This window comes from Dyella sp., assembly GCF_035685805.1.
GTDB lineage: Bacteria > Pseudomonadota > Gammaproteobacteria > Xanthomonadales > Rhodanobacteraceae > Dyella_A.
The window spans coordinates 1-55,477 of sequence record NZ_DASSAB010000060.1 but is presented as its reverse complement, the minus strand read 5'-3'; the positions used below and the strand labels follow the sequence as shown (position 1 = coordinate 55,477).

Here is a 55,477-nt window from a genome sequence, read left to right as displayed (position 1 = left end):
GACGAAGTTCATGTTCACCGCCAGCAGCATCAGCTCGATCGCCATCAGCAGCACGATGACGTTCTTGCGGTTGATGAACAGGCCGGCGACCGAGATGCAGAAAAGCACCGCGCCGAGCACGATGTAGTGCGAGAGCGTGATCATGCCTTGGGCTCCTCGGGCAGGCTCGCGACGGCCGCGTCGGCTGGCCGGTCGTAAGAAAGATCCGGCGCCATCTTGACGATGCGCAGGCGATCGGCGGGATTGGTGAAAACCTGCTGGCTTGCGGTCTGGTGGCGGATTCCGCCCCGATGACGCAGCGTCAGGGCCACGGCTGCCACCACGCCCACCGTCAGGATCAGTGCCGCGATCTCGAACGGCAGCAGGTATTCGGTGTAGAGCGCACCGCCCAGCCACGCGGTGTTCGTAACACCCGCCACCGTGGCCGGATTCGGCCCCAGTGCCGTTGCATGCATCGCGCGCACGCCGATCAGCGCGAGCATCTCGCCGAGCATCACCAACGCAACGACGAGCCCCACCGGGAGGAACTTCACGAAGCCCTCGCGCACCTTCTCCTGGTCGATGTCGAGCATCATCACCACGAACAGGAACAGCACCATCACGGCGCCGACGTAGACCACGATCAGCGCGATCGCCAGGAATTCCGCCTCCGCCAGCAGCCACAGGCAGGCACTGGAAAAGAAAGTGAGCACCAGGGCAAGCACGGCGTGCACCGAGTTGCGCAGGGTGATGACCGCCAGCGCAGAGGCGACGGTCACGCCGGCGAATGCGTAGAAGCAGATGAGCTGGAACAACTGTGGATTGATCATGTCCCTGCCCTCACCGGTACGCCGCGTCTTGCGCGCGGGCCGCAGCAATGTCCACCTCGAAACGGTCGCCGATGGCCAGCAGCTGCGGCTTGGTCACGATCGCCTCGCCACGCTGCTCGAAGTGGTACTCGTGGATCGAGGTCTCGACGATGGAGTCGACCGGGCAGCTCTCTTCGCAGAAGCCGCAGAAAATGCACTTGAACAGATCGATGTCGTAGCGCGTGGTGCGACGCTGCCCGTCACTGGCACGCGGCGCCGAGTCGATCGTGATTGCCAGCGCCGGGCACACCGCCTCGCACAGCTTGCAGGCAATGCAGCGCTCCTCGCCGTTCGGATAACGGCGCAGTGCGTGCAGCCCGCGAAAGCGGTTCGACTTGGGGATGTGCTCCATCGGGTAGCGCATCGTGTACTTGGGCTTGAACATGTAGCGCATGGTCAGGCCCATGCCCTTGAGCAGCTCGATGAGCAGCAGGCTCTTGAAATAGTGGGTAATGCGGGACATGGCTTTCTTCAGACCCCCGTGCCGATGCTGACCCAGCCGAAATACTTCATGCAGCCGGCCACGAGAACCCATGCGATGGTGATGGGAATGAATACCTTCCAGCCGAGCCGCATGATCTGGTCATAGCGGTAGCGCGGGAAGCTGGCGCGGAACCAGAGGAACAGGAAGCTCATCACGAAGGCCTTGATGAACAACCACGCGAAGCCGCCCGTCCAGATCCAGTTGATCCAGTTCGGGGCGTCGGCATGCACCACGCCCTGCAGCGGGCTGAGCCAGCCGCCCAGGAACAGGATCGATGCCAGGAAGCTGACCAGGATCATGTTGGCGTATTCGGCCAGGAAGAAGATCGCGAACGCCGAACCGGAATACTCCACGTGGAATCCCGCCACGATCTCCGACTCGCCCTCGGCCACGTCGAACGGCGCACGGTTGGTTTCGGCCACGCCGGAGATGAAATAGATCACGAACACCGGCAGCAGCGGCCACATGAACCACTCGAGCATGCCCTTGTTGCCGGCCTGCGCATGCACGATGTCGCTGAGATTGAGCGAGCCGGCGAGCACCAGCACGCAGACCAGGCACAAGCCCATCGCCAGTTCGTAGGAGATCACCTGCGCGGCCGAACGCATGGCGCCCAGCAGCGCGTAGCGCGAGTTGGAAGCCCAGCCGGCAAGGATGATCCCGTACACGCCCAGCGAGGTCATTGCCAGCAGGTAGAGCAGCCCCGCGTTGACGTTGGCCAGCACCATCCGCTCGCCGAAGGGGATCACCGCCCACGCCGCCAGCGCGGGCACCAGCGCCAGCAACGGCGCCAGGTAGTACAGGAAACGGTTGGCGTTGGTCGGCAGGATCACTTCCTTGATCAGCAGCTTGACTACGTCCGCGAACGCCTGCAGCAAGCCCAGCGGACCGATCTTGTTCGGCCCCATGCGCACGTGCATCCAGCCGATGACCTTGCGCTCCCAGTACACGAACATCGCCACGGCGATGATCAGCGGCAGCACGATCGCCACGATGTACAGGACCGGCAGACCCACCTGATTGAAAAGTTGCTCAAGCATCGGGTCAGGCCTTGCTGAGTGAAATGGACGCGCCGTAAGCCGGCAGGGTGGCGGTGAGCTCGTGGGCTGCATCGATCCACACCGCGCCGTCTGGCACCGCAGCGTCGAGCACGACCGGCAGGGCCACGTTGCCCACGCGTGCCGCGGCGCCATCGCCAAGCCCCTGCCGCGCCGCCTCGTCCGCGTTGAGGCGGACCGCCGGGGCGCGGTTCAGTGGATGGGCGTTGAGCGCAGGAGCACGGCGGAGTACCGCATCCATGCGATAGATCGGCCAGATCGCGAGCCGGCTCAGCCCCGCGGCAGGGGCACGCTGGGCCAACGCATGGCCGGCGGCATGGGCGGCACGCTGCTGCATGCCCTCGCGCAGGCTCGCCATGTCGTCGAACTCGAACCCGGCCAGCTGCATCAGGCCGCCCAGTGCACGCAGCACCTTCCAGCCCTGCCGCACCTGGCCCGGCGCCTTGGCGCCGGCCAACTGCTGCTGTGCCACACCGTCCACGTTCACCAGCGTGGCGTCGATCTCGGGCAGCAGTGCGATCGGCAGGATCACGTCGGCCACGTCACGCAGCGTGGCGCTGGCATACGCCGAGAACGCCACCACGGTCTCGGCGCCGTGCAGCGCACGCAACGCTGCCTCGCCATCGGCGAAATCGTGCGGCGGCTCCACGCCATACAGCAGGTAACCCTTGCGCGGCTGCGTCAGCATTGCCTGAGCATCGAGGCCGCCGTTGCCCGGCAAGACGCCTACCCGGGCCAGCCCGACCGCATTGGCGCCCACCGGCAGCTCGTTCAGTGCGGCCCCCGTGGCATCGGCGAGGAACCGCGCAATCGCCCGTAGCCAGGAGGCCTCCGGATGCGTCACGGCCAGCTCGCCGAGCACGATCAGCGACTCGCCCTGCTTGAGCGCGGCAAGCGCATCTGCATCGCCCTGGTCGAACTCGGCACTGCCAATGGCATCGGCGAGTGCCGCAGGGGCTTCGGCGCCCGCCGCAACCGCGGCCTTGGCCAGTGACAGCGTGGCCTGGACCAGCGCGTGCGGCGCCACCACCGCCTCGCCGGCCAGCCGATAGTTGAAGTCGAAGCCAGCGGGGTTGACGGCATAGACCCGTGCCCCCGCCTTCACCGCCTGGTGCAGGCGGTGGTTCAGCAGGGGCATTTCGTGACGCAGTTGCGAACCGATCAGCAGGGCCGCCTTGACCTGGGCCACCGCGGCCACGGGCATGGCAAACGGTGATGCCACCGCGGCATCGGCAAAATCGCGCTGGCGCAGGCGATGATCCACGTGAGCACTACCCAGGCCGCGGGCGAGGCGCAGCAGCAGGTCACCCTCCTCGCTCGACGTCGCCGGATGCGCCAGTACACCGAGCTCGCTGCCCGGCGTCTTGCGCAGCGCTTCGGCGGCGAACGACAGCGCATCCTCCCAGGTGGTCGGCTGCCAGCGGCCGTCCCGCTTGACCTCCGGTGCCGTGACCCGGTCGGCGGCGTACAGGCCCTGATAGCTGTAACGGTCGCGGTCGGCCAGCCAGCACTCGTTGATCGACTCGTTGTCTCGCGGCACCGTGCGCAGCACTTCGCCACGACGGGTGTGCAGCCACAGGTTCGAGCCCAGCGCGTCGTGATAGCCGATCGAAGGCCGCGCGATGAGCTCCCACGGCCGCGCCTGGAACTGGAACGGCTTGTTGGTCAGCGCCCCCACCGGGCAGACGTCGATGATGTTGCCGGACAGCTCGGTCTCGATCGTCTTGCCGATATAGGTGCCGATCTGCAGGTTCTCGCCGCGGTTCATGCCGCCGAGCTCGTAGGTGCCGGCGATCTCGCTGGTGAAGCGCACGCAGCGGGTGCACTGGATGCAGCGGGTCATCTCGGTGGCGACCAGCGGCCCGATGTTCTCGTCGGCCACGGTGCGCTTGCGCTCGGTGTAGCGCGACACGCCCCGGCCGTAGCCCAGCGACACGTCCTGCAGCTCGCACTCGCCGCCCTGATCGCAGATCGGGCAGTCGAGCGGATGGTTGATCAGAAGGAACTCCATCACGTCCTTCTGGAACTTCAGCGCCTTGTCCGAGCGCGTCATCACCTTCATGCCTTCGGCAACCGGCGTGGCGCAGGCCGGCTGTGGCTTGGGCATCAGCTTGCCGCCCATCTCCACGTCGACCAGGCACATGCGGCAGTTGGCGGCGATCGGCAGCTTGCGGTGGTAGCAGAACCGCGGGATCGGCACGCCGATGCCGTCGGCCGCCTCGATGATCATGGCGCCCTTGCGGATCTGCGTCGGCTTGCCGTCGATCTCGATGTTCAGCAGATCGGGCGCCGCGTTATTTACCGGCTGCGCACTCATGCGGCAACTCCACGGTCGGTTTTTGCGAACGCGTCGTCGGTCATCGACCGACCGTGCTCGACGAAGTATTCGAATTCATGCCAGAAGCGGCCCAGGAAACCCTGCACCGGCCACGCGGCGGCTTCACCGAAGGCGCAGATGGTGTGCCCCTCGATCTGCCCGGCCACCGCTTTCAGGCGATGCAGATCGTCCTGCGTCCCATTGCCCTCGACGATGCGCGACAGCACGCGATACATCCAGCCGGTGCCTTCGCGGCACGGCGTGCACTGGCCGCAGGATTCGGCCATGTAGAAACGCGAGATACGGTGGCAGGCCTTGACCATGCATGTGGTGTCGTCCATCACCACCACCGCACCCGAGCCGAGGCCCGAACCGGCCTTCTGGATGGCGTCAAAGTCCATCGTCAGGTCCATCATGATGTCCGCCGGCAACACCTTCATGGAGACGCCGCCGGGGATCACCGCCTTCAACGTGCGACCCGGGCGCATGCCGCCGGCCATCTCCAGCAGATCCTTGAACGGCGTGCCGAGTCGGATCTCGAAATTGCCCGGCCTGGCCACGTGGCCGGAGACCGAAAAGACCTTGACGCCACCGTTGTTCGGCTTGCCCAGATTGAGGAACCAGTCCGCGCCGTTGCGCAGGATCGCCGGCACCGAGGCATACGTCTCGGTGTTGTTGATGGTGGTGGGCTTGCCATACAGGCCGAAGTTGGCCGGGAACGGCGGCTTGAACCGAGGCTGACCCTTCTTGCCTTCAAGCGACTCCATCAGCGCCGTTTCTTCGCCGCAGATGTAGGCGCCGGCGCCGAGCGCGGTATGGATATCCACGTCGATGCCGCTGCCCAGGATGTTTTTGCCCAGCAGACCCGCGGCATAAGCCTCTTTCAGCGCTTCTTCGAAATGCTCGAACGGCTCGTGATGGAACTCCCCGCGCAGATAGTTGTAACCGACCGTGGCACCGGTGCAGTAGCAGCCGATCGCCAGGCCCTCGATGACGGCATGCGGGTTGTAGCGCAGGATGTCGCGGTCATGCGAGGTGCCGGGCTCCGATTCGTCGGAGTTGCACAGCATGTACTTCTGCATCGTGCCCTTGGGCATGAACGACCATTTCAGCCCGGTCGGAAAACCTGCGCCGCCGCGACCACGGAGGGCGCTCTTCTTGATCTCCTCGATCAGCGTCGCGGGGTCGGGCTTCTCGGCGAGGATCTTGCGCCACGCCTTGTAGCCGTCCACTTGCTCGTAGCTGCCGATCGCCCACGGCTTGTCGAAATGTAGTGTGGTCAGGACAACCTGATGTTCTTGCGGTGCGGGTCCGACTGCCATGATCTACTCCAACCCGTCCAGAATCTTGTCGAGCGTCTGGACGTCCAGGTTTTCGTGGTAATGCCCGTTGACGGTCATTGCCGGCGCGCGCACGCACGCCGCAATGCACTCTTCCTCTTTCTTCAGGTACACGCGACCGTCCGCGGTGCTCTCGCCGAGCTTCACGCCGAGTTTCTTTTCGCAGTGACGCACCAGCTCCTCGGCGCCGTTCAACCAGCAGGAAATGTTGGTGCAGATCGCCACGTTGTTGCGGCCAACCGGCTTGGTTTCCAGCATCGAATAAAAGCTCGAAACCTCGTACGCCCACACCGACGGCAGATCGAGGTACTTCGCCACCGCAGTGATCAGTTCGTCGGTGAGGAAACCCTGGTTCTGCTCTTGCGCGGCGAACAACGCCTGGATCAGCGCCGAGCGTTTGCGATCGGGCGGAAACTTGGCCACCCACGCATCGATGTGATGGCGGGTGTGCTCGGTGAGTACGACGAGCGGGTCAACGTTCTTGACCTGATCGAAATGTCCGGTGGCTTTCATGGGGTTCTTTCCTCCGGCTCAGCGATCGACTTCGCCGAACACGAGGTCGTAGGTACCGATCATCGCCACCACGTCGGCCAGCATGTGGCCGCTCACGATGGGATCGATCGACGAGAGATGCGCGAAGCCCGGCGCGCGCAGGTGCACGCGGAACGGCTTGTTGGCGCCGTCGGACACCAGGTAGCAACCGAACTCGCCCTTCGGCGCCTCGACCGCGCAATAGGTTTCGCCGGCGGGCACGCCGTAGCCCTCGGTGAAGAGCTTGAAGTGATGGATCATGGCTTCCATGTCCTCCTTCATCTCTTCGCGCGACGGCGGCGCGACCTTGAAGTTCTTCAGCATCACCGGGCCCGGATTGGCCCGCAGCCACTTCACGCACTGCTGGATGATGCGATTGGACTGGCGCATTTCTTCCACGCGCACCAGGTAACGGTCGTAGCAGTCGCCGTTGACGCCGACCGGGATATCGAAGTCCATCTGCGCGTACTTGGCGTACGGCTGCTTCTTGCGCAGATCCCACTCCACGCCGGAACCGCGCAGCATCGCGCCGGTCATGCCCCACTGCTGGGCCATCTCCGGGCTGATCACGCCAATGCCGACGGTGCGCTGCTTCCAGATACGGTTGTTGGTGAGCAATTCCTCGTACTCGTCCACCTTCGACGGGAAGTCGGCCGTGAACGCATCGAGGAAGTCGAGCATCGACCCTCCGCGCCAGCTGTTCAGGCGCTTGAGGTCGGCGCCCTTGTGCCAGGGCGACTCGCGGTACTGCGACATCTGCGCAGGCAGGTCGCGGTAGACGCCGCCGGGGCGGTAATAGGTGGCATGCATGCGCGCGCCGGAAACTGCCTCGTAGCAGTCCATCAGCTCTTCGCGCTCGCGGAACGCGTACAGGAACACCGCCATCGCGCCCAGATCGAGCGCGTTCGAGCCGATCCACATCAGGTGGTTCAGGATCCGGGTGATCTCGTCGAACATGGTGCGGATGTAGAGCGCGCGCTCCGGCGGCTCGACGCCGAGCAGTGTCTCGATGGCACGCACGTAGGCGTGCTCGTTGCACATCATCGACACGTAGTCGAGGCGATCCATGTAGCCGATCGACTGGTTGAACGGCTTGGATTCGGCCAGCTTTTCGGTGCCACGGTGCAGCAGGCCCACGTGCGGGTCGGCGCGCACGATGGTCTCGCCGTCCATCTCCAGCACCAGGCGCAGCACGCCGTGGGCTGCGGGATGCTGCGGGCCGAAGTTCATCGTGTAGTTGCGGATTTCCTGGGCCATTCTCAGTTCTCCCGCCAGTGGTCGGCGGCCTCGGCCTTGGCCTGCAGCAGATCGGCGTCGTCGCGGATGGTGCGCGGCACTAGCACGCGCGGCTCGATCGTGACCGGTTGGTAGATCACGCGCTTCTGCTCGGCGTCGTAGCGCACCTCGACGTTTCCGATCAGCGGGAAATCCTTGCGGAACGGATGCCCGACGAAGCCGTAGTCGGTGAGGATGCGGCGCAGATCCGGATGGCCGTCGAACAGGATGCCGTACATGTCGAAGGCCTCGCGCTCGAACCAGTTGACGCCCGCCCACACCGAGGTGAGCGACGGCACCACCGGCAGCGTGTCGTCCTCGCCGAACACGCGCAGGCGCAGCCGCTGGTTGTTCTCGATCGACAGCAGGTGCACCACCACGGCGTAGCGCCGGGGGCTACGCCCAGGCAGCGGGCGGCCCTCCCAGTTGAAGCGACCCATCGCAGCGCCTTCCACGCCGCGCGAGAAGCCGTCGCCGGCAGCGGTGTCGGTTTCCCACTCGGTCTGGCCGTAGCCGAGGTAGTCGATGCCGCACAGGTCAATCAGCTCGCCAAAGCGGAACTGCGGCTCGTCGCGCAGCGCAGTGGCCACGGCCAGCAGGTCCGCGGCAGCCAGCTCGACGGTCGTTTCGCGACGAACCACGCTGATGGCGAGGGTGTCGCCGAAGCGGGCAGCCAGCCGGGCGGCGAGCGAAGTGTCTTGCGTGTCAGTCATGGGGCAAGCGCCTTCAGGAACGCGCGATGGTGCTGGTACGGCGAATCTTCTTCTGCAGTTGCAGGATGCCGTGGATCAGCGCTTCAGCCGTAGGCGGGCAACCGGGCACGTAGATGTCCACGGGCACGATGCGGTCGCAGCCGCGCACCACCGAATACGAGTAGTGGTAGTAGCCGCCACCGTTGGCGCAGCTGCCCATCGAGATCACCCACTTGGGATCGGGCATCTGGTCGTAGACCTTGCGCAGCGCCGGGGCCATCTTGTTGACCAGGGTGCCGGCCACGATCATCACGTCGCTCTGGCGCGGACTGGGGCGGAAGATCACGCCGTAGCGGTCCAGGTCCAGTCGCGCGGCACCGGCATGCATCATTTCGACCGCGCAGCAGGCCAGGCCGAAGGTCATCGGCCACATCGAGCCGGTGCGCGCCCAGTTCATCAGCGCATCGACCGAGGTGGTGGCGAAGCCGCGCTGCACGATCGGGTTGTCGCCGGCCGGACGCAGGATGTCGTCGACCAGGTTCAGCGGCTGCGGGTTGTGCATCACCCGCTCGACGGAAGACATCATTCCCATTCCAGCGCTCCCTTCTTCCAGACGTAGGCGAAGCCGATCACCAGCAGCAGCAGGAACAGCGCCATCTCGATCAGCGCGGTGAGGCCGATCTTCTGGAACACCACCGCCCACGGAAACAGGAAGGCGATTTCCAGATCGAAGATGATGAAAAGAATCGCCAGCAGGTAATAGCGCACGTCGAAACGCATGCGCGCATCTTCGAAGGCTTCGAAGCCGCACTCGTACGGCGCAAGTTTTTCCGCTTCCGGACGGCGCGGACCGGCGAGCAGACCGACGGCGAGCAGCACCAGGCCCAGGCCGGTGGCAACGCCGATGAACAACAGGATGGGCCAGTATTCGGCGAGCACGATGCAACGTACCTCCGCGCCCGCGGGCGCATCAGTGACCGTGGAATGGACGGTCCGGGAGCAGCTTCAGCGAAGGGCGACGACAGCGATTGGCTTCGTCACGGTCGCTCGCAATCCGTTTGCGAGCGTTCGATCAGCTGCGATCTGTTTCGGGGATCGCACTATTGTATCAGTGCAGGCAGGTGACGCGACAAGTATTGCGGTGCGGCGTTTTGGCGACCTTGCGTCGCCGTGCGCGTCCTGCCGGGCGTGCGTCACATGGTGCTGGTTGCGCGGTCCGATGCGGTCATGCCTGCGAGCAGGTTCTCGATCCGCTGACGCGCGACTTCGCCGTCGCTGGACTCGTTGAAATGCACGCCGATTCCAGCCGGGCGGTTGCCCTGTGCACCCACGGGGCTGATCCACACCACCTTGCCCGCGACCGACATCCGTTCGCTCTCGTCGATGAGGCTGATCAGCAACACCACCTCGTCGCCAAGCGCGTAGCGCTGGGTGGTCGCCGCGAACAGCCCGCCCTGCTTCAGGAAAGGCATGTACGCCGCATACAGCGAAGGAATGTCCTTGATCTTAAGCGAGAGGATGCCCTGGCGGGCGACGACGGGATTCATGCCGGCTCCTGGCGGGCCATCCGCAGATCGGATGGCAGGACGCCATCGTAGCGATGCGCGAGGGCGGGCGCAAAGCGCGACGGGCGGGTCATCGCCGCAGTTCGCACCAGCCCCAGTGGTCGAAAATCCACAGCGACGGCCAGGCCAGCTGCAGCTTGGCAAAGACTGTGGGCGCGTCGTGCGGCGCGGTGGCCGCCGGATTCCACGACAGCACCCGGCCGCCCTCGGCGCTCACCATGGTGAGGGTGAGCCATGGCCACACCGCGCGCGGCGGATGCCATGGCAGCGCGTCGCACGGCGCGGCGGGCTGGAAGCGGTAGGACTCGGTACGCGCAGCCAGACGTTGCATGCGCTTGCCGCTGAGAGCGAGCTGAGTGCGGTGGCACGCCAGCGCCTGATGCTTGCGCCGCTGCTGGGCAGCATCGGCTTGCAGCGCGATGTCGCCAGCCGACGCGGCCGCGCTTGTGTGCACCGTGTAGAGCAGCATGGCCGGTGCCGGCACCAGGTCGGCCAACGCCAGGCGCATCACCACATGGGCGGCACTGTGGTCGGGATGGCGATCCTCCAGCGCCGGCATCGCCACCACCGTGGGCTCGAAAGCGTCCAGCACGGCGCGTACGGCGGCGCGCGACTCGCCGGCAGACGTCTGCAGCCGGCGGGTCAGCCCCTGGTCCGGCCAGCCGAATGCAGTCAGCGCATGCGGAGGCAGCCCCAGCACACCCATCGCCTCGCACAGCTCGCTCCGGCGCAGGCTTGCCCAGCGCTGCCGCTCGGCCGGCCCGATGCGCCAACGCCGCTCCAGCCAGCGCTGCGGCCACGGATTGTTGTCGCCATCGGTCAGCAGCAACACGTGCACCGCGCCGCCGGCGGCCAGCACCTGCTGGACAAGCACGCCGCCGGCGAGCGTCTCGTCGTCGGGGTGAGGCGCCACCACCAGCAGGCGGGTCTGCGCGGACGAGGGCCAAGCCATGATCGGGAAGCCCGGACCGACGAACCGGCGCGTCAGCGCCAGCGGGCCAGCAGTTCCAGCAGCGCGAGGTCACCGCGCAGCGGGCCGCGCAGTGATTCACGCGTACGGTTGGCACTGGCGTGCCAGTCCAGCAGACCTATCGCATCGAGCGCGCTGGACAACGGGCCGGGCTCACCTGCGGTGCGGGCGCGCGCCTCGTCGGCTGCGGCCTGCGCGGCAAACCATACCCGCTGCGCCGGCTCCTGCTCCAGCCACCGGCGCACTACCTCCATGGTTTCGCCGCGCCCGCCCGCCAAGGCGGCCAGGTCCCGTCGCACCTCGCGGCGGCGGGCCAGCGAGCCGTCCTGCGACCAGCGCTGTGCCAGCCCCGGATTGCCACCGGCGGCCTCCAGCGCCGCGGCGCCGTCCTCCACGCCCTGGGTCTGCAGCCACGCCAGGGCGGCGGCGGCTTCCGGCAACTGGAACTCGAAGCGCTGACAGCGGCTGCGGATGGTTTGCGGCAGGCGCCAGGGCGCATCGGCCACCAGCACCAGCATGGTCTGCGCAGCCGGTTCTTCCAGCGTCTTCAAAAGCGCATTGGCGGCGGCGGCATTCAGTGCATCGGCCGGGTCGATGGTGGCGACCTGCCAGCCACCGAACTGACTGGACATCGCCAGCCGGGCGGACAGATCGCGAACCTGGTCCACCACGATCTCGCTGCGCTGCACGCCGTCCTTGCGCAAGCCGTAGCTCACCGCGACGCGATCGGGATGGCTGCCGGCGGCCAGCAGGGCGCAGCTGCGGCAGTGCCCGCACGCCTCGCCGCCCACCGGCTGCACGCAAAGCAATCCCCGCACGAAGCGTTCCGCAAAGACGCGCTTGCCCAGACCCGCCGGCCCGCAAAGCAGAAGCGCGTGCGGCAGGGCGCCGCGCTCCCGCCTTGCCTGCAGGCGTTGCCAGTGCTCGGCGTGCCAGGGCATGGCGCTCATCGGCTCGCCTCCCGCAGCAGCGGCTGCAGCGCCGCGATCGCCTCGTGCAGCACCTGCTGTGGCGTGCCGCCCGCATCGATCATCCTGAAGCGCCGTGGCTCGGCCAGCGCGCGTGCGCGATAGGTCGCACGCACGCGCTCGAAGAAAGCATCCGCTTCGGCCTCGATCCGGTCCGCCTCGCCCCGGCCCGCCGCCCGCGCACGGCCCGCTGCGACGGGCAGATCGAGCAGCAGGGTGAGGTCCGGCGCGAGCCCCGCGCAGGCCCAGGACTCGAGCGAGGCGATCCGCTCCATCGGCTGGCCTCGACCGCCACCCTGGTAGGCGTAGCTGGCGTCGGCGAAGCGATCGCACAGCACCCATTGGCCCGCCTCCAGCGCCGGCGCGATGCGCTCTCGCACCAGTTGCGCGCGCGAGGCGAACATCATGAGCAACTCGCTTTCGGCGCTGAGCCCACCCAGCGCGGGATCGAGCAGGAGGGTTCGCAGTGCTTCGCCCAACCGCGTGCCGCCGGGCTCGCGCGTCTGCACGAGGTCGATACCCTGCCCTGCCAAGTGGTCCCGCAGGCCCGTCAGCAAGGTGCTCTTGCCGGCCCCTTCGCCGCCTTCGAGGCTGATGAAGCGTCCGCGCAGGTTCATGGGCAGCGCTTCAACTGGAAGCAGGCGACGTTGCGGTTGTGCTCGGCCAAGGTGCTTGCGAAAACGTGGCTGCCATCGCCGCGGGCGACGAAGTAGAGCGCGTCGCCGTCCGCCGGATGCAGTGCGGCTTCGATCGCCGGCTTGCCGGGCAGCGCGATGGGCGTGGGCGGGAGACCCGGACGGGTGTAGGTGTTGTAGGGCGTATCGGTGGCGAGGTCGCTGCGGCGGATGTTGCCGGCGTAACTCGCGCCCATGCCGTAGATCACGCTTGGGTCGGTCTGCAGCAGCATGTGGTTTCGCAGGCGGCGCACGAACACGCCAGCGATCCGCTTGCGCTCGTCGGCGCGCCCGGTTTCGCGCTCCACGATCGAGGCCAGGATCAGCGCCTCGTACGGTGTGGCCAGCGGCAGGTCCTTGTCGCGGCCGGGCCACAGGGCATCAAGCGTCTTCTGCATGGCTGCGCGGGCGCGCTTGAGTACGTCGAGGTCGCTGTCACCCTTCACGAATGCGTAGGTCTCGGGCAGGAAGCGGCCCTCCGGCGCCTCGCCCGGTGCCCCCAGCCGCTGCATCAGCGCCGCGTTGTCCAGCCCGGTGCTGAGATGATCAAGCGTGTCGGAGCGATCCAGCGCCGCGCGAAGCTCGGCAAAGGTCCATCCGTCGACGATCGTGAAGTCATGCTGCAGCACGTGGCCGGCGGCCATGTTCTGCAGCAGGGTGCGCGGCGTGATGCCCGGCTCGAGCGCGTACTCACCCGCGTGCAGGCGCCCGGCGACGTGCATCTGCTCGGCCAGCGCGCGCCAGTACCAGGGCGAGGCCTGGGTCAGACCCTGCTCGCGCAGCTGCGCGACGATCTGCTTGAAGCCGCTGCCGCGCGGCACATCCAGCGTTGCGTGCTGGCCGCTGACCGCCAGTGGCGAGGCGCTGAAACGGGCGAAGTCGCGCCAGCCCCACGCCAGTGCCACGGCACCGGCCAGCAGCAGCAACAGCACCAGGGCGCGCCACGCCGCGCGGCCGCGCATAACGAATCGACTCATGCCTGCTCCAACGTGAAACCGAGATTCCGCCAGTGCCGCTGCAGGCCACGGGCGAAGGTACCGGGGGCGAAGACCTTAGCGCCCACCGACTGAACCGGCAGGATGCCGCGGATGCTCGAGCTGAGGAAGACTTCTTCCGCGCGGATGAGCTCGTCGAAGCCGATATCGCGCACCTGGGCTGCCGCCTGCACGGCCAGCACCTCCGCTCGCGCCACGCCGGCCACGCCGCAGCGCTTAAGCGAAGGCGTCACCAGCTGGCCATCCATGACCGCAAACAGATTCGCCATGGTGGCGCATATCACCCGGCCAGCCGCATCGCACAGCAGGCCCTCGGCAATGGTGGAATCGCTCCACTCGGCACGCGCCAGCACCTGCTCCAGCCGGTTGAGATGTTTGATGCCGGCCAGCAGGGGCTGCTCGGACAGCTGCAGCCGGCAACGGCGCACGCGCACGCCATGGACAAGCGCCTCCGCACCCGGCATGGGCAGGTCGAACGCGGCAACCACCCGCCTGGGCACCGGCACGGCCGGTGGCGCATAGCCTCGCTCGCCCACGCCGCGGGTGACCGTGATACGCACGGCTGCGCGCGGCATGCCGCGACTGACCGCTCGCGCCTCCTCCAGCAGCACCGCCGCATCCGGCGCCGCGATCGCCAGCCGATCGCAGCCTTCCCGCAGGCGCTGCATGTGACGCGACCACAGCGGTGCGTGGGCGCCCTCGAAGCGAACGCTCTCGAACAGGCCGTCGCCGTAACACAGCCCGCGATCCAGTGCCGGAACCACCTCGCCCGCCACGCCATCGATCAGCATGCGCGGACCCATCAGTCGGTGGCGCCCAGCGCACGCAGCAGGCCGCGAGCCTTCGCGCGCGTCTCGTCCAGCTCGGCGGCAGCCACCGAGTCGGCCACGATTCCCGCACCGGCACGCAACGTCACGGTGTCGCCGACCACCGCCAGGGTGCGGATCAGGATGTTGAGATCCATGTCGCCATTGCGGTCGAGGTAGCCCATCGCGCCGGTGTACGCGCCACGCGGCGCGTCTTCCAGTTCCGCGATGATCTCCATGCAACGCACCTTGGGGCAGCCGGTGATGGTGCCGCCGGGAAAGGTCGCCGCGATCAGTTGCCCGGGCGTCACCTGCGGGCGCAAGCGACCGCGCACGTTCGACACGATGTGGTGCACGTGGGCATAGCTCTCCACCACCATCAGCTCGTCGACCTCGACCGTCCCCGGCGCGCACACGCGCCCCAGGTCGTTGCGCTCCAGGTCGATCAGCATGACGTGCTCGGCGCGCTCCTTCGGGTGAGCGCTCAGCTCCAGAATGCGCGCAGACTCGTCATCGCCAGCCACGCGCGGCCTGGTGCCGGCGATCGGGCGAGTCTGCGCCAGGCCGGCGCGCGACTCCACCAGCCGCTCCGGCGATGAACTGACCACCGCCCAGCCCGGCTGCTGCAGCAATCCGGCGAACGGCGCGGGGTTGGCGCAGCGCAGGGCTTCGTACAGCGCCGCGGGGGCGGGCTCGGCGGCGTAGCGGGCACGCCAGGCGCGCGACAGGTTCGCCTGGAAGATATCGCCGGCGCGCAGGTAGTCATGGATGCGCGCCACGCCCTCGAGGAACCGTGCCGGCGGGTCTTCATCGATCTGCACCGGGAACGCCACAGTCGAGCGCGGCGGTGCCCGTTCCAGGTCGTGCTCGACCTGGTCCAGCAGCGCTTCGTGACCCGCCTCGGCCACCAATGTCGTGTCGCCGCGGTGGTGGTCGATGATTGCTGCCGCAGGGCAGCGCAGCGCCAGTGCAACCGGCATGGTCGCGGGCGGGTCGAGCGCCAGCCGCGGCTCGATCTGGCCGGCCAGTTCGTAGGCAAGGAAGAGCAGCCAGCCGCCGCGGAACGGCAGCGCGTCATCGGGCTCGCATGGCAACTGCAACGCACGCCAGCGTGCGTCCAGCGCGTCGAGGAAGCTGCCTTGCACGACGGCGCCGCGTTCGTCGCGCAGCTCCCCGCTCGCACCCAGCTCCAGCCGCTCGCCCGCACAGACGAACAGGATGTCGAAACGCGCTTGTGGCGTGGCGTGCACCACGCTCTGCAGCAGGCCGGCATAGCGCTCGGGAAAGGCAGCGGCCAGCGCGAGCAGGTCGCGCTGGCCGCTCAGCCGGCGGCGATGGCAGGTCACGCGGTACTCAGACGCGACGGAAGACCAACGTGCCGTTGGTGCCGCCGAACCCGAACGAGTTGGACATCGCCACATCCAGCGTCGCCTGCTCGGCCCGGTTGGCCACCAGATCCATGCCCAGCGCAGCGACCTCGGGGTCGACCTCCTGCAGGTTCATGGTGGGCGGCATCACGCCGTCGCGCAGCGCCATGATCGAGAAGATCGCCTCCACGCCGCCGGCGGCACCGAGCAGGTGGCCGGTGACCGACTTGGTGGAACTCACTGCGAACCGGCCCTTGGCGGTGGCGTGCTCGCCGAACACGTTGCGGATCGCCCTGGCCTCGCCCAGATCACCCACCGGAGTGGAGGTGCCGTGTGCATTGACGTACTGCACGCCTTCGGGCGCGAGACCGGCATCGGTCAGTGCATTGCGCATGGCCAGCTCGGCACCCTCACCGCTGGGCGCGGTGATGTGGAATGCGTCGCCGCTCATGCCGAAACCGATGATCTCGGCCAGGATGTTGGCGCCGCGCGCCTTGGCGAATTCGTACTCCTCCAGCATCAGCATGCCGGCGCCATTGGACAGCAGGAAGCCGTCACGGCCGATATCCCACGGGCGGCTGGCGTGGGTCGGATCGTCATTGCGGGTGGACATCGCCTTGGCCGAGCAGAAACCGGCCATCGCCGTGGGTGTGGTGGCGAACTCGGCACCGCCGGCCAGCATGGCGTCAGCATCGCCGTACTGGATCACGCGCATCGCCATGCCGATGTTGTGGGCGGCGGTGGTGCAGGCCGACACCAGCGCGATGTTCGGGCCCTTCAGGCCGTGGTAAATGGACAGGTTGCCGGCCACCATGTTGATGATCGAGCTGGGCACGTAGAACGGCGACACCTTGCGCGGCCCCTTCTCTGCCAGCTCGATGGCGGTAGCCTCGATCGTGTGCAGGCCGCCGATGCCGGCGCCAGCGGCCACGCCGATGCGCGCGGCATTGGCATCGGTGACCTGCAGGCCGGACTGACGAAACGCATGAGTGCCCGCGACGATGCCGTAGTGGATGAATGGATCCATCCGCTTGAAGTCCTTGCCGATCGAGCGCTGCTCGTCCGGCGGCACGTCGGTGCCCTGGAAATACGCCGCCACCGGGTCGAACCCGTGCACTTCACCGGCGATGCGCGTTGCATAGGCGCTGGCATCGAAGGCCGTGACCGGGCCGATGCCGCTGTTGCCTTCCAGCACGTTTTTCCAGGCCGTGGCAATGTCGTTGCCGACCGGCGAGATGATGCCCATGCCGGTCACTACCACGCGTCGCTTGCTCATGCTCTAGTTCCTTCGTGATGCCATGGTGTCGCCGTCCGCCGCGGATCGGCCGCCGGTGGACGCGTCCGATGTGCCCGGCGCGGCTAGCGCACCATACGGGATCGGACGTTGCAGAATTCAGAAACGAAAACTGCGCCAATGTGGCGCAGCTTTCGCTATCGGATCATCGGAACCGGGGAAGGCATGAAGCACTTCCGGCTCCCGACTCGATCAATCCTTGGAGTGGGCCTTGATGTAGTCGACGGCCTGCTGCACGGTGGTGATCTTCTCGGCTTCTTCGTCCGGGATCTCGGTCTCGAACTCTTCTTCCAGAGCCATCACCAGCTCGACCGTGTCCAGCGAATCTGCGCCCAGATCGTCCACGAACGAAGCGTTCGCCGTGACCTCATCTTCCTTCACGCCCAGCTGCTCGATGACGATTTTCTTGACGCGTTCTTCGATGGTGCTCATGTACCAAACCTCCCAAGGAGAAATTTTTATGCTGCGCCGGCGGGTTCCGGCATAAGCCTGCGGTCGCGTGCCCGGGAGGGCTTGTACGTCCCGCTGACGGTGGAGCCACGATGGCCCGGAGGCCAGCGCGAAGAGCGCATTGTCGCCTAAAACGGGTTCGGTGGCGACAACTGGCCCGATCAGGGGCGGCGCGATGCGCCGCCGGTGTCACGGCATGTACATGCCGCCGTTGACGTGCAGCGTCTCGCCGGTGATGTAGGCCGCCGCGGGGGACGCCAGGAAGGCTACCGCCTTGGCGATGTCGGTGGGCTCACCGAGATGGCCAAGTGCGATCTGGCCAAGCAGCCCGCTGCGCTGCTCCTCGCTGAGCGCGCGCGTCATGTCGGTGTCGATGAAGCCCGGCGCCACCACGTTCACCGTAATGCCGCGGCTGCCGATCTCTCGCGCCAGCGACTTGGAGAACGCGATGATGCCGGCCTTGGCCGCCGCATAGTTGGCCTGCCCCGGATTGCCCGTGACCCCGACCACCGAGGCGATCGAGATGATGCGGCCCTTGCGCGCCTTCATCATGCCGCGCATCACCGCCTTGGACGTGCGGTAGACGGAGGTGAGGTTGGTGTCGAGGATCGCCTGCCAGTCCTCGTCCTTCATGCGCATCAGCAGCTGGTCGCGGGTGATGCCCGCATTGTTGACGAGGATGGAGACGGCGCCGAACTCCTTGCCGATGCCATCGATCAACGCATCGACGGCGGCACCGTCGGTGACGTCGAGCTTGCGGCCGTGGCCGCCGCGCGCGGCCAGGCGATCGCCGATCGCCGATGCACCGCTGTCGCTGGTCGCGGTGCCGATCACGGTGGCGCCCATGGCGGCCAACTCGTCGGCGATCGCCGCGCCGATGCCGCGGCTCGCGCCGGTGACCAGCGCGACCTCACCCTTGAGTATGTCGTTCATGCACAAATCCTTTCGGTTCGAAATCGGGAGGGCTCAGACCCACTCGGTGCGGGTGGTCTCGAAGTCGCCCGGGGTGCCGAGCGCGCGCGCCTCGACCGACTTGTCGATGCGCTTGACGAGACCCGCCAGCACCTTGCCTGGCCCGCACTCGGCGATGCGGGTGGCGCCCCCGGCGACCAGCGCCTGCACGCAGCCGGTCCAGCGCACCGGCAGATAGAGCTGGCTGACCAGCGACTCGCGGATCGACTGCACCGTGTCGTGGACGCGGGCGTCCACGTTCTGCACCACGGGAATCTTCGGCACGTGCCAGGCATAAGCCGTCATCGCCTCGGCCAGCCGGTTGGCGGCCTCGCGCATCAGCGGCGTGTGCGAGGGCACGCTCACCGGCAGCTTCACCGCCTTGCGCACACCGCGTTCGGCCAGCAGGGCCAGCGCCTTGTCCACCGCATCGGCGTGGCCACCGATCACCACCTGGCCCGGGGAGTTGAAATTGGCCGCAACCACTACGTGCACTCCCGACGCATCGCGGCAGGCCTCTTCGACTACCGCATCGTCGGCGCCGAGCACGGCGGCCATGGCACCGGAGCCTTCCGGCGCGGCCTCCTGCATCGCCTGGCCGCGAATGCGCACCAGGTGTGCGGCGTCACGCAGGGCAATCGTCTCGGCGGCGACCAGCGCGCTGTACTCGCCGAGGCTGTGACCGGCAAGCTGGGCAGGCACGGCACCGCCCTGCGCGCGCCACAGGCGCCATACCGCCACGCTGGCCGCCAGCAACGCCGGCTGGGTATATTCGGTGCGGTTGAGCTGCTGCTCCGGACCCTGCTGGCTGAGCGCCCACAGGTCGACGCCTGCGCCGTCCGACGCCTCGTCGAACGTCGCCCTCACCTGCGGATGCAGCTCGGCCAGCTCGGCCAGCATGCCGACGGACTGGGAGCCCTGGCCGGGAAAGACGAAGGCCAGCGAGGAGGCAGATGCAGTCATGCAGGCGAAACCCGATCATGGAAAACGGGCATGGTGCCAGCATTCACTGACGTACGCAGCCGTATCGCGACGTTTCGTGCCGTAGAACGCAGATGCCGCCCCGAAAGGCGGCATCCGAGGTGACATCCGGCGACTGCGATCAGTAGCGCAGCAGCGCCGACGCCCAGGTGAAGCCGCCGCCGAAGGCCTCCAGCAGCAGGGTCTGGCCGCGCTGCACCTTGCCCGAGCGCACGGCGAAGTCGAGCGCCAGCGGCACCGAGCCGGAGGAGGTGTTGGCATGCTTGTCGACCGTCACCACCACCCGGTCCATCGACATCTTCAGGCGCTTGGCGGTGGCCTCGATGATCCGCAGGTTGGCCTGGTGCGGGATCAGCCAGTCGATGTCCGACTCCTGCATGCCGGCGGCCTGCAGCGTCTCGTCGACCAGCGAATCGAGTGTCTTCACTGCCACCTTGAACACCTCGCGGCCGGACATGCGGATGCGCACGCCATGATTCGGCTCGTCGGTGAAACCAGCCGACACGCCGACCGGGTTGTACAGCAGGTCCTTGTGCCCGCCGTCGGCGTGCAGGCAGGTGGCGAAGATGCCCGGTTCGCTGGAAGCCTCCAGCACCACCGCACCGGCACCATCACCGAACAGCACGCAGGTCTCGCGCTCGGTCCAGTCGACCATGCGGGTCAGCGTTTCGGCACCGATCACCAGCACCTTCTTCGACTGGCCGCTGCGAATGAACTTGTCGGCGATGCCCAGCGCATACATGAAGCCCGAGCAGGCCGCATTGACGTCGAACGCGGCGCAGCCGTTGGCCCCGAGACGGTGCTGCACCAGGCAGGCGGTGGACGGAAAAATGATGTCGGGCGTGGTGGTGCCGAGCACGATCAGGTCCAACTCGGACGCTTTCACCCCCGCAGCCTCCAGCGCACGCTGGGCGGCAGTGACTGCCAGGTCGCCGGTGGTCTCGCCCGGTGCAGCGATGTGCCGCTCGCGAATGCCGGTGCGCGCAACGATCCACTCGTCGCTGGTCTCGACCAGCTTCTCGAGATCGGCATTGGTGACGACGCGATCCGGCAGTGCGCTGCCGGTACCGGTGATACGGGCGTAGATCGGGGCCATTCAACTATCCATCAGCGCGGTCGTGCGGGCGGCGGCCCGTCCATCGAGACGGGTGACACTGCGGCGGGCGGGACCGACAAGTTACGTGCGCGGGCGCCTGAAAGCAAAACGGCGCGTCGCCGCGCCGTCCTGCCGATCATCGATGCCCGAAGGCTCGAATCAATCCTCTTCGACCGCCGTGGTCGCGGTGTCGATCACCTTCTTGCCGCGGTAGTAACCGTCGGCCGTCACGTGATGGCGCAGGTGCACCTCACCGCTGGTCGGGTCGGTCGACAGCTGCACGGTCTGCAGCTTGTCGTGCGAACGACGCATGCCGCGGGTGGACGGGGTCTTGCGGCTCTTGGCAACGGCCATGGCGGATCTCCAACGTAATCGCTTGTATCGAGCGGGTTATTTCTTGAGTTCGCGCAACACCGCGAACGGATTATCGGTACGACCCTGGGCAGGACTGTCGTCCTCCGACGGGCTTGTCACTTCTTCAGGCAACGCGCTGTCCGGATTGATCGGAACCAGCGGCAGCGCCAACAACAGTTCGTCCTCGATGACGTCGGCGGTGACCAGCATGCCGGTCTCCTCGACCAGCAGCGGCTCGCAGCCGGGCGACAGCCCCGACTCTTCCCGCTCCGAACGAATCAACCCGAGGCGGTTGTCCACTTCCACCGGCAGCACGAACGGCTCGAGAGAGCGTTGGCAGACCACGGTAAGCGGCGCCTTGGCGCGTACATCGAGATATGCCGTGCCCAGCTCGTCGCGACCGAATTCCAGCTCGAACTCGACCTCGCCGCTGTTGCCCGCGAGCATCCCGCAAAGGCGGGGCATCGAGGCTACAGGAAGCGTTCCAACAAACGAACGCCGCGCCGAAACCATGCGCCAAGCGTCCACGGACTCTGGCAGTGTCACGGACATAATCGCGAAATTATGGGTTTGCCCCGGCTCCAAGTCAACAGCCGAGCCGGGCGGGAACCCCTTCGCGTGCACGCCGGGAGCCACGGCGGGCCTTTTGCCTGCGCCGCCCCGCATGCGGCAGACTGGGCATCCGACTTTTCCGGCGAAGCGAGCACGTGACTCCCCAGATGATGATAGCCGGTGCAGCCGCCCTGTTCGGGCTGCTCGTGGTGTGCGTCGGCATGGTGCTGGCGCAGCGCAAGCGGCAGTGGCAGCGCAACGCGAGCCTGCAGAACCTGCTCGACCTGGCCGACCGGCTCGAGGCGGACCTGAAGACTTGTCGCGGCGGTCTGCAGCAGGCCCATGCCGTCATGTCGCTCAATCCGGACACACCGCAGGCCAGCGAGAAGGATGCCCGGCAGGCGATCGATGCGGGCCTGCGGGCCTTGCTCCAGCAGCGGCTGTGGATCCGCGACTGCGCCGCGTGGGCCAGCCTCGACCAGATGGAAGAGACCGCCCGGTCGATGCGCGACACCCGCGCTCGCCTGCAGCCCCTGATGGCGGCGCTGAGCCAGGCCCAGCACGACCTGGACAGCGCCATGCGCGAGCACATCCAGCGCGAGCCGGGGGCATGACCGCATCGGTGGTGCTGGGCTCCACCTCGCGTTACCGCGCCGAACTGCTGCACCGGCTGCTGGATGGCTTCGCCCAGGCTGCGCCCGGTACCGACGAGGCGGCGTTACCGGGCGAGAGTGCGCCCGCGCGTGCGCTGCGCCTGGCATGCGCCAAGGCCGGGGCAGTGGCCCGCTCGCACCCGCAGGCGCTGGTGATCGGTTCCGACCAGGTGGCGGAACTGGATGGCGAGGTGCTGGACAAGCCGGGCAGCATCGAGCGTGCCTGCGAGCAACTGCGCCTGAGCCGCGGCCGGACCGTGCATTTCCACACGGCGCTGTGCCTGTTCGACGCGCGCCACGGCACGCAGCAAACGCACGTGGACCACACCGCCGTGGTATTTCGTCCGCTGCACGACGATGAGATCGTGCGGTACGTGGCGCGCGAGCGGCCGCTGGACTGCGCCGGCAGCTTCAAGTGCGAGGGCCTCGGCATCAGCCTGTTCGACCGCATCACCACGGACGACCCGACCGCACTGGTGGGGCTGCCGTTGATCGCCCTCGCCCGCCTGCTACGGTCCGCCGGCATGACGATTCCCTGAGACGCGCGGGCCGCGATTACGGCTGCGCGGCCTCGTGCGACTGTCGCCAGATCACGCACGCAGCGCGCTCGCGACCGTCCGCGGGCTGGTCGCCCGCACCGGTTGCCGGCACGGTACCGAGGTACAGCGCAAACCGCTTGCGTCGCGCATAGCCATCGACCCGGCCGAGCAGGCGCGGCGCCTCGATGCGGCGGCACAACGTGCCTTGCCACGCCAGCCGTTCGCGTTCGCTCTGCGCGGTCTCTTCCACCACCAGCAGCATCGGCTCACCGGCATGCGCCCGCAGGGCATGCTCGTCGCGCTGCCATATCGCCAACTGCGGCGCCCGCCCGTGCTTGATGTTCAGCGGGCTGTCCAGGCTGAAGACCGGACGCCGCCCTCCCAGCAAAAACTCCAGCTCCGCGGCCAGCACGAAGTTGTCCGCCACCAGCAGTGCCGTCGGCGCGGCCGCGATCGCTGGCCGCACCAGCGCAGCCGCTTCGCGCCAGCCCACAAACGCATAGGGAAAGGCCTTGGCTCCGGCCAGCCGCGCCGCGCCGCCGGGGGTGGTGGCCAGCGCGAGGTAACCCAGCACCAGCCCCTGCCCCAGCAAGGCCGTGCAGGCGGCCCAGGCCAGCAGACGCCTGCCGAACAACGAGCCACCCGGGTGCCAGAGCAGCGCCGGAAGCGCGGCGAGCAGCGGCAGGTAGCCTGGCAGCGGCCAGTGCGCGCGAAAACGCAGGTCGTCCGCGAACAGGCCGAGCACGAAATACAGGCCGATGAAGCCGACCGCCAGCCACGCGAGCACGTCCCACGGCGCGCCCTGCCCGCGGCGACGCCAGGCCTGCCACGCCGACCACAGCAACACGCCATACAACAAGGGTGTGCACGCCAGCGCCTGTTCCAGCGGCTGGACCAGCGCGCTGGCGTGAAACTGCCAGGGATTGCGGTCGACCAGCTGGAAGGCCACCCCCGCGCCATGCTGCTGCCAGTTGGACACGGCCAGCGGCAGCAACCCCAACGTGGCGCAGCCGAGCGCGAGCCACAGGCCCGGCCTTCGCCACAGAAGCCGCCCCCGCGGCTCCAGCGCCATGAAGAGCAGGCCTACCAGCATCACCATGGCCGCTCGGTAGTGCGTGCTCCAGGCGATGCCGAGGCCGAGGCCCAGCAGCAGCCAGTCGCCACGGCGGTCGCGCGCGGCAGCGCGCAGCAGGCCCAGCATGGCCAGCGCGATCGCCACGGTCAGCGGCACGTCCGGCAGGGTCAGCACACCCAGCGTGCCGGCAAGCGGCAGGACCAGGCAGAGGAGGCCGGCCTGCCAGCCGACCCGATCATCGAACGCCTCGCGCGCAAACTGCACGACGAGCCACGGCAGCGCTGCCCCCAACAGCAGGAACGGCCAGCGCATCGCCAGCAACCCGTGCCCCGCCACGGCTTCGCCAAGCCGGACAAGCCACGCGGTCAGCGGCGGCAGGTCGCTGTAACCCCACGCCAGATGACGACTTTCCTGCCAATAGAACGCCTCGTCGCCGAACGGCGCCAGGCGCATCGCGAGCATCACCTTGACCGCCGTGAGCGCGACAAACAGTGCCACGAACGTGGCTCGCCAGCGTGCGACAGGCACCACTACACTCGACCGGTCACGCACGTCTTGCGCTCTGCCGCGTCGCCAGGGAACTGCCTACCACCATGTCTGCCACCACTCCGCTTCGCGACGATCCGCTCATCCAACGCCTCGAGGCGGCGCTGACCCAGGTCAACCAGGTGCTGCTGGGCAAGCCGCGCCAGGTCAAGCTGGCCTTTACCTGCCTGATCGCCGGCGGCCACCTGCTGCTGGAGGACGTGCCCGGGGTGGGCAAGACCACGCTCGCGCATGCCCTGGCGGCCACGTTCTCGCTCGACTTCCAGCGCGTGCAGTTCACCAGCGACCTGTTGCCGTCGGACATTATCGGCGTGAGCGTGTACGAGCGCGAGACGGCGCAGTTCCGGTTCCATCCCGGCCCGATCTTCGCCGGGCTGCTGCTCGCCGACGAGATCAATCGCGCCACGCCGAAGACCCAGAGCGCACTGCTTGAGGCGCTGGCCGAAGGCCAGGTCACCGTGGACGGGCAGACGCACGCCCTGCCGGTGCCGTTCTACGTGGTGGCCACGCAGAACCCGCTCGATCTCAACGGCACCTTTGCCCTGCCCGACTCGCAGCTGGACCGCTTCATGCTGCGCGTGTCGCTGGGTTACCCCGACGCCAGCGCCGAGCGCGCGCTGCTCACAGGCAGCGATCGTCGCAGCCTGCTCGGCCAGCTCCAGCCCAAGCTCGACGGCGCGAGCCTGCTGGACCTGCAGCAGCGCGCGCAGGCCATCACTGCCAGCCAGGCGCTGCTCGACTACCTGCAGGCCCTGCTGGCGGCGAGCCGGCGCCACACCGACATTCGCGTGGGACTCTCCCCGCGCGCCGGGCTCTCGCTGCTGGCCGCGGCCCGCAGCTGGGCCTTGCTGAGCGGGCGTGCCCACGTGCTGCCGGAAGATCTGCAGGCGCTGTTCGTGCCGCTGGCCGGCCACCGACTGGTGCCCAGCCGAGGCAGCAGCGGCGACGCGCTGGCCCGCGAGCTGCTGGCCGAGGTGGCGGTGGATTGATGGCCCCGTCGCTGCAACGCATGCAGCGCTGGGCCGAACAGCGACTGCCCGCGCTTACCCGCTTCCGCCAGCCCGAGCCGCTGCCGATCGAACTGCATCGTCGACGCATCTACATCGTGCCCACCGCGTTCGGGCTCGGCTTCGGCATGCTGCTCCTGGTGATGCTGGTCGGGTCGCTCAACTACACCAACAACGCCGCGCTGCTGCTCACGTGCCTGCTCGGCGCGGCCAGCATGAGCTCGATGCTGGTGGCGTTCCGCGCGCTGGACGGGTTGGTGCTCGGCACCATTCGCGCCGGACACGCGATCGCCGGGCAGCCGATCGATCTGCATCTGGTGTTCAATGCGCCGCGCGCTCGCGAGTCCGTACGCGTCGACCTCGGCGAGCAGCAACAGGCCTTTGCACTGGCCGCAGGCGCCGAAGCAGAGCTCACGTTCGCGCTGCCGACCGAGCACCGCGGCTGGCAGGCACTGCCACGGGTGCGGGTGTGGAGCACCTGGCCGCTGGGCCTGTTCCGCGCCTGGAGCTGGCTGTATCCGGAGCAGTCGGTGCTGGTGTGGCCCCGGCCGGAACCCCTCGGCCCGGCTCCCCAGGCACCCGACGATGACCCCGCGCGCCAGCGCCAGCACCGCGGCGACGACCTCGCCGCGCTGCGCGACTATCGCGCGGGCGATCCGCAGCGGCATATCGCGTGGAAAGCCAGCGCGCGCCACGAGGGCCTGCTGGTGAAGGACTTCGAGCAACCGCAGTCTTACCAGGAATGGCGACTGGACTGGCGCGAGCTGCCGCATCTGGACGGCGAGTCGCGTATCGCCCGGCTCGCCCGCTGGGTCGGCGAAGCGCACGCGCAGGGCCGCCGCTACAGCTTGTGGCTGCCCAGTCAGGAGATCGCTGCCGGCAGCGGCGCCGACCAATACGCGCGTTGCATGAGCGCCCTGGCGTTGCTGCCATGACCTGGTTCGCGCGCTCGCCCCGGTCGGCCGGCGCCGTGCTGGGCGCGCGCAGTTTCGACCTGCTGACGCTGACGGTGCTGGCGGTGCTCGTGCTGCATGCGGCGCACTCGCCCTGGTGGCTGAGCGCAGGACTGGTCGTGGTGCTGGCGCTGCGCTGGTGGCAGCGGCGACGTGAGCCGGTCAAGGCGCCGCTTTGGTTGAAGCTTCCGCTGCTTGGCTTGCTCACGCTGGCGATCCTGACCACCTACGGCACGATCTTCGGCCGTGGGCCGGGCGCGGCACTGGCGGTGGGCCTGCTGGTGCTCAAGCTGCTCGAGAGCGAGTCGCCACGCGACGTGCGGGTCGGCACCGCATTCGCCTGCTTCGCGCTGATGGCCGCGCTGCTGTTCGACCAGAGCCTGCTCGCCACCGTCGGCGTCGGCGTGGGCCTGCTCCCGGCGCTGGCCGCGTTGCGATCGCTGGAGCCGGGACAGGCGCCCACCACGCTGCCGCGCCAGCTGCTCCCGGGGCTGGTGCTGCTGGTGGTGTCGCTGCCGCTGACCCTGTTCGCGTTCGCGCTGGTGCCGCGGTTGGGCGCGCCGTTATGGGGCGCACCGCAGAACGACCAGGCGCGCAGCGGCCTGAGCAGCGAGATGTCGCCCGGCGCCATGACCGACCTGCTGATCGACGACAGCCCGGCCATGCGCGTCGCCTTCGATGGCCCGTTGCCACAACGTGCCTTGCTGTATTTCCGCGGCTACGTGATGTGGAACTACGACGGCAGCAGCTGGCACGCTGCGGACGTCGCCGGTGATCCGGCCGATCTGGCGGAGCCGAGCGATCCGGTCAGCTACACCATCACCCTGCTGCCGACCGCGCGTCGCGTGATGCCGGCGCTCGATGTTCCGCTGGCGTCGGTGGAAGGGGCACAACTTCAGCCCGGGCGAACGCTGGTGCACGCCCGGCCGGTCAACGACACGCTCACGTACCGCCTCACTTCGGCGCTGCACTACCGGCTGCAGCCGCGGCTCGAGCGCGGCCTTGCGGCATCGCTACAGCTGCCGCAAGGCTTCAATCCACGCACGCTGGCACTGGGCCGGCAATGGCGCGCCCGCCACGGTGACGACACCCGGGCCATCGTGCGCGCGGCGCTGGACATGTTCCACGACGACGGCTTCAGCTACACGCTGGCGCCAGCGCCACTGGGACGCGACCGGATGGACGACTTTCTGTTCTCCACCCGTGAAGGCTTCTGCGAGTACTACGCCTCGGCCTTTACCGTGCTGATGCGCGCCGCTGGCGTGCCTGCCCGCGTGGTTACCGGTTACCAGGGCGGGTTCTGGAACAAGCTCGGCAACTACCTGCTGGTGCGCCAGTCCGACGCGCACGCCTGGAGTGAGGTATGGATGGCCGGCCGCGGCTGGGTTCGAGTCGACCCGACCGCCGCGGTGCGGCCCGAGCGGGTCAATCTGGGCGCTGCCGCCGCGGCCGGCGGCGACGGTCGCCCGTGGTACCAGGACGCCTGGCTGCAGGGGTTTCGCAACCGCTGGGACGTCGTCAACCGTTGGTGGGACAAAGGCGTTATCGGCTTCGATGCGCTGCGCCAGCGCGGCCTGCTCACGCCGTTCGGGGTACAGCAGACCGACACGCAGATGCTGACCCTGCTGCTGATCATTGGCAGCGTGCTGTTCGCCACCGCCGGACTCACCTGGGCGATGCTGCGGCGCACGGCCATGGATCCGGCGCTGGCCGGCCTGCGGTTGCTGGAACGCAAGTTGGGCCGGGCCGGCGTCGCGCGGCGCCGTGGCGAGGGTCCGCAGCACTACCTGACCCGTGCGGCGCGAGCGATGCCGGGCCAGCGCGAGGCGCTGGATGCGCTGATGCAGCAGTACCTGGCGCTGCGCTATGCCGGCGACCCACCGGCGCGTGAATCGCTGCGCGCGTTCCGACGCGCCGCACGGGATTTTCACGCGCCGCGCGTGGTCCAATGAGTTCAATGTGACGGCAGTGCCGTCGCCCCCGCTGGAGAGACCCCATGTCCGTCTATCGATCGCTAACGCTCGCCTCTGCTGTCGCACTGCTGGCCGCTTGCGCCACGGTGCCCAAGCCGCTGGAAGGTAACTATGCCGACGTCTCCACGCTGAATGCCCAGCAAGGTGGCGCCGGCGGCACCCACGTGCGCTGGGGTGGCGAAATCATCAAGACCGAACCCGGCCCGCAGGAAACCTGCTTCTACCTGCTCTCGCGTCCGCTGGACTCGCAGGCACGGCCGCGCTCGGGCAGCAGCAACGACGACAACCAGCAGGGCCGGTTCGTCGCCTGCCGCGCCGGGTTCTACGATCCGGAGGTCTTCACCCGCGGCCGCGAGGTGACCGTCACCGGCACCCTGCACGGCATCGTTTCGCAGAAGGTCGGCGACTTCAATTACGCCTATCCGCGCGTCGAGGCCGACGTGGTCTACCTGTGGCCACGCCGGCCGGCGGTGGTGAACTATCCGCCGGGCTTCTACGACCCGTTCTGGGGACCGGGCTTTGGCCCGTGGGGGCCGGGCTACTGGGGCAACCCGTACTGGAACCAGCCGCGCATCATCGTGGTGCCGCGCACCCCGCCACCGCCGCCGAAAAAATAAGTGGCATAAACAACGCCGGCCCTGCGCCGGCGTTTTTCCTTCTGCGCAACCGTTGGCACGGCGCTGCTCAGCCCGGCGGCCAGCCCAGCTTTCGCCCCGCTAGCAGGTGCACGTGCAGGTGGTAGACGGTCTGCCCACCGTGCAGATTGCAGTTGATCACCGTGCGATAGCCGTCGTCGGCGAAACCTTCCTGCTTGGCATAGCGGGCAGCGGCGAGCTGCACCTTGCCCAGCAACTCGGCATCCGCGGCAGTGCCGTCGTTGAGGGTGGCGATCGGCTTCTTGGGGATGAACAGCACGTGCACCGGTGCCTGCGGGTTGAGGTCGCGGAACGCGAGCACGTCGTCGTCCTCGTAGACGATGTCCGCGGGAATCTCGCGCCGGATGATCTTGCCGAAAATGGTGTCGCCCATGTGTCTCGCCCTCTCGTCAAAGCCGCAACAGCATGCCGTGCGCCCCCGGCGCAACCAGCCGGAAACCGAATTTTTCGTACAGACGATACGCCTGGCCGTCGGCAATCAGGCCGACCATTGCTCGTGCCGGCGCGCGCGCATGCACCTGATCCATCAGCGACTGCATGATGCGCTGGCCGAGCCCCTTGCGCTGCCAGGCCGGCGTCACCGCGATATCGACCACGAACAGGAACAGTCCGCCGTCGCCGACGACGCGGCCCATGCCGACCAGTTCGCCCTGATGCCGCAGGCAGGCAGCACACCAACTCGCCGGCAGTCCGGCACGCGCGCCTTCGGGACTCATCGCGCTGAGCCCGGCGGCTGTGCGCAACCCGAGGTATTCGTGCTCGGCTGGTGGCTCCAGCGAGAGCTGCAGGGGGAGGTCATCGCTCACCGGTTCGTGCCGGCCAGGGGTGTGCGAGGTCGCCGCGCGACGGTACCGCTCATTCCAGCGCCTGGCGGCTGCCGAACGCGTGCGCCAGGGTGCCGCGGTCGACGTATTCGAGTTCGCCGCCCAGCGGCACGCCGTGCGCCAGCCGCGTCGGACGCGCGCCACCGGCCCGCGCGAGCTGCGCCAGGTAATGTGACGTGGCCTCGCCCTCCACCGTGGGGCTGGTGGCAATGATCAGCTCCTCGATCTCGCCCTCGGCCAGCCGATCGGTCAGCAGGTGCAGACCCAGCTCGCGCGGTCCCAGGCCGTCCAGCGGCGACAGCCGGCCGAGCAGTACGAAGTATTGGCCGCGGTATCCGGTGGCCTGCTCCACCGCAGCCAGGTCGGTCGGCGACTCGACCACGCACAGCACCTGGCGGTCCCGGCTGGTGCTGGCGCACAGCGCGCAGACTGGCTCTTCGCTGAAATTGCGGCAGCGGCTGCAGTTGCCGATGCGCTGCATCGCCTGCTCCAGCGCGCCGGCCAGCTTCAGGCCCCGCTCGCGCTCGCGCTCCAGCAGGTGGAACGCCATGCGCTGTGCGCTTTTGCCGCCCACGCCGGGCAGGCAGCGCAGCGCCTCGATGAGTTCGGCAAGCAGTGGCGAGGACGAGGACATGGACGGATCAAGGCCTGTGGATGGGACGGGCGGCGCGGCAGATACGTAGCATCAGAGGGAGCGCGCCAGACACGCGCACCCGTCACCTGGGTCTTCAGAACGGCATCTTGAAGCCCGGTGGCAGGTTCATGCCGGCGGTGACGCCGCCCAGGCGATCCTTGCTCACCGCGGCTACCTTGTTCACCGCATCGTTCACGGCGGCGGCAACCAGATCTTCGGCCATCTCCGGGTCATCGGCGAACAGCTTGCGGTCGATCTGCACGCGTCGCACTTCGTGGGCGCCGGTCATCAGCACGGTGACCAGGCCGCCGCCGGCGCTGCCGGTGACTTCCAGCCGGGCGATCTCTTCCTGCGCACGCTTCATGTCTTCCTGCATGCGCTGGGCCTGCTGCATCAACTGGCCGATCTGTCCTCTCATCGCACGTTCTCCGTCGGTTCGTGATCAGCCCTGCACGGGCTTGATGGATTGCGGCACCACGCGGGCGCCAAAGTCGCGCTTGAGCGCCTGCACCAGGGGATCTTCCTCGATCGACTGCACCGCCTGCGCCTGGGCCGCGTCGCGGGCCTCGGCCGCGCGCGCCGCCGGCGTGTGCAGCACTGCTGCGACGTCGCTGGTGAATTTGAGTCGGATCCGTTCGCCCAGCACGTCGCCGATGCGCTCTTCCATCTGGCTCACCATCGGCTCCACCGCCAGGTGCATGTGCGCAGCCTGCAGCACCAGCGTCAGGGTCTGCCCTTCGCGGCTGCGCGGGGCCGCATTCTGGGCCAGCTGGCCCAGCGGACCGCGCAGCGCCGCGCGCTCGACGATGACTGCCCAGTCGGGCAGGCCCTGCGCATCGAGCGGCACGGTGGCCGGCGCGGCGGGCGCGGTAGCCGGGGGCGCGGTGGCCAGCTCCGGCGCCGGCACGGCGACCGCAGCCGGTGACGACTGCCGGGCCCCCGCCGCTTCGGGACGAGCGGGCGCGGCAGCACGCGGAGCCGATGCCGCGGCGCCGGGCGTGGGCGCGGCATGGGATGCCGGAGCGCGAGCGGGTGCCGGGCGTGGCGCAGCGCTGCCGGCCTGCGCAGGTTCGCCGGGGCGGAAGGCGAGCATGCGCAACACCGCCATCTCGAAACCGGTGCGCGCGTCCGGCGCCAGGGTCAGATCGCGTCGCCCGGTGGTGGCAATCTGGTAGTACAGCTGCACGTCCTCTGGCTCGAACTGGGCCGCCAGCGCCTCCAGTTGCTCCGAGCCGCTCTCATCGCCCGCTTCGAGCCGGTAACCCGGCACCAGCTGCATCAACTGGATGCGATGCAGTACCGCAGCGACGTCGTCCAGCACGCCGCCAAAGTCCGGCGAATACGAGGCGATGCGAGCGCATTCGAGCATCAGGGTTTCGCCCTGCCCAGCTGCCAGTGCCTGGAGCAATCCGAATACCTGACCGCGCGCCACGCTACCCAGCATCGCCCGCACGTCGTCGGCCTTGAGTGCACCGCCGCCGTAGGCGATCGCCTGATCCAGCAGCGACAGGCCGTCGCGCAGGGAGCCGTCGGCGCCACGCGCCAGTTCGATGATCGCGGCATCCTCGTAGGCGAGGTTTTCGGCCGCCAGGATGTGCCTCATCTGCCCGGAGATCTGATCCGGCAGCAGGCGCTTGAGGTTGAACTTCAGGCAGCGCGACAGCACGGTCACCGGCAGCTTCTGCGGGTCGGTGGTGGCGAGCAGGAACTTCACGTGCGGCGGCGGCTCTTCCAGCGTCTTCAGCAGCGCGTTGAACGCCGGCTTGGAGAGCATGTGCACCTCGTCCACCAGATACACCTTGAAGCGGCCGCGCGAGGGCGCGTACTGCGCGTTCTCGATCACCTCGCGCACGTCGTCCACGCCGGTGTTGCTGGCCGCGTCGATCTCGAGCAGGTCGACGAAACGTCCTGCGTCCACCGCCGTGCACACCGAGCACTCGCCGCACGGATCGGCCGACTCGCCGCGCTCGCAGTTCAGCGACTTGGCGAAGATGCGCGCGATCGTGGTCTTGCCCACGCCGCGGGTGCCGGTGAACAGGTAGGCGTGATGCATGCGGCCGGTGTCGAGCGCGTTGGTGAGCGCGCGCACCACGTGCTCCTGGCCCACCAGCTCGGCGAACTTGCGGGGGCGCCACTTGCGCGCGAGAACCTGATAGGACATGCGTTAAAGCCTGCTCGAGACGTTCATGCGTCGCCCGGTTGCGGACGACCGGCCCGCGATGCCGTCGCGTTCCGGCACGGCCGACGACCGGAGCGGGCGAAGGGGTGCGTTGGCCGACAGATCTTGGGGCGAATCCCGATTGTGCCAAGTCGACGCGGGCAAGTCAGCCGCGCGGCGTCCGCGGAGGCAGCGTGCGGCCATACCGCACCGACGCGACCGCGGGCCCATGGCGTCCCCGAAAAGGCGGCGGCCCCGCCAGCCACACCCCGGCGCCCGAATCATTCGCTACCGTTGCTTCCTTCCGGACCTGGCGGGGTTTACGAACTATCGTCGCGGGGGGACCGACGGGGCCACCATAGACAGTAAAACCGCTTCGGCCGGACCGCCGAAGCGCATGCTAGAAACTGGCGGAGAGAGAGGGATTCGAACCCTCGATACGGGGTTTAGCCGTATACACACTTTCCAGGCGTGCTCCTTCAACCACTCGGACACCTCTCCGCAAAACTCCGCACCGGATGCGCCAGCGGCTTCGCCGCGTGGCTTCCGGTGACAGGAGCCGGAACGTCGCCGTGCCGGACCCTGCCTGCCGGGTCATCCGCTCCCGGCAAAGAAGCGGAAGGATAGCCGCACGCCCAAGCCGAGACAAGCGCAACCGCGCGGTCAGCCGGCGTCCGCGCGTGGTGGCGAGGGCGGCGCCAGCGCGATCCGATCGCCGGACCGGGCGACCTGGAATCCGCGTGCGGCGAGCGCGTCGCCGTCGGCCGCGCTGCCGTAGTGGTAGAGCACGAGCCTGGCGCGCAGGGCCGCGTCGTACTCGCGTTCGAGATCATCCACGCCGGTGTGCGACGGGTTGCCGACCAGCCCGCAGTCGTGCGCCACGCGTTCGTCGCCCGGCGCATGCACCGCCAGCTGCTCGGGTACCGGACGGGTATCGCCGGTGTAGACGACGCTGCCGCGCAGTGCCACGCCCCACGATGTGCTGGGCCGATGGTGCCGGGTGGCGAACACGTCGAACCAGCATCCGTCCAGCCAGAACCCGCGCGTGCACGGCACCAGCCGGAACGCCTCCCAGAAATTGACGCCGCCCTCGGCCAGCGCGCCGGGGTAGTCGGCCACGCGCATCTGCAGCCAGGGCAGCAGCTCGGCATGCAGGAACAACCGCACGCACCCGCGCCGCTGCGGATCGAACCACAGCTTGAAGAACAGCCGCTCCAGCCCCGCCACGTGATCCATGTGCGTGTGGGTGATGTAGAGCGCCGTGGGCACGTCGCCGTACGCCCGCTGATAACGGTCCAGCGTGTCCGGTCCGCAGTCGATCAGCAGCAGCGGCGCGCCGTCGCGCTCGATCACTGCCGCCGACGACCCCAGCTCCACCGCATGCGCCGCACCGGTACCGAGAAAATGCAGCGCCCAACTCATGCGCCGAAGGTCCGCTCGTAGCCGCGCAGCAGCGGCGCCCACACATCGCGCTCGAATCCATCGCCGTGGCCATCGGCCGCGCCCAGCTTCAACAGCGAGCGCCGCAGGCGCTGCAGGTTCGCCAACCGCCAGCCCGACGCAACCGGGCGGAACCGGCCACGGTCGAAATCGATCAGGTACAGCCCGTCCGGTCCGACCAGCACATTGTGCGCGTTGAGATCCGCGTGCCAGACGCCTTCGCGGTGGAATCGCGCCACCAGTGCACCGACCTCCCCGGCCAGGTCACTGTCGATGCCGGCCATCGTCATGCGCACTGCCAGGGTGTCGCTGCGCAGGATGCGCCGGGTGATCAGGTCCGCGCTGTACCACAGGCCGCGCCGGCGGTAGCGCACCGCCACCGGCTCGGGCACCGGCAGTCCCCGCGTGCAGAGCGCCTGCAGCAGGCGGAATTCGCGGAAACACCGCGTGCGGGCGGCGCCGGTCCAGAGATAGCGATCGCCCATCAGCACGGCGATCGCTCCGCCACGACGGTAATGGCGCAACACGCATTCGCCGGCAGGCGTATCGATCACCGCCACTCCGCCGCGACCGCCCGGCTGCGATTGCAGCACGCCGTGGCGGCGCCAGTGATCGGGATCGAACCAGTCGTGGTCGACTTGTGGCGACACCCCGCGGTCGAACAGAATCACTCCTTCCGCATTCCGGCGGATCTGTTCACGCACGATCGTGCCCGGCCTGTTCGTGGCGTTGTCTGCATTCATGGCCGGGCAAGTCTAGCCCAAGCCACCTCAGCCCAAGCCGGTCCAGCCCACGCCGATGCCCGCTCCCGACTCAATCTGCCTGCTGCGCACGTCCGCCATCGGCGACGTCACCCACGTCGTGCCCCTGGTGCGCACGCTGCAACATGCCTGGCCGCACACCGTGCTCACGTGGATCGTCGGCAAGCTGGAGCGCCGGCTGGTGGGCGACCTGCCGGGCGTGCGTTTCGTCACCTTCGACAAGGACGCCGGGCGTCCCGGCATGCGCGCGGTGCACGCGGAGCTGAAAGGCCAGCGTTTCGACGCCCTGCTGCAGATGCAGGTGGCGCTGCGCTCCAACCTTCTGAGCCTTGGCATCCGCGCCGAGCGGCGCATCGGCTACGACCGCGCCCGTTCGAAGGACCTGCACAGCCTGGTGGTCAACGAGCGCATCCCCGCACGCAGCGGCGAGCACGTGCTCGACGCCATGGGCAGCTTTTGCGAACCACTGGGGCTGAAGCAGACGCAGGTGCGTTGGGACATTCCCGTGCCCGACGCAGACCGCGCCTGGGCGCAGGCGCAGTGGCCGGATGATCTCCCCGTGCTGCTGGTCAGCCCGACCTCCAGCCACGCCTTGCGCAACTGGCGCACCGAGCGTTACGCCGCGGTGATCGATCACGCGCTGGCGCGGCACTGGCGTGTGGCGCTGGTCGGCGGGCCGTCCGCGCAGGAACGTGCCATGGCCGACGCCGTGCTCGCCGCCTGCACCCGAGCGCCACTGGACCTCACCGGCAAGGACACCCTCAAACGCGCGCTGGCGATGTTCGCGCGCGCATCGCTGCTGCTGACCCCCGACTCCGGCCCCATGCACATGGCCAATGCCGTGGGCACTGCCGTGCTGGGCCTGCACGCAGCCAGCAACCCGGATCGCTCGGGCCCCTACTCCGACCGCCGCTGGTGCGTGAACCGGTATGACGACGCGGCGCGGCACTTCCTCGGCAAGCCGGCCAGCGCACTGCCCTGGGGCGCCAAGATCGAAAAGCCTGGCGTGATGGACCTGATCACGGTGGATGACGTGATCGAGCGCTTCGAGGCATTCGCTGCGGCGCGGGGTTTCTGACCACGCTGCCGTCAGCGGAACGGTGACTGTGAATTCGGGGCAGGGAAAGCCCCCGCGCAAGCGGCAACCCACTCCCTGCCGTGCCTCTTGTCACCCACAAGATGCAAGCCTTGCCGATGGGGAAGCGCGCAGCACCCTCCTTCTTCCTCGGCGTCAGTCCCGCGAAGCTAGGATCCATCTGGCCCTGGGCGACACTGTCAACATGGATTCCCGCTTTCGCGGGAATGACGCCCCAGGAGGGCTCGCCTGCCACCCACCGAGGGCCGCTCCACGACAGCGCAGGCGGGCGTCCACGCGAGAGACCGTACCGCCGGGCGCACGCCCACGCTTCGCCCGCTCAAGCGCCGGATCAGGACGCGCGGTAATCCTGGTAGGACTTCTCTTCCACCAGTTGCGAGCCCAGCTTGAGGTTGATCTCGCGCTTCACCGCGGCGCGCTCGTCGTTGCGGAAGTACACCGAGCGGGCCAGTTCGATGAACTCGGCGTCGAAGGCCTGGGCCTTTTCCTTGAGGCGGATGTGGTCCTCGATGTCCCACAGCGCCTGGTTCACCGCCAGCAGGCGGGCGCGCTCGTCGGCGATGTCGGTGTGCGAGGCCGGATGCGCGGCCCAGGTGGCGTTGAGCAGGTCCAGCTCGGTGCGCACGTTGGCCAGCTTGGCTTCGTCGCGGATCTGCTGCGACTTGATCTCCAGGATGGTGATCTTGTCGATCAGCTCGCCGAAGGAAACGGGGGTCTGGATCAGGCTCATCAGGAACTCCGGCAACAGGCGACGCGCTTGGCGCGCCGGGTGATCAGGAAAAAAAAATAACGTCCGCCACTCAGGCCGCGTCGAGCACGGCGCCACGGGCGATCAGCTCGCACACCGTGCGCACGTCGCCGTCCATCGCGCGGTCGCGGTGCATGAAGCTGATGTGCTGGCGCAGGCGATCATGGGCGCGGCGCACCGCGGCGCCGGCGTGGTAATCGCCCACCTCGGCCAGTGCGGCCGTGAGTGCCTTCACCTCCTCGACGAACTGGGCGTGGTGCGGGCTGTCCTCGCGCGGCGCGTTGGTGATCTTGGCGGCCAGCGCGCGCCAGTCGCCGCGGGCGGCCAGGCGGCGGGCGGCGTTGAGCATTTCCTCGCGGTAATCCAGTGCCTGCGCGGCGGTGTAGAGCTCCAGCGCCAGCACGTGGCCGAGGTCCTCGCACATCTCCAGCACGTGGCGCGCCTCGTTCGCGCCCATCGACACGTGGTCCTCGGCGTTGGCGCTCGTCGGCACCGAATACACGCTGGCCGGATGCGCCCGCGTGGCCAGGTCGTTGACCAGCGCGGCGGCGGTGTACTGCACGATCATGAAACCCGAGTCGGTGGCGTCCTCGTTGCCGGTGAGGAAGGCCGGCAGGCCGTCGTTGGTGGCCGGGTCGACGAGCTTGTTGAGGCGGCGCTCGGAGATCGACGCCAGCACCGGGATCGCCGCCTTCACGTAGCTCATCGCCAGCGCCAGCGGCATGCCGTGGAAGTGGCCGGCGGAGATCACCTGCTCCTCGATGAACTGCGCCGCGTCGTTGTCGGGGAAGATCAGCGGGTTGTCGGTGACCGCGTTCAGCTCGATGTCGAACACGCGGCAGGCCTGAGCCCAGGCGTCACGCACCGCGCCGTGCACCTGCGGCATGCAACGCAGGCTGTAGGCGTCCTGCGGCTGGTGCTTCTTGCCGCCCTTGAACGGCAGGAAGCGGCTGTAGAACGCCTCGCGACCGTGGCGCTGGTTGGCCGGCACCCACTCCCAGCCGATGTCGAAGCTGAGCGCCTGATCCTCCGGCGTGCTCCACGCATCGGCAGCCCACTGCCGGAAGCGCGGCACCAGGTGATACGGAATGTCGACCAGGGTCGAGCCTTCCAGCAGCGCGCGCACGCGGGCGGCGGTCTCGACCTGACCCGGATGCGGGCGCAGCGCGTGCACCTCCTCGCGCAGCGCGCCGCTGCGACCGGCGAAGGCGTCCAGGGTCATCGCGGCAGCGAGGTCGGCGGTGTCGAGCAGGCGCTCCAGCGTGTCCAGCGCCAGCGCGCCAGTGGCCAGCATCTGTGCGGTGCCGTTGTTCAGCGCCAGGCCTTCCTTGAACGACAGGCGGATCGGTTCCAGCCCGGCGCGCTTCAGCGCCTCGGCGCCCGGCATGCGCTCGCCCCGATAGAACGCCTCGCCGCCGCCCAGCAGCACGATCGCCAGGTGCGACAGCGGCGCGAGATCGCCACTGGCGCCGACCGAACCCTTCTCCGGCACCACCGGCACGATGCCCGCGTTGAGCATGGCGGTGAGCGCCTGAAGCGTGGACACGCGAATGCCGGAGTGCCCGCGCATCAACGTGTTGATGCGGATCACCAGCATCGCCCGCACCACGTCCTCGGCGAACGGCTTACCCACGCATACGGCGTGGGTGATGATCAGGTTGTGCTGCAGCTCGTCCAGCAACGTGCCTTCCGGCTGGTGCGGGTTGCCGCCCGGCAGTTCGTCACGCAGGCGATGGGCGCCCAGAAGCTTGTCGGCATTGGAGCCGAAGCCGGTGGTGACGCCGTAGGTCGGCTCGCCGCAGCTCACCTTCTCGGCGAGGAAGTCCGCCGCGCGCTGCACGCGGGCGAGCTGGCCGGAATCCAGCTGCACCGACGCGCCGCCGCGGGCGACGGCGACCAGCTGCTTGCGGGTGAGACTGCTGCCGTCCAGGGTGATGGTGTGGCTCACGTAAGGCTCCGACGAATTGTTTGTTGCATGGCGCCCGCAGACGCCAGGGTGGTGGCACCTAACGGGAATGATGCCCTCAGTCCAACAGGTCACTCCACAGGTCACGCCAGCCTGCGTTGGTAGATTCGATCAGCTCCAGCTTCCAGGCGCGGTTCCACTTCTTGAGCTGCTTTTCGCGGGCGATGGCGGTGGGAAAGTCTGGATGATGTTCAAACCAGACCAGATGCTTGATGCCGTAGCGATGGGTAAACCCTTCGACCACGCCGTCGCGGTGCTGCCAAACCCGTTGCCTGAGATCGCCGGTCACGCCGATGTACAGGGTGCCGCGTTCGCCGCTGGCCATGATGTAAACGGCCGGTTGTTTGGGAGGCATCCATGTCTCCTGACGTTGTGTTCAATCATGTAAGACAGGCTGCGCTGTTTTCGGGGGGGCGATACCGATCGCCCCACCCCTCTCCGCCGTCATTCCCGCGAAAGCGGGAATCCATTTTGCTCTTCCCGCACAGGGCCACAATGGATTCCCGCTTTCGCGGGAATGACGGCAATGAAGATTCAGCAATGGTTAGGCTCACAGCCCCAGACGGCGGCCCGAAGCAGTGCTTCACTCACCCCATCACCGCCGCCTGCTCCAGCTCCACCCGCAGCGTCTTGATCAGCTCGCTGCGCGCCACTTCGAACTGATCCTCGCGGCGCAGGTCCTTCACCGTCACCACGCCCTTGGCCAGCTCGTCCTCGCCCAGCACCAGCACGAAGCGGATACCGGCGCGGTCGGCGTACTTGAACTGTTTGCCGAGCTTGCCCGCCTCCAGCACCACCTCGGTGGCGATGCCGGCGCTGCGCAGCTCGTTGGCGACCGCCAGGTAGGCCGGCAGCTGCGCCTCGTCCATCTGGGTCACCAGCACGTCCACCGTGCTTTGTGCCGTATTGACCAGACCGGCGTCGCGCAGCTGCCAGTAAAGCCGGGTCAGGCCGATCGAGATGCCCACGCCGGGCAGCTTCGACTTGGTGTACTGGCTGGCCAGGTTCTCGTAACGGCCGCCGGAGCACACCGAGCCGATCTGCGGGTGGTCGTTGAGCGTGGTCTCGTAGACGGTGCCGGTGTAGTAATCGAGGCCGCGGGCAATCGAGAGATTGAGCGCGTAGTGCGTTTCCGGCACGCCGAAGGCGTGGATCAGGCCCAGCACTTCCTTCAGTTCGGCGCGGCCCAGCTCCATCGCCTCCGGGCCTTCGCCCAGCGCGTCGAGCTTGTCCAGCGCGTCCTTGAGCGAGGTGGAACGCACCTGCACGAAGGCGAGAATCTGGTTGGCCACCTCGGCACTCAGCCCGAACGCTTCGCCGGTGAGCGTGTCGCGCACGTAGTCGGCGCCGCGCTTGTCCAGCTTGTCCACCTCGCGCAGCACCAGCATCTGCTGCTCGGCGTCGGCGATGCCGAGCTTCTCGAAGTAGCCGCGCATCAGCTTGCGGTTGTTGAGCTGGATGGTGAACGCGCCCACGTTGAGCTCGCGGAACACGCTGTAGATCACCGCCGGCACCTCGGCGTCGTAGCGCACCGACAGGCTGTCCTTGCCGATCACGTCGATGTCGCACTGGTAGAACTCGCGGAAGCGGCCGCGCTGGGCACGCTCGCCGCGGTACACGCGCTGCATCTGGTAGCGGCGAAACGGGAAGCTGAGGTCGCGCTCGTGCTCGGCCACGTAGCGGGCCAGCGGCACGGTGAGGTCGAAGCGCAGCGCCAATTCCGGCACGCCCTCGGCGTCCTTCTCCGCATTGAGCGCGCCAGTCGACTGCACGAAGTACACCTGGCGCTCGGTCTCGCCGCCGGTCTTGGTCAACAGCACGTCGGAATACTCGATCACCGGCGTCTCGATCGGCAGGAAGCCGAAGCGCTCGTAGTTGCGGCGGATCACGTCGAGCATGCGCTGGAACGCGATCTGGTCGAGCGGCAGCAGCTCGAGCACGCCGGGCATGGTGCGGGCCGGGGTAAGCGCCATGGAATCCTCTGCTTTGCGGTGACGGAAAGCCGTGAACGGCAGCCCGCAAGATTAGCAGATGACCGCCACACCTCCCCGCGCCATGGGCACTCGCGACACCCTGCCCCCTGTTGCCAAGACCGGGGGGCATCGCTAGAATGCGCGGCTCCCACGGGGTGTAGCTCAGCCTGGTAGAGCGCTACGTTCGGGACGTAGAAGTCGCAGGTTCGAATCCTGTCTCCCCGACCAAAAATTCGACGAAGAAGCCGGCCTCGCGCCGGCTTTTTTTGTGTCCGTCGCTCGGCTCTGGGCCGATCGCCCCCGGTCGATTGGTCTCGGAGTCGATCGATCGCGTACGGGACTGGAACGAGCCGGCGAGCCGTCGCCTCGATCGTGCGCGCGCAACGCGCCCGGCGAGCCCGATGTCCACTCCACCGCGGGGTAACGCAGGGCGATCATCGTCGCCGCCCGACACCGGCCGCTTCGTTTCTGGACCCCTTGCGCATAGCCCAAGGGCGGGACGGCGGCGCAGCCGCCCCGGTTCCGGTCGGACACCAAAGCGGCAGCGCCGCGATCGATGCGCTCAGACGGCGGCGGCGAGCGCGGCCAGCTGATCCATCTCGGCCTCGTCGAAACCCGCCTGCAGGCGCGCGGGCCGGTTGAACGGACCGCGCAGGCTGACGCCCATGTGAGTGCGCAGCAGGTGGATGAAGGTCGTACGCGGCTCGATCCCGTCGCGCGCGCAGCACCAGTGGAACCAGCGCGTGCCGGCGGCGACGTGGGCCACTTCCTCGCGCAGGATCACCTGGAGAATTTCCACCGTGCGCAGGTCGCCCGCGCCGGTGAGCCGCTCGATCATGCCCGGCGTCACGTCCAGCCCGCGCGCCTCCAGCACGCGCGGCACCAGCGCCATGCGGGCGGTGTCGTCATGGCCCGTTTTCTCGGCCATCTCCCACAGGCCGTTGTGGGCGTCGAAGTCGCCGTAGGCGTAGCCGAGCTCGGCCAGGCGGTCGCTGAGCCTGGCGAAGTGGCGCGCCTCGTCATGCGCGCAGCTGGCCCAGTCGCGGTAGTAGTCCGCCGGCATGCCGCGGAAGCGATACACCGCATCCCACGCCAGGTTGATCGCGTTGAACTCGATGTGTGCCACGGCGTGCACCAGCGCCGCGCGTCCCTCGGGCGTGCCGAGCCCGCGTTGCGGCACCTGCCGCGCGGAGACCAGCACGGGGCGGGCGGGACGACCGGGAGCACCGATCGGCAACGGCGCCGGCGCGGCGGCATCGGGCGCCAGTTCGCCGGCCCGCAGCGCCTGCCAGGTGGCGTGGGTCAGGCGCAGTTTCTCGGCCGGATCGGCAGCATCGAGGCAGCGCTTGGCGGCGGCGTAAAGGTCAGTCATGGATCTCGTAACGTAGGAGCCCGCTCGCGGGCAATGCTCTTGCTTCCGATCAACATCAAAGCCCAAGAGCATCGCCCGCGAGCGGGCTCCTACAAAAAGGGCACGCTCAGGCGGTGCGACGGGCGGCCTTGGCGTCGTCCGAGCGCATCATCTCGATCTGCTGCAGGTATTCCTTCTCCAGGCCGGTGACGTATTCGCCGGAGAAGCACGAGGTGTCGAAGTGCTTGAGGTCTTCGTTGCCGTCCTGCACGGCCCAGATCAGGTCTTCCAGGTCCTGGTAGATCAGCCAGTCGGCGCCGAGCTGTGCCTCCACTTCCTGCTCGGTCTGGCCGGCGGCGATCAGCTCGGTGGCCGAGGGCATGTCGATGCCGTAGACGTTGGGATAACGCACCGGCGGCGCGGCCGAGGCGAAGTAGACGTTCTTTGCGCCGGCGTCGCGCGCCATCTGGATGATCTGCCGCGAGGTGGTGCCGCGCACGATCGAGTCATCCACCAGCAGCACGTTCTTCTTGCGGAACTCCAGGTCCACCGCGTTGAGCTTGCGGCGCACCGATTTCACGCGGTCGCCCTGCCCCGGCATGATGAAGGTGCGGCCCACGTAGCGGTTCTTCACCAGGCCCTCTCGGAACGGCACGCCAAGCGCGCCGGCCAGTGCGCTGGCGGCAGTGCGGGCGGTGTCGGGAATCGGGATCACCGCGTCGATGCCGTGATCGGGGCGCAGGCGCATGATCTTCTGCGCCAGTTTCTCGCCCATGCGCAGGCGCGCCTTGTACACCGACACGTCCTCGATCATCGAATCGGGCCGGGCCAGGTACACGTACTCGAAGATGCACGGCGCGTGCGTGGCGCGTTCGGCGCAATGGCGGCTGTGCAGCTGGCCGTCGTCGGTGATGATGATGGCCTCGCCTGGCGCGATGTCGCGCACGCGCTTGAAGCCCAGCACGTCCAGCGCCACCGACTCGGACGCTACCGCGTACTCGCGGCCCTCCGCGGTGATGCGCTCACCCAGCACCAGCGGACGGATGCCGTTGGGATCGCGGAACGCGACCAGGCCGTAGCCCAGCACCAGCCCGATGCAGGCGTAGCCGCCACGGGCGCGCGCGTGCACGCCGGCGACCGCCTTGAAGATGTGGTCCGGGGTAAGCGTCATGCGCTCCTGGATCTGCAGCTCGTGCGCCAGCACGTTGAGCAGCACCTCGGAGTCCGAATCCGTGTTGATGTGGCGGCGGTCCTCGTGGAACATCTCGCGCCGCAGCGACTCGGTGTTGATCAGGTTGCCGTTGTGCGCAAACGCAATGCCGTAGGGCGAGTTCACGTACAGCGGCTGTGCCTCGTCGGCGCCCTCGGAGCCGGCAGTCGGGTAGCGGCAATGGCCAATGCCGATGCGCCCGCGCAGGCGCGCCATCGAAGCGTGGTTGAACACGTCGCGCACCAGGCCATTGCCCTTGTGCAGGCGCAGGCGGGATCCATCCACGGTGGCAATGCCCGCGGCGTCCTGGCCGCGATGCTGCAATACGGTGAGGCCGTCATAGAGCGCCGAGGCGACCTCGGTGATGCCGACAATGCCGATGATTCCGCACATGATGGTTTACGCCTGCGTGGGTGATGCGTGTGGGTGGTGCGACTAGCGATGCTGCGAGGAAACGTCTGCCGGATCCGCCGTGGCGGGCGCTCGCGCGCCCGGAACCGAACCCGCCGGAGCTGGGGATGTGGGTGCTTTGGGCGTTCCCCGCAAGGCGGCTTGCAGGTCGCCCCGGGACGGCGCGCCCGTGGTGCCGCGCGCGTCCAGCATCTTGCGCACGCCGTCGAGGTTGGCCGCGCCGGACACGTCGGGGAGGCTGGGCAGCCCGTCCAGCGCGTCCGGCGCCGGATGCAGATAGCGCGCGGTGCTGGCCGGAAGGTGTTGCCCCACCGCGATCGCCACCGTCTGGAAATGCGGCAGCAGCATCGACTGGCGCCACCACGGCTCGCGGGTGACCGCCGTGAAGCCGAGCAGGAACACCATCAGCGCCACCAGCAGCACGCCGCGCGCGAAGCCGAACAGCATGCCCAGGCCGCGATCGGGCCCGGACAGGCCGGCCCCGGCGACCAGCCGGCGAAACATCGCGTTGAGCAGCGCACCGACGATCAACACCGCCGCCAGGCAAATGCCGTAGCCGGTGACCAGCCGCAGCGCCGGCGTGTGGATGCTGTGCTCGAAATAGGCCGCCACGCTGGGGCCGAACGCCCAGGCGACCCAGATCGAGCCGATCCAGATCGCCAGCGACAGCAATTCGGCCACCAGCCCGCGCCACAGGCCGATCAGCACTGAAACAGCCAGCACGCCCGCGATGAAGTAATCGATCCAGTTCATGCGCGCCGCCGTCCGTCCGCAGGGGCCGGGGTCAGGGAACGCTCACGACGTTGCCGGCCAGGCCAAGCTTGGACTTGATCTGGTCGCGCACGCGCTGCGCGTCATCCCGCTGCGTCTGGGGTCCGGCACGCACGCGCCAGAGCTTGCGCCCGCCCGCCGTCACCGTATCGACAAACCCGTCGAAGCCATTGGCCCGCAGCCGGTCGCGCAAGGCCAGCGCATCGGACTGGCTGCTCATCGCAGCCACCTGCACGGCCCAGCCGCCGGCGCTGCGAGCGCTGCCCGTGGATGCCGCGGCGGGCGCATCACTATCCGGGGTGCTGGCGTGGCTTTCCAGCCGTACCGGCACGCCGGCAATGCTCTGGGTGATCTTCAACCGCGCGCTTTCGGCCGCCGCGCGGCTGGAGAACGGGCCGGCCGTCACCGCGGTCAGCGCCTTGCCGCCCTGCTGGATCACGCGACTGCTGACCGGATAGCCCAGCCCCTGCACCCGCTGCACCAGGCTCCTGGCACCGGCACTGGAGGCGTAGGCACTCAGGTTGAGCGTGTGGCTGCCGCGCGCCGCGGTGGCCGGCGGCGTGGCCGGCGCGTCGGCCTTGGGCGCTTCAGCCGGTGGCGTCGATTTGATCACCGGCTCGCTGGCCGCGGGCTTGGCCGGCGCGGGCTTGGCGGGTTCCGGTTCGGCCGGTGCGGGCTTGGCCGTGGCGGGCTCGGGAGCCTGCACCGCCGGCGGGTTCGACGCGACCGGCGCGTCTTCGCCCGGAGCCCGATCACCGGTTTCCACGTCGGTCGGCCGCCGCGAGCGGATGTCCACGGTGGCGAGTGCGTCGCTGCTGCCGCCGGCCGCGGCGGGGATCACCACGGCGCCCGCGCTGGCGGGGGCCGCGGGCGTGGCGGCGTCCGGATCCAGGCTCATGGTCTTGGTCTGCAGGTCGCGATCCGGTGCCGGCGGAATCGCCAGGCTCACGCTCTGGTCGCCAACCGCCGTGGGCGGGCTGCTGGGAAAGAACATCGGCACGAACAGGACCAGAAACGCGATGAGAACAGCAGCTCCCAGCAGGCGAGTTTTCAAGACGGGCTCCAGGATGGGCAGGCGCAGCACAAAGCGGCGGAATTATACCCGGCCGCGCCAGTCACACCGAAACCGCGCCGTGCCGCGTTCAGCCGCGCCGCGAGGAAAGCACCGCGGACGCCACGAAGAACGAGCCGAAGGCGAGGATGCAATCGCCCGCGTGCGCGGCGGCACGAGCCGCCTCCAGCGCCGATCCGACGTCGCCATGAGCCGTGTGCGGCGCGCCCGGCAGCGCGGCCTGCAGCGCCTCCACGAGCGCCTGCGCCGGCAGCCCGCGCGGCGTGTCCTGATCGAGACCGGCCAGGTGCCAGTGATCCACCCGCGCACCGAGCGAACCCATCACGCCGGCCACGTCCTTGTCCGACAGCGCGCCGAATACCGCGTGCACGCGCCCGCGGGGCGCGCCATCAAGCCACTGGGCCAGCGCGCGCGCCGCCTGCGGGTTGTGGCCCACATCGACGTACAGCGCCGGATCACCGCCCAGACACTGCAGGCGCGCCCGCACCTGCACCTGCTCCAGCGCCGCGGCGACCGCCGCCTGCGGATCGGCACCCAGCACGCCCGGATCGAGCGCCCGCAGCGCGGCGATCGCTGCCGCCGCATTGGCGTACTGCACCGGTGCAGCCAGGGCGGGATCGGGCAGCTCCATCGTGGTGCCGTCGTGGTGACGCCAGCGCCAGCCGTGCGCGAGCCGGTCGACATGAAAATCCACGCCCGCACGTTGCACCTGCGCGCCGACCGCGCCCAGCATCGCGAGCAGCCCATCCGGCGGCAGCGCCTCGCCGACGATCGCCGGACGTCCCGCACGTGCAATGCCGGCCTTCTCCCGCCCGATGCTGTCGCGATCGGGCCCGAGCCAGTCCACGTGGTCCAGGTCGACGGTGGTGATCACCGCCACGTCCGCATCGATGATGTTGACCGCGTCCAGCCGCCCGCCTAGGCCCACCTCCAGCACGGCGACGTCGACGCTGGCGCGGGCAAACAGGTCCAGCGCCGCCAGCGTGCCGAACTCGAAATAGGTCAGCGGGATCGGCGCAGCGGGGCCCTGGCCGCGCGCTGCCTCGATGCGTTCGAACGCGCCCACCAGCGCCGCGTCGTCGACGTCGCGACCGTCGATCCGCACGCGCTCGTTGTAGGCCAGCAGGTGCGGCGAGGTGAACGCACCGGTGCGCTTGCCTGCCGCCTGCACCATGGCCTCCAGCAGCGCCACGGTGGAGCCCTTGCCGTTGGTGCCGCCCACGGTGATGACGTGCCGCGCGATCGGCGGGGCGCCCATGCGTTGCCACACGGCGCGCACCCGCTCCAGGCCCAGCTCGATGCTGCGCGGGTTCACGCCTTCCTGGTAGGCGAGCCATTGGGCGAGGGTGCGGGTCATTCGGCAATCCGGAGAGAGGAAGGTCGTCAGGCGTCCAGCGGACGCAGCCAGAAGCGCAGGCGGTGCTCGCATTCCGTCGTGTCATCGAGCTCGGTCCACGACAGCGTGCAGCACAGGTCGTCCTGGCGCCGGTAGCCGCGCCCGGTCCAGAACGCGTCGTTGGAACGATGGCCGGGCGGGCGGCGGGGATCGTCCGCCTCGCGCTCGACCGCGCAGAACGCGGTGCAGGCGAATCCACCCAGGCGCCGCGCATGCGCCTCGCGTTCGTCGAAGAAGCGATGGCCGATGCCCTGCCCGCGATAGTCGCGCAGCAGCACCGACTCACCGAAATAGAACACCGTGTCAACCGCCATGCCGCGCTCGCGGAACGGCGCCTGGAACGCCTCGCCGTCGTCGGCCAACGGGAGACCGCTGGACGCGCCGACCACGGTGTCGCCATCCAGCGCCAGCACGAACACGCTGCGCGAGGACTGCGCATACGCGGCCAGATAACGCCGCTCGTAATCGAGATCGCCCGCGTACAGGTACGGCCAGTCGCGAAACACCGCGATGCGCAGCCGCGCGAGGTCGTCCAGATGCGGCGTCACCGCCGCGCCGACGCAGGTGATCACGCGCACGCTCATGCGATCAGCCGCCGGCGACCTGGGCGATCCAGTCGTTGAGGTTGTAGTAATTGCTGACGCGGCTGATGCGTCCGTCGCGGATGGCGAAGAACGCGCCGCCCGGCAGCACGTAGCGCTGGCCGTGCGCAGGCGGAAGGCCCTCGTCGTCGGCCAGGTAACTGCCGTGCACTTCGTACTCGGCCGCGGCGCGCTGGCCGTCGGCGGCGGCCATCACCACGATCTTCTGCAGCTGCTCGCCGTAGCTGCGTTGCATCCGTGCCAGGAACGCCCGAAACGCCTCGCGCCCGTGCTCGCGGCCGCCCTGGTTGAGGTCGTGCGCCACGTCGTCGGTGAGGCACTCCAGCATCGCCTCCCAGTCGCCGCGGTTGAAGGCGTCGTAGTAGCGCTGGACGAGGGCGATGGCGTCGGACATGGGGGGCTTTTCCGGGTTGATGGCGAGGCGGGGATTCTAAGCCATCGCCCCGGTCCGGCACCCGCTCACTGGAACAGGTGAATGCCGCTGGCGCGCAGCGCCCAGTACATGCCGAAGGCGGTCCAGAACATCTTTTTCAGCGCCTTGCCGGCCAGCAGCGCGGCCAGCAGGCCGAGCAGCAGCGGCAGGTGGCGTTCGAACGTGCTGCGGGTGTCGTTGACGACGTTCATGGCCTCTCTCCCTCCCCGTCCGTCGGGGTGTGGCGCCATCATCCGTGCCCCGCCGGTTCCGCGGCAGGGGCCATCGTCAACGTTCGTGGGTGACAGGCGTCACCGCGCTGCCTCAGAGCCGCGCGCCACGCAGGCGCAGCGCATTGCTCACCACCGATACCGAGCTCAGGCTCATCGCCAGCGCTGCGATCATCGGCGACAGCGTGATACCCAACCATGGATACAGCGCGCCCGCCGCCAGCGGCACGCCGATGCCGTTGTAGACGAAGGCGAAGAACAGGTTCTGGTGGATGTTGCGCACAGTGGCGCGCGACAGCCCGCGGGCCCGGGCGATTCCGCCGAGATCGCCCTTCACCAGCGTGACCTGCGCGCTTTCCATCGCCACGTCGGTACCGCTGCCCATCGCGATACCGACATCCGCGGCGGCCAGCGCGGGCGCGTCGTTGATGCCGTCGCCGGCCATCGCCACCCGCCGCCCCTGCTGCTTCAAGCGGTTCACCACGTCGGCCTTGTCGGCGGGCGAAACGTCGGCATGGATGTCGTCGATGCCCAGCGTGGCGGCGACCGACCTGGCGGTAGTGGCATTGTCGCCGGTGAGCATCAGGATGCGCAGGCCCTCGGCGTGCAGGGACCGGATGGCCTCGGCCGCGCCGGCCTTGATCCGGTCGGCCACCGCGATCAGCGCGGCCAGCTGGCCGTCGACCGCGAGGAACATGACGGTGGCACCGTCGCCTCGCAGGCTTTCGGCACGCGTCGCCGCCTCATCGTTCGCCAGGATCCCGAGCTCCTCCAGCAAGCGTGCGTTGCCGAGCGCGACCGCATGCCCATCGACCTCGCCCCTCACGCCGCGTCCGGTGAGGCTGCGAAAGCCTGTCGCCACCAGCAGCGCGTCGCCGTCCGCGGCACGCACGATGGCGCGGGCCAGCGGATGCTCGCTGGACTGCTCCAGCGCCGCGGCCAGCGTCAGCAGGCGCTCGCGCGGCAGGTCGCCCAGCACCACCAGCTCGCTCAGCTCGGGCTTGCCTTCGGTCAGGGTGCCGGTCTTGTCCACCACCAGGGTGTCGATGTCGCGCATCGCCTCGATCGCGCCGGCGTCCTTGAACAGCACGCCATGCTGCGCGCCGCGCCCGCTGGCGACCATGATCGAGATCGGCGTGGCCAGGCCGAGCGCGCACGGGCAGGCAATGATGAGTACCGACACCGCGGCGATCAGCGCATGCGCCAGCCTCGGATCGGGCCCAAGCCAGGCCCACAGCAAGAACGCGATCACCGCACAGGCGACCACCGCTGGCACGAACCACGCGGCCACCTTGTCGGCCACCCGCTGCAGCGGCGCGCGACTGCGCTGCGCGGCGGCGACCAGCGCCACGATCTGGGCCAGCATGGTGTCGCTGCCGACCTTGTCCGCGCGCATGGTCAGCGCGCCGTCCTGGTTGACGGTGCCGCCGGTAATCCTGGCCTCGGCGGCCTTTGCTACCGGCATCGGTTCGCCGGTGAGCATGGATTCGTCCACGTGGCTCTCGCCATCGACCACCACGCCGTCGACGGGCACCTTCTCGCCAGGTCGCACGCGCAGCGTGTCGCCGGGTTGCACCGCATCGAGCGGCACCTCGCTCTCGCGGCCCTGGTCGTCCAACCGGTGCGCGGTCTTCGGTGCCAGTCCCAGCAGCGCCTTCAGGGCGGCGCCGGTACGCCGGCGCGCACGCAGTTCAAGAAAATCGCCCAGCGTGACCAGGGTGACGATCACGGCCGCGGACTCGAAATACACCGCCACCTCGCCATGCGCATCACGGAAACTTGGCGGAAACATGCCCGGCGCCAGGAACGCGATGGTGCTGTAGACCCAGGCCACGCCGGTGCCCAGCGCAATCAGCGTGTACATGTTCGGCGACCACGGTCGCAACGAATTCCAGCCACGCCGGAAGAACGGCGCGCCGCCCCACAGCACCACGACGGTCGCCAGCACGGCCTCGATCCAGCCCGCGATGCCACCCCACGGCGCGCCGACATGCTAGCCGAAAAGGTGCGGGCCCATCGCCAGCACGAACACCGGTGCGGTCAACGCCAGCAGCGTCCAGAACCGTCGCGTCATGGCCGTCAGCTCGCCACCGTCGTCCTCGTCCGCGCTGGGCATCATCGGCTCCAGCGCCATGCCGCATTTGGGGCAGTCGCCGGGGCCGACCTGCTGTACTTCCGGATGCATCGGGCAGGTGTAGATTGCGCCGGCCGGCGCCGGCGGCGCAGCCTTGTGTTCGCCCAGGTAGGCCGCCGGATCGGCGACGAACTTTTCCCGGCAGCGCGCCGCGCAGAAGTAGTACGCATGTCCGTCGTGCTCGGCGCGATGCGTGGCGGTATCGGGATCCACCGCCATGCCGCAGACCGGGTCTTTCACGGTGGGCCGGCCGTGATCCGTGTCATGACCAGCCGCGCCGGCACTGGCCGCGCTGCAACAGCCATGGCCGCCGGCGGCGTGCGGGGCCAGGTGCGCCGACGTATCCGCCTCGAACTTCGCCTTGCAGCCATGGCTGCAGAAGTGGAAGGTCTCGCCCTCGTGCACGGTGCTCGGCTTTCCGGCGCCCGTGGCCACGGTCATGCCGCACACCGGGTCGATGGCGTCGGCGCTCTGCGCGGCCTTGCTGCCGCAGCAACCGCCACCTGCCGCCTGTCCGGAAACATGAGCCGCCGGATCGGCGTCGAACTTCGCCTTGCAGCCATCGCTGCAGAAGTGGAAGGTCTCGCCCTCGTGCACGGTGCTCGGCCTTCCGGCGGCGGTATCCACCGTCATGCCGCACACCGGGTCGATGGCGTCGGCGCTCCGCGCGGCCTTGCTGCCGCAGCAACCGCCAACGGCCGCCTGTCCGGAAACATATGCCGCTGGATCGGCCTCGAACTTCGCCTTGCAGCCATCGCTGCAGAAGTGGAAGGTCGCACCCTCGTGCACCGCGCTTGGCTTGCCGGCGCCCGTGGCCACCGTCATGCCGCACACCGGGTCGATGGCGTCGGCGCTCTGCGCGGCCTTGCTGCCGCAGCAACCCCCACCTGCCGCCTGTCCGGAAACATGAGCCGCCGGATCGGCCTCGAACTTCGCCTTGCAGCCATCGCTGCAGAAGTGGAAGGTCTCGCCCTCGTACACCGCGCTCGGCCTTCCGGCGACGGTATCCACTGTCATGCCGCACACCGGGTCGATGGCGGGGCGAGCGGGCGCCGCGCCGCGGCAGCCACAGGATGTGCTTTCCATCAGGCGTTCTCCTCGTCGTTGAGTGCGCGCAGGATCGGGCAGTGCTCCGGCGCGCCGTGGCCAGGACACGAGTCCACCAGCTCCACCAGGCCATCGCGCACGCGCTGCAGCTCGGCGATGCGGGCATTGATCGCGGCCAGTCGCTGTTCGGCGCGCTTCTTCACCGCCCGCACGCCACGCTGGCGATCGGCCGAGAGCGCCAGCAGGTCGCGGATCTCCTCGAGCGTGAAGCCCAGGTCCTTCGCGCGACGGATGAAGCGCAGCTGCGCCACCGCCGCCTCGCCATAGCTGCGGTAGCCGGAGGCCCGACGTAGCGGCTCGGGCAACAGGCCCTCGCGCTCGTAGTAGCGGATGGTGTCGATGGGAACGCCGGTGCGCTTGGCGACAGCTCCGATGGTGAGCGAGTTGGAAGTGTCCATGGCCTGAGTCTAGACCCTTGATCCAGGTCCAGAGTCAACCCCTCCCGGCCACCCGCACGCGACCCGATTGCGTGCGGCGCGAGCGTGCGCTCAGGCCGGCATCAACGGCGCATGCCCGAGGCCAGGTGGGGTCCGCGCAGCCGGCGGGCCTGAATCGGAGACGCCCGATGCAAGGGGCTCTTTCTCCGAATCAGCGGTGCGGGCAACCGGGCCAGCAGCAGGGCCTGCGCATGCCTTTGCGCATCTTGTCGATGCCGACGGCAATGCGCCGCGTTCTTGTGGCCTCCTGCTTGGGCGACGTGACCCAGCAGATCCACTCGTTCCGCGCCAGTGGCGTGATGTCCGTCCACATATCCGACGCGGCCGCATCGCGCTCGATGGCGCTCCGGAAATCCGCGGGAAGCTTGTGGACCGTTCCATCGCCAAGCTTGTTGGTGCTCATGAACGCCTCCTTTGGGACCAGGCGCTGGAGTCAGACGGCCATGACGCCGCGGGTATTGAATATCACTGAGCGCGAATCTTGCCCCATCACGGTATTCATGGGCATGGCACTCGCGCTAGGGCGTACGGACGCGCATCTACCTCGACAAGCGTTACATGTCCGGCGGCTCGGCCGCAGGGCTCTGGCGGGCCGAGCGGCTTCATTATCGCCTCGCGGTCTTCCTCGGAAACGGCGCGGCTCTGGAAGTAGCCGCACCCCTGCGCGGTCAGGAAACTCATACCTACGCCGCGCCAGACTAATGTCTCTTTTACGAGAGGCAATTGACGCTCGGCTTCTCGCGTGCAAGCTCGGACGAACTCTCAACGGGCAACCGGCCATCCCTGCCTTCTGGCTTGCGCCTGCATCGCTTGCAGGCGAAAGAATTCAGTGGCGGCAGAGCCCGCCTTTTTAAGGATCTGGGGCCCGCATGCTAGGGGCCCCAGTAATCGAACTTGAAGATGCTTTGAGCGGGAATGGAGAAAGAAATCTCGCCGCCACATTTGATGACATGCTCCCCGGGCTCGATTTGTCCGGGAGTCCCGATGGGATGAGCCCAGAGCTTTCCATCGACCGTCAGTGGTCCGCATTGCCCGCCATTGTCGTCAGCCACGATCAGATACGCGTTCCCATCGGGCGAACGCGAGACCGAACCGTGAAGGTCACGATGGCTACAGGCAGCACAGACAACGATCAGCACAGCCAAGGCGATCTGGCGACTCATGGCTGTGGACCTTTGTCGCGGGCTACCGCTTGAGCCAGGCTGCGCCGCGAAGCGGCATCGGCCATCAGCGGGCCGGGTTCGGGCCTGCGTAGAACCTGTGGCGCGACCATGCTCCTCACGGCGCCGCATCCTCCACCGCCACGAAGCCGCCCGTCTGCCGGGCCCACAGCCGCGCGTACAGGCCTTGCTGCGCGATCAGCTCGGCGTGGGTGCCGGTTTCGGCGATGCGCCCCTTGTCCAGTACCACCAGGCGATCCATGCGGGCGATGGTGGACAGGCGGTGGGCGATGGCGATGACGGTCTTGCCCTGCATGAGGATGTCGAGGCTGTCCTGGATCGCTGCCTCGGCTTCGGAATCCAGCGCGCTGGTGGCTTCGTCCAATACCAGAATCGGAGCGTCCTTCAGCAGCACGCGGGCGATCGCGATGCGCTGGCGCTGGCCGCCGCTGAGCTTCACGCCGCGCTCGCCTACATGCGCATCGAAGCCGGTGCGGCCTTCGCCATCGACCAGCTGCGGGATGAACTCGTCGGCACGCGCCTTGCGCACCGCATCGGCAATCTGTGCCTCGGTGGCATCGGGGCGGCCGTAGAGCAGGTTGTCGCGGATCGAGCGGTGCAGCAGCGAGGTGTCCTGGGTGACCACGCCGATCTGTGCGCGCAGGCTTTCCTGGGTGACCTGCGCGACGTCCTGATCGTCGATGAGAATGCGCCCCTGCTCCAGGTCGTACAGGCGCAGCAGCACGTTGACCAGGGTCGATTTGCCGGCACCCGAGGGGCCGACCAGGCCGATCTTCTCGCCCGGGCGCACGGCCAGTTCCAGCCCGGCGATCACCCCGCCCTGCTTGCCGTAGTGGAAGTGGATGTGATCGAAGCGCACGGCACCCTCGCGCACCACCAGCGGCACCGCGCCCGGCCCATCCTGCACGGCGCGCGGCTGGGCGATGGTGGTGAGTCCGTCCTGCACCGTGCCGATGTTTTCGAAGATGCCGTTGACCACCCACATGATCCAGCCGGACATGTTGTTGATGCGGATCACCAGCCCGGTGGCCAGCGCAATGGCGCCGACGGTGACGCGGCCCTGGCTCCAGAGCCACAGCGCCAGACCGGAGGTGCCCACGATCAGCAGCCCGTTGAGCGAGGTGATGGTGACGTCCATCGCCGTGGTCATGCGGGTCATGCGGCGGGTCTTGCCGATCTGCTCGCCGAGTGCGGCGGCCACGTAGTCCTCTTCGCGGCGGGTGTGCGCGAACAGCTTGAGCGTGAGCACGTTGCTGTAGCCGTCGACGATGCGCCCCATCAGCCGCGAGCGCGCCTCGGACGACTCCCACGAACGCGCCTTGGTGCGGGGGATGAAGTACGCCAGCGTGACCACGTAGGCGGCGATCCAGACCACCAGCGGCGCCGCCAGCCACGCGTCGGCCTGCGCGAACAGCACGATCGCGCTGCCGGTGTAGACCACCACGTACCAGAGCGCATCGACGATCTGCACCGCCGATTCGCGCAGGGAGGCGCCGGTCTGCATGATGCGGTTGGCGATGCGCCCGGCGTAGTCGTTCTGGAAAAAGCCCAGGCTCTGGCGGATCACGTAGCGATGGTTCTGCCAGCGGATGCGGTTGGTCAGGCTGGGCACGATCGCCTGGTTCACCAGCAGGTCGTGCGCGCCGATCGCCAGCGGCCGCACGATCAGCGCGACGAAACCCATCCACAGCAACTCGTTGCCGTGCCGCTGGAAGAAGTCCGCCGCCGGCGCACCCTTGGCCATGTCCACGATGCTGCCGATGAAGCCGAACAGCGATACCTCGACGATCGCCACCACGAAACCCACCGCGATCGCCACCGCGAACACCGGCCACACCTGGCGCAGGTAGAACGCATAGAAGCGCCACACCGACGCGGGCGGCATGCCGTCGACCGGTTCCTTGAACGCGTCGATGAGGGATTCGAACCAGCGAAAGATCATGGGGCATTCCAGACTTGCGAGGGCCGTCATTGTGCTTGAAGCCCGCACGAAGCGGTGTGACGATGCGGCCTCTCCGTTATGACCCGCGGGATCAGCAGCATGACCACCGAAACCTTCGAAGGCGCCTGTACCTGCGGTGCCATCCGTTACCGACTGATCAGCGCGCCGCTGATCGTGCACTGCTGCCACTGCAGCTGGTGCCAGCGCGAGACCGGCAGCGCGTTCGTCATCAACGCGATGATCGAGACCGACCGGCTGCAGCTGCTGCAGGGCGAGCCGGTCATGGTGGACACGCCGTCGGCAAGCGGCAAGGGCCAGCGGATCGCGCGCTGCGCCCAATGTCATGTGGCGCTATGGAGCCATTACCCCGGCGGCGGCAAGGCGGTGGCCTTCGTGCGCGTGGGCACGCTGAAGGAACCGTGGCGGTTGCCGCCGGACGTCCATATCTACACCTCGACCAGACAGCCCTGGGTGACGCTGCCGCCGGACGTTCCCGCCGTGCAGGAGTTCTACGACATCGACCAGGTCTGGTCGCCGGCCAGCCTGGAACGCCGCGCAGCACTGCGGGCGGCAAGGCGTTCGTAATCTGAACGCCAGCCGCGAAGGCGGGCACTCATCAGGCCGGCGCGATTGACCGCCTGCGGCGGCGCT

The 55,477-nt window shown here is 68.4% G+C and carries 57 protein-coding genes, 2 tRNA genes, 1 other RNA gene and 2 pseudogenes (1 of these 62 cut by a window edge); 9 read left to right on the top strand and 53 right to left on the bottom strand.

The features are described from left to right. From nuoK to VFG40_RS17000, 25 genes are all read right to left on the bottom strand, one after another. Positions 1 to 144: the start of an NADH-quinone oxidoreductase subunit NuoK gene (gene nuoK / locus VFG40_RS17120; protein ID WP_324899776.1), read on the bottom strand. 162 nt of this gene lie to the left of the window's left edge; 144 of the gene's 306 nt are visible here — the first part of the coding sequence; its start codon is at positions 142 to 144; its stop codon lies beyond the left edge, outside the window. Then, entirely contained in the window at positions 141 to 809 is a 669-nt protein-coding gene (locus VFG40_RS17115) for an NADH-quinone oxidoreductase subunit J (protein WP_324899774.1), read from the bottom strand. The genes nuoK and VFG40_RS17115 overlap by 4 nt, the downstream gene beginning before the upstream one ends. Before the next feature lie 10 nt (positions 810 to 819). Beyond that, the gene (gene nuoI, locus VFG40_RS17110; RefSeq protein ID WP_324899772.1) at positions 820 to 1,311 is read right to left on the bottom strand and encodes an NADH-quinone oxidoreductase subunit NuoI; all 492 of its coding nucleotides are present in this window, start codon (positions 1,309 to 1,311) and stop codon (positions 820 to 822) included. 8 nt (positions 1,312 to 1,319) lie between these two features. Continuing rightward, positions 1,320 to 2,372: an NADH-quinone oxidoreductase subunit NuoH gene (nuoH, locus tag VFG40_RS17105; RefSeq protein ID WP_324899770.1), complete on the bottom strand. Its 1,053-nt coding sequence runs from the start codon at positions 2,370 to 2,372 to the stop codon at positions 1,320 to 1,322. A gap of 4 nt (positions 2,373 to 2,376) precedes the next feature. Then, positions 2,377 to 4,707, bottom strand: coding sequence for an NADH-quinone oxidoreductase subunit NuoG (gene nuoG, locus VFG40_RS17100; RefSeq protein ID WP_324899767.1), 2,331 nt, complete (start codon positions 4,705 to 4,707; stop codon positions 2,377 to 2,379). Continuing rightward, entirely contained in the window at positions 4,704 to 6,029 is a 1,326-nt protein-coding gene (gene nuoF / locus VFG40_RS17095; protein WP_324899765.1) for an NADH-quinone oxidoreductase subunit NuoF, read from the bottom strand. Before nuoF ends, nuoG begins: the two co-directional genes overlap by 4 nt. A 3-nt stretch (positions 6,030 to 6,032) precedes the next feature. Then, positions 6,033 to 6,560 (bottom strand): NADH-quinone oxidoreductase subunit NuoE, encoded by a 528-nt coding sequence (nuoE, locus tag VFG40_RS17090; RefSeq protein ID WP_324899763.1) that lies wholly within the window; start codon positions 6,558 to 6,560, stop codon positions 6,033 to 6,035. An 18-nt stretch (positions 6,561 to 6,578) separates the two neighbouring features. After that, a complete protein-coding gene (locus VFG40_RS17085; RefSeq protein WP_324899760.1) occupies positions 6,579 to 7,835 on the bottom strand; it encodes an NADH-quinone oxidoreductase subunit D in 1,257 nt (418 codons plus the stop codon). A gap of 2 nt (positions 7,836 to 7,837) precedes the next feature. Then, positions 7,838 to 8,566 carry an NADH-quinone oxidoreductase subunit C gene (locus VFG40_RS17080; protein WP_324899758.1) on the bottom strand — a complete coding sequence of 243 codons (729 nt, stop codon included), beginning with the start codon at positions 8,564 to 8,566 and terminating at the stop codon, positions 7,838 to 7,840. Positions 8,567 to 8,579: 13 nt separating this feature from the next. After that, positions 8,580 to 9,131 carry a NuoB/complex I 20 kDa subunit family protein gene (locus VFG40_RS17075; protein WP_324899756.1) on the bottom strand — a complete coding sequence of 184 codons (552 nt, stop codon included), beginning with the start codon at positions 9,129 to 9,131 and terminating at the stop codon, positions 8,580 to 8,582. Further along, on the bottom strand, positions 9,128 to 9,484 hold the full coding sequence (locus VFG40_RS17070; protein WP_324899754.1) for an NADH-quinone oxidoreductase subunit A: 357 nt from the start codon (positions 9,482 to 9,484) through the stop codon (positions 9,128 to 9,130). The genes VFG40_RS17075 and VFG40_RS17070 overlap by 4 nt, the downstream gene beginning before the upstream one ends. Before the next feature lie 254 nt (positions 9,485 to 9,738). Further along, positions 9,739 to 10,092 (bottom strand): PilZ domain-containing protein, encoded by a 354-nt coding sequence (locus VFG40_RS17065; protein WP_324899752.1) that lies wholly within the window; start codon positions 10,090 to 10,092, stop codon positions 9,739 to 9,741. Between the two features lie 88 nt (positions 10,093 to 10,180). Beyond that, positions 10,181 to 11,062: a PIG-L deacetylase family protein gene (locus tag VFG40_RS17060; protein ID WP_324899750.1), complete on the bottom strand. Its 882-nt coding sequence runs from the start codon at positions 11,060 to 11,062 to the stop codon at positions 10,181 to 10,183. Positions 11,063 to 11,094: 32 nt separating this feature from the next. Beyond that, the gene (gene holB / locus VFG40_RS17055) at positions 11,095 to 12,030 is read right to left on the bottom strand and encodes a DNA polymerase III subunit delta' (RefSeq protein ID WP_324899748.1); all 936 of its coding nucleotides are present in this window, start codon (positions 12,028 to 12,030) and stop codon (positions 11,095 to 11,097) included. After that, positions 12,027 to 12,665, bottom strand: coding sequence for a dTMP kinase (gene tmk, locus VFG40_RS17050; RefSeq protein WP_324899746.1), 639 nt, complete (start codon positions 12,663 to 12,665; stop codon positions 12,027 to 12,029). The genes holB and tmk overlap by 4 nt, the downstream gene beginning before the upstream one ends. Continuing rightward, complete coding sequence (gene mltG / locus VFG40_RS17045) at positions 12,662 to 13,699, bottom strand: endolytic transglycosylase MltG (RefSeq protein WP_324899744.1); 1,038 nt, start codon at positions 13,697 to 13,699, stop codon at positions 12,662 to 12,664. The genes tmk and mltG overlap by 4 nt, the downstream gene beginning before the upstream one ends. Beyond that, positions 13,696 to 14,520, bottom strand: coding sequence for an aminodeoxychorismate lyase (gene pabC / locus VFG40_RS17040; RefSeq protein WP_324899741.1), 825 nt, complete (start codon positions 14,518 to 14,520; stop codon positions 13,696 to 13,698). Before pabC ends, mltG begins: the two co-directional genes overlap by 4 nt. Continuing rightward, entirely contained in the window at positions 14,520 to 15,869 is a 1,350-nt protein-coding gene (locus tag VFG40_RS17035; protein WP_324899739.1) for an aminodeoxychorismate synthase component I, read from the bottom strand. Before VFG40_RS17035 ends, pabC begins: the two co-directional genes overlap by 1 nt. A 7-nt stretch (positions 15,870 to 15,876) precedes the next feature. After that, a complete protein-coding gene (fabF, locus tag VFG40_RS17030) occupies positions 15,877 to 17,166 on the bottom strand; it encodes a beta-ketoacyl-ACP synthase II (RefSeq protein ID WP_324899737.1) in 1,290 nt (429 codons plus the stop codon). A 210-nt stretch (positions 17,167 to 17,376) separates the two neighbouring features. Further along, the gene (acpP, locus tag VFG40_RS17025; protein WP_056003912.1) at positions 17,377 to 17,616 is read right to left on the bottom strand and encodes an acyl carrier protein; all 240 of its coding nucleotides are present in this window, start codon (positions 17,614 to 17,616) and stop codon (positions 17,377 to 17,379) included. Between the two features lie 207 nt (positions 17,617 to 17,823). Continuing rightward, a complete protein-coding gene (gene fabG, locus VFG40_RS17020; protein ID WP_324899734.1) occupies positions 17,824 to 18,567 on the bottom strand; it encodes a 3-oxoacyl-ACP reductase FabG in 744 nt (247 codons plus the stop codon). 33 nt (positions 18,568 to 18,600) lie between these two features. Then, the gene (gene fabD, locus VFG40_RS17015) at positions 18,601 to 19,548 is read right to left on the bottom strand and encodes an ACP S-malonyltransferase (RefSeq protein WP_324899732.1); all 948 of its coding nucleotides are present in this window, start codon (positions 19,546 to 19,548) and stop codon (positions 18,601 to 18,603) included. Positions 19,549 to 19,687: 139 nt separating this feature from the next. Further along, complete coding sequence (locus VFG40_RS17010) at positions 19,688 to 20,662, bottom strand: beta-ketoacyl-ACP synthase III (RefSeq protein ID WP_324899730.1); 975 nt, start codon at positions 20,660 to 20,662, stop codon at positions 19,688 to 19,690. A gap of 159 nt (positions 20,663 to 20,821) precedes the next feature. Further along, positions 20,822 to 21,016: a 50S ribosomal protein L32 gene (gene rpmF / locus VFG40_RS17005; RefSeq protein WP_324899728.1), complete on the bottom strand. Its 195-nt coding sequence runs from the start codon at positions 21,014 to 21,016 to the stop codon at positions 20,822 to 20,824. 36 nt (positions 21,017 to 21,052) lie between these two features. Further along, on the bottom strand, positions 21,053 to 21,568 hold the full coding sequence (locus VFG40_RS17000) for a YceD family protein (protein WP_324899725.1): 516 nt from the start codon (positions 21,566 to 21,568) through the stop codon (positions 21,053 to 21,055). 167 nt (positions 21,569 to 21,735) lie between these two features. Here VFG40_RS17000 and VFG40_RS16995 point away from each other — a divergent pair, with 167 nt between their 5' ends. After that, entirely contained in the window at positions 21,736 to 22,182 is a 447-nt protein-coding gene (locus tag VFG40_RS16995) for a hypothetical protein (RefSeq protein WP_414649327.1), read from the top strand. Further along, on the top strand, positions 22,179 to 22,760 hold the full coding sequence (locus tag VFG40_RS16990) for a Maf family protein (RefSeq protein WP_324899723.1): 582 nt from the start codon (positions 22,179 to 22,181) through the stop codon (positions 22,758 to 22,760). The genes VFG40_RS16995 and VFG40_RS16990 overlap by 4 nt, the downstream gene beginning before the upstream one ends. A 16-nt stretch (positions 22,761 to 22,776) precedes the next feature. On the opposite strand, the gene VFG40_RS16985 is transcribed toward VFG40_RS16990, so the two are convergent. Next, positions 22,777 to 24,333, bottom strand: coding sequence for an ArnT family glycosyltransferase (locus tag VFG40_RS16985; protein WP_324899721.1), 1,557 nt, complete (start codon positions 24,331 to 24,333; stop codon positions 22,777 to 22,779). 95 nt (positions 24,334 to 24,428) lie between these two features. On the opposite strand from VFG40_RS16985, the gene VFG40_RS16980 reads away from it, so the two are divergent. The 4 genes from VFG40_RS16980 to VFG40_RS16965 are packed head-to-tail and all read left to right on the top strand — an operon-like array spanning position 24,429 to position 28,931. Then, positions 24,429 to 25,370 (top strand): AAA family ATPase, encoded by a 942-nt coding sequence (locus VFG40_RS16980; RefSeq protein WP_324899719.1) that lies wholly within the window; start codon positions 24,429 to 24,431, stop codon positions 25,368 to 25,370. Continuing rightward, the gene (locus VFG40_RS16975; protein WP_324899717.1) at positions 25,370 to 26,323 is read left to right on the top strand and encodes a DUF58 domain-containing protein; all 954 of its coding nucleotides are present in this window, start codon (positions 25,370 to 25,372) and stop codon (positions 26,321 to 26,323) included. The genes VFG40_RS16980 and VFG40_RS16975 overlap by 1 nt, the downstream gene beginning before the upstream one ends. Then, on the top strand, positions 26,320 to 28,293 hold the full coding sequence (locus tag VFG40_RS16970) for a transglutaminase TgpA family protein (RefSeq protein WP_324899715.1): 1,974 nt from the start codon (positions 26,320 to 26,322) through the stop codon (positions 28,291 to 28,293). Before VFG40_RS16975 ends, VFG40_RS16970 begins: the two co-directional genes overlap by 4 nt. A 44-nt stretch (positions 28,294 to 28,337) precedes the next feature. After that, on the top strand, positions 28,338 to 28,931 hold the full coding sequence (locus tag VFG40_RS16965) for a Slp family lipoprotein (protein WP_324899713.1): 594 nt from the start codon (positions 28,338 to 28,340) through the stop codon (positions 28,929 to 28,931). A gap of 67 nt (positions 28,932 to 28,998) precedes the next feature. Here the strand turns inward: VFG40_RS16965 and VFG40_RS16960 are convergent, their stop codons facing one another. The 9 genes from VFG40_RS16960 to VFG40_RS16920 form a co-directional block, all read right to left on the bottom strand. Beyond that, a complete protein-coding gene (locus VFG40_RS16960; RefSeq protein WP_324899711.1) occupies positions 28,999 to 29,343 on the bottom strand; it encodes a histidine triad nucleotide-binding protein in 345 nt (114 codons plus the stop codon). Positions 29,344 to 29,359: 16 nt separating this feature from the next. After that, positions 29,360 to 29,776 (bottom strand): GNAT family N-acetyltransferase, encoded by a 417-nt coding sequence (locus VFG40_RS16955; protein ID WP_324899709.1) that lies wholly within the window; start codon positions 29,774 to 29,776, stop codon positions 29,360 to 29,362. Between the two features lie 49 nt (positions 29,777 to 29,825). Then, positions 29,826 to 30,428 (bottom strand): recombination mediator RecR, encoded by a 603-nt coding sequence (gene recR, locus VFG40_RS16950; protein WP_324899707.1) that lies wholly within the window; start codon positions 30,426 to 30,428, stop codon positions 29,826 to 29,828. 94 nt (positions 30,429 to 30,522) lie between these two features. Beyond that, positions 30,523 to 30,846, bottom strand: coding sequence for a YbaB/EbfC family nucleoid-associated protein (locus tag VFG40_RS16945; protein ID WP_324899705.1), 324 nt, complete (start codon positions 30,844 to 30,846; stop codon positions 30,523 to 30,525). 24 nt (positions 30,847 to 30,870) lie between these two features. Then, the gene (gene dnaX, locus VFG40_RS16940) at positions 30,871 to 32,589 is read right to left on the bottom strand and encodes a DNA polymerase III subunit gamma/tau (protein ID WP_324899702.1); all 1,719 of its coding nucleotides are present in this window, start codon (positions 32,587 to 32,589) and stop codon (positions 30,871 to 30,873) included. A gap of 250 nt (positions 32,590 to 32,839) precedes the next feature. Next, positions 32,840 to 32,936, bottom strand: an RNA gene (gene ffs, locus VFG40_RS16935) — signal recognition particle sRNA small type. A gap of 58 nt (positions 32,937 to 32,994) precedes the next feature. After that, positions 32,995 to 33,087: transfer RNA gene (locus VFG40_RS16930), tRNA-Ser, on the bottom strand. 162 nt (positions 33,088 to 33,249) lie between these two features. After that, complete coding sequence (locus VFG40_RS16925) at positions 33,250 to 34,008, bottom strand: MBL fold metallo-hydrolase (protein ID WP_324899700.1); 759 nt, start codon at positions 34,006 to 34,008, stop codon at positions 33,250 to 33,252. Then, entirely contained in the window at positions 34,005 to 34,769 is a 765-nt protein-coding gene (locus tag VFG40_RS16920) for a 3-deoxy-D-manno-octulosonic acid kinase (protein WP_324899699.1), read from the bottom strand. Before VFG40_RS16920 ends, VFG40_RS16925 begins: the two co-directional genes overlap by 4 nt. Positions 34,770 to 34,824: 55 nt before the next feature. Here VFG40_RS16920 and VFG40_RS16915 point away from each other — a divergent pair, with 55 nt between their 5' ends. After that, complete coding sequence (locus VFG40_RS16915; protein WP_324899697.1) at positions 34,825 to 35,865, top strand: glycosyltransferase family 9 protein; 1,041 nt, start codon at positions 34,825 to 34,827, stop codon at positions 35,863 to 35,865. Positions 35,866 to 36,214: 349 nt separating this feature from the next. On the opposite strand, the gene VFG40_RS16910 is transcribed toward VFG40_RS16915, so the two are convergent. The 4 genes from VFG40_RS16910 to hisS form a co-directional block, all read right to left on the bottom strand. Then, positions 36,215 to 36,613, bottom strand: coding sequence for a DUF6165 family protein (locus VFG40_RS16910; protein ID WP_324899695.1), 399 nt, complete (start codon positions 36,611 to 36,613; stop codon positions 36,215 to 36,217). Positions 36,614 to 36,683: 70 nt separating this feature from the next. Further along, on the bottom strand, positions 36,684 to 38,579 hold the full coding sequence (locus tag VFG40_RS16905; RefSeq protein WP_324899693.1) for an HAL/PAL/TAL family ammonia-lyase: 1,896 nt from the start codon (positions 38,577 to 38,579) through the stop codon (positions 36,684 to 36,686). Positions 38,580 to 38,655: 76 nt separating this feature from the next. Then, a complete protein-coding gene (locus tag VFG40_RS16900) occupies positions 38,656 to 38,952 on the bottom strand; it encodes a GIY-YIG nuclease family protein (RefSeq protein WP_324899690.1) in 297 nt (98 codons plus the stop codon). 232 nt (positions 38,953 to 39,184) lie between these two features. After that, positions 39,185 to 40,570, bottom strand: coding sequence for a histidine--tRNA ligase (gene hisS / locus VFG40_RS16895; protein ID WP_324899688.1), 1,386 nt, complete (start codon positions 40,568 to 40,570; stop codon positions 39,185 to 39,187). Positions 40,571 to 40,721: 151 nt separating this feature from the next. Between hisS and VFG40_RS16890 the strand changes: the two genes are divergently transcribed. Then, a tRNA-Pro gene (locus tag VFG40_RS16890) sits at positions 40,722 to 40,798 on the top strand. Between the two features lie 334 nt (positions 40,799 to 41,132). Here VFG40_RS16890 and VFG40_RS16885 read toward each other — a convergent pair. The 14 genes and pseudogenes from VFG40_RS16885 to VFG40_RS16820 form a co-directional block, all read right to left on the bottom strand. Then, positions 41,133 to 41,942: a ferritin-like domain-containing protein gene (locus tag VFG40_RS16885; protein ID WP_324899686.1), complete on the bottom strand. Its 810-nt coding sequence runs from the start codon at positions 41,940 to 41,942 to the stop codon at positions 41,133 to 41,135. Positions 41,943 to 42,048: 106 nt separating this feature from the next. Beyond that, a complete protein-coding gene (gene purF / locus VFG40_RS16880; RefSeq protein ID WP_324899684.1) occupies positions 42,049 to 43,524 on the bottom strand; it encodes an amidophosphoribosyltransferase in 1,476 nt (491 codons plus the stop codon). A 42-nt stretch (positions 43,525 to 43,566) separates the two neighbouring features. Further along, positions 43,567 to 44,295, bottom strand: a complete 729-nt coding sequence (locus VFG40_RS16875; RefSeq protein ID WP_324899682.1) for a CvpA family protein — start codon at positions 44,293 to 44,295, stop codon at positions 43,567 to 43,569. Positions 44,296 to 44,326: 31 nt separating this feature from the next. Beyond that, complete coding sequence (locus tag VFG40_RS16870; RefSeq protein ID WP_324899680.1) at positions 44,327 to 45,367, bottom strand: SPOR domain-containing protein; 1,041 nt, start codon at positions 45,365 to 45,367, stop codon at positions 44,327 to 44,329. Between the two features lie 88 nt (positions 45,368 to 45,455). Next, positions 45,456 to 46,742, bottom strand: coding sequence for a bifunctional tetrahydrofolate synthase/dihydrofolate synthase (gene folC / locus VFG40_RS16865; protein ID WP_324899678.1), 1,287 nt, complete (start codon positions 46,740 to 46,742; stop codon positions 45,456 to 45,458). A 26-nt stretch (positions 46,743 to 46,768) separates the two neighbouring features. Then, on the bottom strand, positions 46,769 to 47,365 hold the full coding sequence (locus VFG40_RS16860; protein WP_324899677.1) for a GNAT family N-acetyltransferase: 597 nt from the start codon (positions 47,363 to 47,365) through the stop codon (positions 46,769 to 46,771). Positions 47,366 to 47,369: 4 nt separating this feature from the next. Further along, positions 47,370 to 47,777 (bottom strand): ketosteroid isomerase-related protein, encoded by a 408-nt coding sequence (locus VFG40_RS16855; protein WP_324899674.1) that lies wholly within the window; start codon positions 47,775 to 47,777, stop codon positions 47,370 to 47,372. Between the two features lie 65 nt (positions 47,778 to 47,842). After that, on the bottom strand, positions 47,843 to 48,007 hold the full coding sequence (locus VFG40_RS16850; protein WP_324899672.1) for a hypothetical protein: 165 nt from the start codon (positions 48,005 to 48,007) through the stop codon (positions 47,843 to 47,845). Between the two features lie 112 nt (positions 48,008 to 48,119). Further along, a pseudogene (locus tag VFG40_RS16845) lies at positions 48,120 to 50,600 on the bottom strand (heavy metal translocating P-type ATPase). 96 nt (positions 50,601 to 50,696) lie between these two features. Then, a pseudogene (locus VFG40_RS16840) lies at positions 50,697 to 51,245 on the bottom strand (YHS domain-containing protein); the annotation flags it as partial. Next, entirely contained in the window at positions 51,245 to 51,664 is a 420-nt protein-coding gene (locus VFG40_RS16835; RefSeq protein WP_324899670.1) for a MerR family transcriptional regulator, read from the bottom strand. The gene VFG40_RS16835 and the pseudogene VFG40_RS16840, both read right to left, overlap by 1 nt. 190 nt (positions 51,665 to 51,854) lie before the next feature. Further along, entirely contained in the window at positions 51,855 to 52,106 is a 252-nt protein-coding gene (locus VFG40_RS16830; RefSeq protein ID WP_324899668.1) for a YdeI/OmpD-associated family protein, read from the bottom strand. Positions 52,107 to 52,575: 469 nt separating this feature from the next. Then, on the bottom strand, positions 52,576 to 52,866 hold the full coding sequence (locus VFG40_RS16825) for a hypothetical protein (RefSeq protein WP_324899666.1): 291 nt from the start codon (positions 52,864 to 52,866) through the stop codon (positions 52,576 to 52,578). A gap of 115 nt (positions 52,867 to 52,981) precedes the next feature. Next, positions 52,982 to 54,823, bottom strand: a complete 1,842-nt coding sequence (locus VFG40_RS16820) for an ABC transporter ATP-binding protein (RefSeq protein WP_324899829.1) — start codon at positions 54,821 to 54,823, stop codon at positions 52,982 to 52,984. Between the two features lie 102 nt (positions 54,824 to 54,925). Here VFG40_RS16820 and VFG40_RS16815 point away from each other — a divergent pair, with 102 nt between their 5' ends. Next, the gene (locus tag VFG40_RS16815) at positions 54,926 to 55,411 is read left to right on the top strand and encodes a GFA family protein (protein ID WP_324899663.1); all 486 of its coding nucleotides are present in this window, start codon (positions 54,926 to 54,928) and stop codon (positions 55,409 to 55,411) included. Positions 55,412 to 55,477: the final 66 nt, after the last annotated feature.

Coding starts and splice junctions, on each gene's coding strand:
- VFG40_RS17115 (WP_324899774.1), bottom strand. CDS start 809: ATGATCAATCCACAGTTGTTCCAGCTCATCTGCTTCTACGCATTCGCC.
- nuoI (WP_324899772.1), bottom strand. CDS start 1,311: ATGTCCCGCATTACCCACTATTTCAAGAGCCTGCTGCTCATCGAGCTG.
- nuoH (WP_324899770.1), bottom strand. CDS start 2,372: ATGCTTGAGCAACTTTTCAATCAGGTGGGTCTGCCGGTCCTGTACATC.
- nuoG (WP_324899767.1), bottom strand. CDS start 4,707: ATGAGTGCGCAGCCGGTAAATAACGCGGCGCCCGATCTGCTGAACATC.
- nuoF (WP_324899765.1), bottom strand. CDS start 6,029: ATGGCAGTCGGACCCGCACCGCAAGAACATCAGGTTGTCCTGACCACA.
- nuoE (WP_324899763.1), bottom strand. CDS start 6,560: ATGAAAGCCACCGGACATTTCGATCAGGTCAAGAACGTTGACCCGCTC.
- VFG40_RS17085 (WP_324899760.1), bottom strand. CDS start 7,835: ATGGCCCAGGAAATCCGCAACTACACGATGAACTTCGGCCCGCAGCAT.
- VFG40_RS17080 (WP_324899758.1), bottom strand. CDS start 8,566: ATGACTGACACGCAAGACACTTCGCTCGCCGCCCGGCTGGCTGCCCGC.
- VFG40_RS17075 (WP_324899756.1), bottom strand. CDS start 9,131: ATGATGTCTTCCGTCGAGCGGGTGATGCACAACCCGCAGCCGCTGAAC.
- VFG40_RS17065 (WP_324899752.1), bottom strand. CDS start 10,092: ATGAATCCCGTCGTCGCCCGCCAGGGCATCCTCTCGCTTAAGATCAAG.
- VFG40_RS17060 (WP_324899750.1), bottom strand. CDS start 11,062: ATGGCTTGGCCCTCGTCCGCGCAGACCCGCCTGCTGGTGGTGGCGCCT.
- holB (WP_324899748.1), bottom strand. CDS start 12,030: ATGAGCGCCATGCCCTGGCACGCCGAGCACTGGCAACGCCTGCAGGCA.
- tmk (WP_324899746.1), bottom strand. CDS start 12,665: ATGAACCTGCGCGGACGCTTCATCAGCCTCGAAGGCGGCGAAGGGGCC.
- mltG (WP_324899744.1), bottom strand. CDS start 13,699: ATGAGTCGATTCGTTATGCGCGGCCGCGCGGCGTGGCGCGCCCTGGTG.
- pabC (WP_324899741.1), bottom strand. CDS start 14,520: ATGGGTCCGCGCATGCTGATCGATGGCGTGGCGGGCGAGGTGGTTCCG.
- fabF (WP_324899737.1), bottom strand. CDS start 17,166: ATGAGCAAGCGACGCGTGGTAGTGACCGGCATGGGCATCATCTCGCCG.
- acpP (WP_056003912.1), bottom strand. CDS start 17,616: ATGAGCACCATCGAAGAACGCGTCAAGAAAATCGTCATCGAGCAGCTG.
- fabG (WP_324899734.1), bottom strand. CDS start 18,567: ATGAACGACATACTCAAGGGTGAGGTCGCGCTGGTCACCGGCGCGAGC.
- fabD (WP_324899732.1), bottom strand. CDS start 19,548: ATGACTGCATCTGCCTCCTCGCTGGCCTTCGTCTTTCCCGGCCAGGGC.
- VFG40_RS17010 (WP_324899730.1), bottom strand. CDS start 20,662: ATGGCCCCGATCTACGCCCGTATCACCGGTACCGGCAGCGCACTGCCG.
- rpmF (WP_324899728.1), bottom strand. CDS start 21,016: ATGGCCGTTGCCAAGAGCCGCAAGACCCCGTCCACCCGCGGCATGCGT.
- VFG40_RS17000 (WP_324899725.1), bottom strand. CDS start 21,568: ATGTCCGTGACACTGCCAGAGTCCGTGGACGCTTGGCGCATGGTTTCG.
- VFG40_RS16995 (WP_414649327.1), top strand. CDS start 21,736: ATGATGATAGCCGGTGCAGCCGCCCTGTTCGGGCTGCTCGTGGTGTGC.
- VFG40_RS16990 (WP_324899723.1), top strand. CDS start 22,179: ATGACCGCATCGGTGGTGCTGGGCTCCACCTCGCGTTACCGCGCCGAA.
- VFG40_RS16980 (WP_324899719.1), top strand. CDS start 24,429: ATGTCTGCCACCACTCCGCTTCGCGACGATCCGCTCATCCAACGCCTC.
- VFG40_RS16975 (WP_324899717.1), top strand. CDS start 25,370: ATGGCCCCGTCGCTGCAACGCATGCAGCGCTGGGCCGAACAGCGACTG.
- VFG40_RS16970 (WP_324899715.1), top strand. CDS start 26,320: ATGACCTGGTTCGCGCGCTCGCCCCGGTCGGCCGGCGCCGTGCTGGGC.
- VFG40_RS16965 (WP_324899713.1), top strand. CDS start 28,338: ATGTCCGTCTATCGATCGCTAACGCTCGCCTCTGCTGTCGCACTGCTG.
- VFG40_RS16960 (WP_324899711.1), bottom strand. CDS start 29,343: ATGGGCGACACCATTTTCGGCAAGATCATCCGGCGCGAGATTCCCGCG.
- recR (WP_324899707.1), bottom strand. CDS start 30,428: ATGTCCTCGTCCTCGCCACTGCTTGCCGAACTCATCGAGGCGCTGCGC.
- VFG40_RS16945 (WP_324899705.1), bottom strand. CDS start 30,846: ATGAGAGGACAGATCGGCCAGTTGATGCAGCAGGCCCAGCGCATGCAG.
- dnaX (WP_324899702.1), bottom strand. CDS start 32,589: ATGTCCTATCAGGTTCTCGCGCGCAAGTGGCGCCCCCGCAAGTTCGCC.
- VFG40_RS16925 (WP_324899700.1), bottom strand. CDS start 34,008: ATGAGTTGGGCGCTGCATTTTCTCGGTACCGGTGCGGCGCATGCGGTG.
- VFG40_RS16920 (WP_324899699.1), bottom strand. CDS start 34,769: ATGAATGCAGACAACGCCACGAACAGGCCGGGCACGATCGTGCGTGAA.
- VFG40_RS16915 (WP_324899697.1), top strand. CDS start 34,825: ATGCCCGCTCCCGACTCAATCTGCCTGCTGCGCACGTCCGCCATCGGC.
- VFG40_RS16910 (WP_324899695.1), bottom strand. CDS start 36,613: ATGAGCCTGATCCAGACCCCCGTTTCCTTCGGCGAGCTGATCGACAAG.
- VFG40_RS16900 (WP_324899690.1), bottom strand. CDS start 38,952: ATGCCTCCCAAACAACCGGCCGTTTACATCATGGCCAGCGGCGAACGC.
- hisS (WP_324899688.1), bottom strand. CDS start 40,570: ATGGCGCTTACCCCGGCCCGCACCATGCCCGGCGTGCTCGAGCTGCTG.
- VFG40_RS16885 (WP_324899686.1), bottom strand. CDS start 41,942: ATGACTGACCTTTACGCCGCCGCCAAGCGCTGCCTCGATGCTGCCGAT.
- purF (WP_324899684.1), bottom strand. CDS start 43,524: ATGTGCGGAATCATCGGCATTGTCGGCATCACCGAGGTCGCCTCGGCG.
- VFG40_RS16875 (WP_324899682.1), bottom strand. CDS start 44,295: ATGAACTGGATCGATTACTTCATCGCGGGCGTGCTGGCTGTTTCAGTG.
- folC (WP_324899678.1), bottom strand. CDS start 46,742: ATGACCCGCACCCTCGCCCAATGGCTCGCCTACCAGGAAGGCGTGAAC.
- VFG40_RS16860 (WP_324899677.1), bottom strand. CDS start 47,365: ATGAGCGTGCGCGTGATCACCTGCGTCGGCGCGGCGGTGACGCCGCAT.
- VFG40_RS16855 (WP_324899674.1), bottom strand. CDS start 47,777: ATGTCCGACGCCATCGCCCTCGTCCAGCGCTACTACGACGCCTTCAAC.
- VFG40_RS16850 (WP_324899672.1), bottom strand. CDS start 48,007: ATGAACGTCGTCAACGACACCCGCAGCACGTTCGAACGCCACCTGCCG.
- VFG40_RS16835 (WP_324899670.1), bottom strand. CDS start 51,664: ATGGACACTTCCAACTCGCTCACCATCGGAGCTGTCGCCAAGCGCACC.
- VFG40_RS16830 (WP_324899668.1), bottom strand. CDS start 52,106: ATGAGCACCAACAAGCTTGGCGATGGAACGGTCCACAAGCTTCCCGCG.
- VFG40_RS16825 (WP_324899666.1), bottom strand. CDS start 52,866: ATGAGTCGCCAGATCGCCTTGGCTGTGCTGATCGTTGTCTGTGCTGCC.
- VFG40_RS16815 (WP_324899663.1), top strand. CDS start 54,926: ATGACCACCGAAACCTTCGAAGGCGCCTGTACCTGCGGTGCCATCCGT.